The organism is Pseudomonas sp. 43(2021), assembly GCF_017490805.1.
Lineage (GTDB): Bacteria > Pseudomonadota > Gammaproteobacteria > Pseudomonadales > Pseudomonadaceae > Aquipseudomonas.
Window position 1 is genome coordinate 1 of sequence record NZ_JAFGYJ010000014.1, and the last position, 55,988, is coordinate 55,988.

Consider the following 55,988-nt stretch of genomic DNA (forward strand, 5'->3'; position numbering starts at 1 on the left):
CAATCTCAAATGACTATGTGATTTCTCGCATGGTCACTTGTGATGCTGATAATCTTTGTGACTATCAGTCCGTACTCACAAGCACCCACACGAATTGCTTGATTCGATTTGTTAAAGAGCGTTTGGTCAAGAGCTTTTCATCTCAACCGAGGCGCGCATTCTACGCTTTCCTCATTTGCTGTCAAGCGTTTATTTTGAAGTTTTTTGCGAGAAACTCGTTTAGCTTCAAACACTTGACTCGCTGCGATCTCTCGTAGCGGGAGGCGAATAATACAGCGTTTAAAACCGCTGTCAACCTTCATCTCAACCGCCATCGATCATTTGATCGAAGCCCTTTCAGCACCTTCCGAATTGCCTAACTCGTTGAATTTCAAGGAGTTTGTCGTTCCGTTGTCGCTGGAAGTGGGGCGCATTATAAGGGGATTCGAAGGGGCGTCAACCTTTAATTTCAAGAAATTGAAATATAAGAGTGAAAGACCGTATCAAGGCCACCAGGTGCTCGCCACAACACCTTCTGCGCCTGTGAGATCGAGCGCCGCCCGCGCGGCGCTTCGCGGGACAAGCCCGCTCCCACATTTGTTGCAACGTGCCGAACCTGTCAGGCCATGGTTGCCTGCCTTGGTGCATGTCTTAAGACTGGTGAGGCGGCGGCAGCGCCAGCCGAGAAATTGAGTCAGACCAACAAGGCTGACATCCATGGCCTAACAGACATGGCCACGTTGCAACAAATGTGGGAGCGGGCTTGTCCCGCGAAGCGCCGCGCGGGCGGCGCTCGATTTCATAGGCGCAGAAAGCGTCAAGGCGAACACTCGCGAAGCACCGCGCAGGCGGCGCTCGATCTCACAGGCACCAGAAGAACAAAGGCAGGCACCTTTCACAACCGCGGACCCTCAGCGCGTCGCTACCACGCGCTCATACGCCTGCCCCCGCTGACGCACGGGCCGCGGCTGCCACCAGTTCTGCCCGGCGTGCGGAGAGACAAGGCTGACCCGTTCCCCCATCTGCGGCGTGCTCAAGCGCACCTGCGCCTGATTGGCCAGTGCCAGGATGCGTTCGAACGGCTCCTGCCAGCCATGGATGGACAAGTCGAAGGTACCGTTGTGAATCGGCAACAGCCAGCGCCCGCGCAAATCCAGATGGGCCTGCAGGCTCTGCTCCGGTTGCATGTGCACATCGGGCCAGGCGACGTTGTAGGCTCCGGTCTCGATCAGGGTCAGGTCGAATGGCCCGAAGCGCTCGCCAATCTGCTTGAACCCATCGAAGTAGCCGGTATCACCACTGAAGAATACCCGCACATCCTCGTCGACGATCACCCATGACGCCCACAAGGTCCGGTTGCTGTCCAGCAGCCCGCGCCCGGAAAAGTGCTGCGCCGGGGTGGCAACGAAGCGTACGCCCTCGACCTCGCTTTCCTGCCACCAGTCCAGCTGCCGCACCTTCGCCGATGCTACGCCCCAGGTCATCAGCCGGTTGCCTACGCCCAACGGCGCCAGGAACACGCCCGTGCGTGGTGCCAGTTGGCGAATGGCCTGTTCGTCCAGATGGTCGAAGTGATCGTGGGACAATACCACCGCAGCCAACGGCGGCAACTGGTCCAGCGCCAGAGGCGGCGCATGGAAACGCAGCGGACCGGCCCACTGCACCGGCGAGGCGCGCTCGGCGAACACCGGGTCGGTAATGAAGAAACGCCCGCGCAACTTGAGCAATACCGTGGAGTGCCCCAGGCGCCACAGGCTACGATCAGGTGCGTCGAGCACCTGTTGGCGGGTCATGGGCTGGAGGCTCACCGGTGTGGCCGGCCGGGTTTCCGGCGGCTTGCGCAGGAACAGGTACTTGAGCCCGATGCGCAGCTTCTTCAATACGCCATCCTGTGGCAACAACGCCTGGTTGTGAAAACGTCCTTCCCGCTGGGGCGCCGGCTCGCCTGCGGGGTTGGCCAAAGGGACCATCAGCAACACTCCGAGCAACAGGAAAGCCTTCATGTTACCCCACAGTGATCGGATCAACCGTGAATTGGCTTGTAAGGTCATTTGTCGTCGATGAAACACTGTTCAACAATATTCATGCGAGTTATGCGATAAACGGCGCTCCGGCAGAAGAACGATGACCAAGATGGATAAACGCAGCGGCAAAGGCCTTTCATTCGTCAAACGCATCTACCTGCCGCGTGTCATCGGCCTGGGGATCGGCCTGTTCAGCGTCATGGCCGCCATGGCCCCGCTGTCACCGCCTACCTGGGCGTGGCTGCTGGTGCTGTTCAACGGCCTGCTGTGGCCGCATGTGGCCTACCTGTGGGCCTCTCGTTCGGCCGCACCCTACCATGCAGAACAGCGCAACCTGGTGCTCGACTCACTGATGGGTGGGTTCTGGACCGCCGCCATGCACTTCAACCCATTGCCCAGCGTGACCGTGCTGTCGATGATGACCATGAACAACGTTGCCGCCGGCGGCAGACGCATGGTCTTTCGCGGGGTGCTGGCCCAGCTGGCCGGCATGCTCGTCGCCATCCTGCTGCTCGGCCCCGGCCTGCAACTGAACGCCACACCTCTGCAGGTCTATGCCTGCCTGCCGATGCTGACGCTCTACCCGCTGGCGCTGGGCTGGGTCTGCTACCAGCTGGCGATCAAGCTCGCCGACCACAAGCGCCGCCTGAGCGCCCTGAGCCTCACCGACAGCCTGACCGGCTTGCTCAACCATGGCGCCTGGAAAGACCTGCTGCTGCTGAAGTTCCAGGCCTGCCAGCAGCAACAAGGGCACGCGGTGATTGCCCTGATCGACATCGACCACTTCAAGACCATCAACGACACCTTCGGCCACGTGGTCGGCGACTGCGTGTTGCGCCAGCTCAGCGCCGAGCTGCGGCGCAACCTGCGCGAAGGCGACCAGGCCGGGCGCTACGGCGGTGACGAATTTTGCGTGATCCTGCCGGACACCAGCGAGGCCCAGGCCTGCCAGGCCATGGAGCGCCTGCGCGAGCGGGTCGCCAGCTACCGCAACCCGCAGTTGCCACACCTGCGCATCAGCCTGAGCATCGGCCTGTCGGCATTCGAGGCCGACCTGGCGTCACCCGAGCACTGGCTCGAACAGGCGGACAAGGCGCTATACACCGCCAAGCATGCTGGCCGCGACCAGGTCAATTTTTGCCCACAGCGACGCCGCGGCGCTCAGGCTGGCCTATCCTGATTGAACCTCCTTCCTGACTACCTGGCGGGAGGCTGCCTGAAGGAGCCGCTCGCGCATGGCCAGGACCGCCAACCCTCCACCCGCTAGCCCTACACCGCGTTTCCAGGTGCGTCGCCTCATTGCCGGCTTCAGCGCAGTTTTCGGCCTGGTCTGTCTGGTCATCCTCGGCGCCCTGTTCAATATCGCGGGCACTCTTGACCACCAGGAGCGCCAGCGCAGTGCCTTGCAGGCGACCAAGGCGCTGGAACAAAGGCTGCTCGCCTCGCGCCAGTTCCTGTCCAGCTACGCCGTTTGGGATGCGGCCTTCGAGCACCTGGCAGGCCAGGCCGACTGGAAATGGGCCTACGAAGAAAAGAACGTGGGCGAGTCGCTGTACAGCGCCAGCGGCTATGAAGGGGTGTTCGTAGTGGAGGACGCACGCACCACCTATGCCTTGTTCAAAGGCCAGCCTACCCAGGCAGCGGCCAATACCTATATCAATGCGGCGCTTCAGCCAATCATCGACCAGGCCCGGGCGGCGGCCGTCCCACGTGAACAGATTACCCGTTTCGTCCTGTTCAACGGTTGGCCGGCCGTGCTCAGTGCCGCGGCGGTGCGCCCTGACCGGGATGTCACCGATAGCGAGGTGAGCCAGGCGCCGGTGATGCTGTTCGTCGACCAGCTCACCGAGGAAAAGCTGGCACAGCTGAGCAGCGCTGCCGGCCTGACCGGCATGCACGTGGAAAACAATGATGTGGGTGAGCACGACCACTTGCGCATCGACCTCGGCGATACCGGCTACCACCTGTCCTGGAGCAGCCCGCTGCCTGGGCACCAGTTGTTGCGGGCAGTGTTGCCGCCACTGGCTGGTGCCTTGCTGATACTCGGCCTGATCATGCTGTACCTGTTTCGTCATGCCTTGCGCAGTTCGCGGGCGATCGACCTCACGCTCGCCCATCTGCAGCAGAGCAACCAGGCCCTGGAGGCCAGCGAGCAGCGTTTTCGCGCAGTGGCCGAGTCGGCCTCCGACTGGATCTGGGAAACCGACCGGCACCAACGCCTGACCTACCTGTCGCAACGCTTTGTCAACGTCACCGGCTACCCGGTGGACGACTGGCTCGGTCAACCGCTCAATCAGTTACTGGCCTGCGATACCACGCCGCTCTCGCCGTGGCTGGATGCCCTGGCCGCGGCCGACCCGCAACAACTGGCCAACCTGCGCTGCACCTACCGCGACCAGAATGGCCAGAACCGCTACTGCCGGATTTCGGCCCGCGCCATCTGGTACGACGGCAAGCCCGTCGGTTATCGCGGCACCGCCAGCGACATCACCGACGAGGTCGACGCCCATGCCCGCATCCAGCACCTTTCGCTGCACGACCCGCTGACCGGGCTGGCCAACCGCAACAAACTCGCCCGGCATCTCGAGCAGGCACTATTGCGCGGCAGCGATTCGCCGCCACTGACCTTGCTGCTGCTGGACCTGGACAACTTCAAGCCGATCAACGACTCCCTCGGCCATGCCGCCGGTGACGCCGTGCTGCAGGAGGTAGCAACGCGCCTGCGCGACAGTACCCGCGATGGCGACATGGTCGCGCGCCTGGGCGGCGACGAGTTCCTCCTGGTGCTCAGCGGCATGGACAACCGCAGTGAGATCGACCGCTTCTGTGCGCGCCTGATCAGCCTGCTGCAGCAACCGATCGTCTTCGATAGCCAGCCCCTGCACGTTGGCGCCAGCATCGGGGTCGCCCAGACCCGCACCCAGGGCTTCGATGCCGGCGAGCTGATCCGCTGCGCCGACATCGCCCTGTACCAGGCCAAGGCCGACGGCAAGAACACCTGGCGCTATTTCGCTGCCGAAATGAACCAGCAGATCCAGTACCGCCGCCAGCTGGAGAACGACATGCGGCGGGCCCTGCGCAATCAGGAGTTCGAGCTGTATTACCAGCCGCGCTACCGCCTCAGCGACCTGCGCATCGTCGCGGTCGAGGCCTTGCTGCGCTGGCAGCATCCGCAGGAGGGGTTGCTTGGGCCGGACACCTTCATCCCGTTGGCCGAGCAGAGCGACATCATTGTCGCACTGGGCCGCTGGGTGTTGCGTGAAGCCTGCCGCACCGCCCACGACTGGCCTGCCGACATGCTGGTTTCGGTGAACCTGTCACCTGCGCAATTCCTGCGCAGCGATGTAGTGGCTGATGTACGCGAGATCCTGCTGGAAACCGCCTTCCCAGCCCAGCGTCTGGAGCTGGAAATTACCGAAAACGTGATGCTCAACGATATTGAAGGTGCGCTGGGTACCATGCTGTCGCTCAAGGAGCTGGGCGTACGCCTGAACATGGACGACTTCGGCACCGGCTACTCGTCACTGGGCTACCTGCGCACCTACCCGTTCGACAGCATCAAGATCGACAAACGCTTCATCGGCGGACTGAACAACACCGGTGGCAGCGACCGCGCCGTGGTCCAGGCCATCATCAACCTGGGCGAAGCAATGGGGCTTACGGTGACGGCCGAAGGGGTGGAGAGCGAGCAGCAGCTCAGGGCGCTGGCGAAGGACCGTTGCCACGAAGTGCAGGGCTATTACATGAGCCGACCGCTGGACAGTGCCGGGCTCGAGGCGTTGTTGCAGCAGGCAGCCCAGCGCTCGGCACCCTACCCGTAGCGTAGTTTGAAGGCTTGCGCAGGCCCTGTGGGAGCGGGCGCGTCGAGGCGTCGAACCGCCGCGAACACCGGCGAAGCCGGTGCCATCCACCGAGTTGCATTCTTCGCGGGCACGCCCGCTCCCACAGGGATTTTCAGCACAGCTGCCGCAAGCTGCGCTCAGCCACGATTTCCGGCAGGTCGCGCCGGCGCAGGTAGGTGCGTAGCGGTTCACCGATGTTCAAACGGTCATCCACATGCTGCTCCAGCAACAGCGCCAGCCGTTCACGGCACAGGGCCATGCGCTGCCCTTGCTCGGGCCGCCAGACAAACTCGCTGCAGGGCGAAATGCTGGCGTCGGCCACGTCCATGCCGAACGAATCTTCGGAAAAACGCACGATATGCACACCGCGCTTGCCATGAAAACCGACAAAGCCCTTGAGCTGGTCGGCAGCGTTGCAGATGTCCTGGGAAGTGATGGCCATGACGTAACCTCGCAATGAAATCGGAAGATACGCACGCCAGGCGGGGGGGGTTGCCTCTACCGGGCAACTCGTGACTGGCAGCCTAACGCAAGCCGTCGCACAGGTGCCACGCTTTTCATCGATCAGCGGCCACCGTCAACCTGCGAATGCAGCACCTCGCCCAGCCACTGCATGAAGGCCTGCACCCGGCGTGGCACGTGCCGTTGCCGGGCATACAGCAGTGACACGGGCATGGCCGGGGCCTGCCAGCCTTCCAGTACCGAAACCAGCTCGCCGCGCTGCAGGTGCTCGGCCACGCCCACCGCCGGCACCTGGATCAGCCCCAGCCCGGCCAGGCAGGCCGCCGAGTAGGCCTCGGCATTGTTGACCGTGACCACACCGGCCATGGCCTGGAAGCGCAGTTCACCGCCCTGCAGGTATTCGAAACCGGCACTGCGCCCCCCCAGGGTGCGCACGTAATGCACCAGGTGGTGCTCGGCCAGGTCCTGCAGCGTGCGCGGCACGCCATGGCGGGCCAGGTAGCCAGGGCTGGCACAGTTGCGCATGCTCAGTTGCCCGACCGGGCGCGCCACCACGTCCAGGTCATGCAGGGCACCAATGCGCATCACACAATCGAAGCCTTCACGCAGCAGGTCGACCTGGCGGTCGGTGCAACTGAGCTCCACCTCCAGGCGCGGGAAGCGCTGCAGAAACTGCGGCAGCGCCGGGATGATGACCCGGCGGGCCATCATGGTCGGCAAGTCGACCCGCAGGCGCCCGGCCAGCTCGGCATCGTCGGCGCAGAACAGGCTCTCGATCTCGTCCATGCCCGACAGCAGGTCCTTGCTGCGCTCGTACAGCAAGGCGCCATCCTGGGTTGCCTGCACCCGGCGGGTGGTGCGGTTGAACAGCTGTGTACCCAGCAAACGCTCCAGCGCCCTGACCTGCTCCGACACGGTCGAACGGGGCAGCCCCAGGCTCTCGGCAGCCAGGGTGAAACTGCTGACCTCGCTCACCCGCACAAAGGTGCGCAACAACTCCAGCTTGTTCACTTGAACCTCGTCTATCCGGTTTTACCGAACAGTATTTCCATATTTTCTGGATTTATCAGCACAACACCGACCAATAACCTGTGCTCATCAGCCCACCATGAGGTTTTCACCATGACCCGCAAGATTGCCCTGATCACTGGCGCCAGCCGCGGCCTGGGCCGCAACACTGCCGAACACCTGGCCGCACGCGGCATCGATGTCATCGGCACTTACCACAGCAAGGCCGAGGAAGCCCAGGCCGTGGCCGCGCGGCTGGAGCAGGCGGGGGTCAAGGCCGCCATGCTGCAACTGGACATCAGCGACAGCACCAGCTTTGCCGGCTTCGCCGAACGCCTGGGGGCAACCTTGCAGCAACACTTCGGTCGCGAGCGTTTCGACTTTCTGGTGAACAATGCCGGGATCGGCTTGAACGTGCCATACACCGAAACCAGCGAAGCGCAGTTCGACCAGTTGCTGAACATCCAGCTGAAAGGACCGTTCTTCCTCACCCAGCGCCTGCTGCCGCTGCTGGTCGACAATGGCCGCATCGTCAACATTTCCACTGGCCTGGCGCGCTTTGCGCTGCCGGGGTATGCCGCCTATGCCGCGATGAAGGGGGCGATGGAGGTGCTGACCCGCTACCAGGCCAAGGAACTGGGGGCGCGTGGTATTCGCGTGAACATTCTGGCGCCGGGGGCGATCGAGACGGACTTTGGCGGCGGCGTGGTGCGGGACAACCGCCAGGTGAATGAATACATTGCCGGCAACACGGCGCTGGGGCGCGTGGGCTTGCCGGATGATATCGGGGCAGCGATTGCGCTGTTGCTGGAAGATGGCAATGGCTGGATCAACGGGCAACGGCTGGAGGTTTCGGGCGGGATGTTCCTCTGAAATCGAGAATCTGGGGCCGCTTTGCGGCCCATCGCATGAGCCTGGCTTGCCGGCGATCGGGCCACGGAGTGGCCCCCTGCCTCATTGCTCAAGCACCTGCACACTGGCGGTCATCCCCGCACTCAGGGTCACTCCCTCCGGCACCTGGTCCAGGCGAATCCTCACCGGTATGCGCTGCGCCAGACGCACCCAGTTGAAGGTTGGCTCAACCTCCGGCAGCAACTGGCTGTCCGGGTTGCTGTTGCGGTCGGTGATACCGCGGCTGATGCTCTCAACATGCCCTTGCATCGGCTCGCCCGCGCCCATCAGCCAGACTTTCACCGCATCCCCCACGCGAATGCGCGGCAGCTTGGTTTCCTCGAAATAGGCCTGGATATAGAAGGTTGAATCGTCCACCAAGGCCATCACCGACTCCCCGGTGTTCACATAGTTGCCCTCGGCCAGGCGCAGGTTGGTGATATGCCCGCTGCGCGGTGCCCGCACTTCACTGCGCGCCAGGTTGATCCTGGCAACCTGCAACTGCGCCTGGGCCTCGTGCAGCTCACCGCGGGCTATGGCCGCATTGATCTGTGCATTTTCCCGCAATTCGGCACTGATCGCCTCCGGCCCCAGGGCGGTACGCCGGGCCGCTTCACGCTCGCGCAGGTGCAGTTGCTGGGTGCGGGTCTCGGTCACGGCGCTGGCCTGTTCGAAGGCCGCCTGGAAGCGCTCGCGATCGATGCTCATCAGCAGGTCGCCGGCCTTGACCTGCTGGTTGTCACGGGCCTTCAGCTCGCGCACCCAGCCAGACACATCGGGGGCGATCACCACCACATCGGCGCGCACACGGGCATCGCGGGTCCAGGGGGTGAGCATGTAGTACTGCCACAGCTGATAGCCGGCGAACACGGCAAGGGCCACCACACACAAGGTGATCAGGGTACGTACGGCCGCACGCATCGAAACACTCCTTCATAAGGTTCCCAACAGTCGCACCACCAGGAACAACACACAAACGAACAGCGCCGCGTCGAACAGCGCCTCATGCCAGATCCAGCGCCCCAACGGCGTGGCCTGCACCAGCAGACGCAGCAACCCGGTGAGCACCAGCGCCAGCAACACATAAACCAGAAAGGGACTGAACAGCACGCCGCCCACTTCCCACTCACGCAACCCCATGGGCTTCCTCCTGCCAGCGGCACCACTTGCCCCAGCTTTTCTGCAATTGCAGCACCGCCCCTTCGGCCAACCGCAGCGGATCGCTTGAGGGTAGCCGGCGCAAGGCGCCAATGAACTGTTCGCTGGCAGCATCCAGGCGCTGACCACGCCCGGGCGCCGGCCCCTTGGCCAGCACTGCCTCTACCTGCTGCAGGTACTCGCGCTCGGCCCGCCCCAACGGGGCCTGGGCAACCGCCAGGCACATGCGCAGGTGCACCAGTTCATCGCCGATATCCAGGCCGTGCAGGCCATCGTCCCAGCGCTGGCGCTCGCTCTCGGGTAGCTCGCCGGCATGCCGCGCCAGTTGCATCAGGCGGTCGGCCATGCGCCCGCCAAACCAGCTGTCGGCCCCGCGCAGGTCGCGCCGGGTCAGGCGCACCAGGTCGCTCTGGGTCGCCGCGCGCAGGCGCCGGCCCAGCCAGGCCGGGTGGCGAAACACCAACAAACGGAAGGCCATCACCGCCGCCGACACTCCCACCAGCATGGCCAAGGCACTGTTGAGCATGCTGGCCACGCCGAACTGCATGGCGTTGAGCGGCGACACCAGCACGATGAAGTGCAGGCAATAGGAGGTGGCCGTGGCCCCGGTCCGTGGGTGAGCCATGCCCAGTGCCCCAAAAAACAGCGGCACGCCCATGCCCAGGCAGAGCATGGCAAAGCTGCTCCATTGCGGCAGCAGTATCTGCCCGACCAGAAACGCCGCGGGTATCGCCAGGCAGATCCCGCGCAAAAAGCTCAGGCCGATCTGCGCACCGTTCTCGCGGCTGGCGAACAGGCTGCAGACCACGCAGGTCAGCACCAGGCCCCCCGGTGCCGAAGGCCAGGCGGTGGCCAGCCAGAAGCCGCTCATTACCAGAAAGGCCAGCGCACTGCGTGAGCCGAACAGCAAGGCCAGCGACCAGTCGCGGTGCGCGGCCAGGCCCTGGGACACATCCTTGGGCGCCCTGCCCGCTTCCACATCCTCCAGCGCCTGGCTGGCGGCCATGGCGTAATCCAGCAGCAGTGCCATGCGCGCCAGGCAGAAGTGCTCCGCCGGGCTGATCTGTTCATCGTGGGCGGCATCCCAGATGCGCTGGCGCAACAGCAACAGGCTGGGCTGGTCGGGCTTGCCCAGCAGGGCCCGCACCTCCTCCAGCCAGGGCGCCAGGCGTTCGGCTTCGCGCTCATCAAGTTGCCGCCATTGCCGGCGCACCGAGCGGGAGATGCGCAGCAGCACCATCAGTTTCTGGCTCAGGCCACGAATGGCGCGGGCACGCTGGCGCCCGCGGGTGCCTTCGAACCAGGCGTGTTCGCGCTGGCTGTCGATGGCAACGATACGCCCCAGGCTCTCCAGCAAGCCTTTGCGCGCCTCGTCTTCGCCGCCCAACATGGCACTGGCGGCCTGCAGGCCGTTCTGCCAGGCCTGGCGGGCCTGCCCACCCAGTTGCTGCTCTACCCGCATGGGCCAGAGCAAGGCACTGCTGGCGGTGGCACAGAAGATACCCAGGCAGATCTCGGTACAGCGCGCCACAGCCTGGTCGAACACCTGCAAAGGGTGGTTGATAGCCGGCAGGGCGATGATCGCCGCGGTGTAGCCAGCCAGCACGAAGGCATAGGCCCAGGCGCTGCGCAGCTGGGTGGAGGCGGCGGTACACAGGGCCAGCCACAGGGCCAAGGTAAGCAGGAACAGCCATGGGGTCTGGGCGAACAGGCCGATGAACAGCACCGACGCAAACGTACCGACCAGGGTGCCGGCCAGCCGCGCCAAGCCCTTCTGCACCACCATGCCCGACAGTGGCTGGGCGACGATGAAAGCGGTCATCAGTGCCCAGGACGGTTGCTCCAGGCCCCAGCGCATCGCCAGCCACAACGCCAGGCCACCACCGAGCAGGGTCTTGATGGCGAACTTGAGGGCGAGGCTGCTGGGGGCGAACAGGGCCTGGAGGGTGATGGGCACGAGGCGGACCTTGCGGGGATGTTCTTGTAGAAAAGATAGACAATGATGGGAAGGATAAAGCAGAGACGATTAATTAGCTAGCTAATCATCTTTATGATCGACAGGTCCTCCTGTGCGGACCTCTTCGCGGCCCCCCCCCCCCTGCTCCCGCAAGCGATCGCGCGAAATCCGAACCCTGTGGGGGTCGCTACAGGCAACACAAGAATTGCAGGCAAAAAAATGGGCGACCGAAGTCGCCCTAAATGCCTTGCGTGCTCGTGTACCCGGAAGGTCAGCGCGGCTTGCGCTTGTTCGAGTCCTTCCAGATGAAAATGCCCAGACCGGCAAAGAAGGCGACCATCAACCCGACCGTTACCACTCCGGCGATAACCACGTTGTCGAAGAACATGCTGGCCTCCCCATTCGTTTGCCGTTGTCCGATGGGTGCAAGTTAACCAATGTGGGGGCGGGAAAAATTGATCGGTGTCAATGGTGCCCGGGGCCGGGCACGCGAGGCGGGTGCAGGGTTGACCTGCGTCAAATTTCAGCGCTTCTTCGGCTTGCCCTTGGGCTTCTTTTTCTTGGCGGTGTTCAACGGCAGGGCCTGCTCGAACGCATTGCGCATTTCGTTCAGGCGCTTTTCCTTGAGGTCATGGACGCGCTTGGCGCGTTCAGCATCGAAATCGATGAGGTTGTCTTGGCTCATGGGTGGGCTCGACGATCAACTGAGACTTGCATGATGAAGCCAGGCGCAGGCGCTGACCAGCCCCGCGTCAGACTTCGATGTCTACCAGCAGCCCCTGGCGGACATGCTCGCCCATCAACGGTGCCACCGGCACGGTGTTGTCGGCGTTGACCTCGTCACCCGGCATCGCCGTGTAACGTTCGTCGTCGCCCTTCTGCCGGCGTTGCTGCTGGCGGCGCTGCTCATCGCGCAGCAGCAACGTCTGCTCCTGCGGGTCACGCTGGTGCTTGAGGTCGATGGCACTTTCACCGGATGCAGGCTGCGTCGGCACCACCGGCTTGATGTCGGGGGTCGGTTTGACCGGGTCCTGTTGCGAAGTCACCGGGGCGGCACTGAGCGGAATGATCGGCGGCAGCATGGACGTTCTCCTATGCCCCCTGTATCGGCAGGCGCGGGTTTACCTTGATGGTACGCACGACACTTATTCGGCTTCTTCGTCAGGGTCGTCGTCGCTTGGCGGGCTGGCTTCGCTCCAGGGCCGCTTGTACACCTGCTGCCAGACCGCGTCCATGTGCTCGCGCAGCACCTGCGGCGCGCCTTTGAGCGAGGCACTGTCCTCGCGCTCACCACCGATCGGCTCTTCACCTGCCGGGGTAATCAGCGACTGGCCGGTGATGCTGTAGCTGGCCTGCCCTTCGCGCATCTCGATGACGATGTCGTGCGGGTCGATACCGCCGCCGCAGAAGGCGTGGCTGGCAACCGTCACCTCGGCGACCCCATCCTTGTTCAGGTCGCCGACATCGCTGACGTCGTTATAGAAGTCCACATCCAGGTCCAGGCCCGGGCAGGTGGTTTCCTGCTCGATCTGCCAGCGCGCCTTGAACGCGTCGCTTTCGGCGGTGCGCCCGTACAGCGTGGCCTTGAGTACCACCTTGTCCACTTCCTGCTCGCTTTCCGGGTCGCTGGCCTGGCCATCGCTGCGGCTCAATACCAGCAAGCCTTCACCATCGCGGTCACGAAAGTGCACGCTCTTGATCGGCGTCTGCACGCCCAGTACCTCAAGCTGCTCCATCGGGATGGCGGGCAAGGTCTCGAAGTTTTTCTGCTCGCAGGCGGCCAGCAGCAACAGGCTGCCCACGGCCATCGAAGTGCTGATCCAGCGGTGCTTGGCAGACATGTTGATCCGGGGCCCTCGTCGGCAGCACGGTGGGGGGCGATGAAGCGGCTAGACTGTTGCACTAGCTTTCGCACTTCGGCACCTTTCGATGCGCTCGGCACTTTGGTCTGACCGGCCGATCCGTTAACATAATCGGCTTTTTCATCGCGGGAGTTGAGGCAGTATGGCGCAGCAGTATCAACCGGGGCAACGCTGGATCAGCGACAGCGAAGCCGAGCTCGGCCTGGGTACCATCCTGGCGCAGGATGGCCGCCTGTTGACCGTGCTCTACCCGGCCACTGGCGACACCCGCCAGTATTCCCTGCGCAATGCGCCGCTGACCCGCGTGCGCTTCTCGCCAGGTGACCAGATCACCCACTTCGAAGGCTGGAAGCTGACCGTGCGCGAGGTCGAGGACATCGACGGGCTGATGGTCTACCACGGCCTGGACGGGCAAAACCAGCCGCGCACCCTGCCAGAAACCCAGCTGTCGAACTTCATCCAGTTCCGCCTGGCCAGCGACCGCCTGTTCGCCGGGCAGATCGACCCGCTGTCGTGGTTCAGCCTGCGCTACAACACCCTGCAGCACAACAGCAAGCAGATGCAGTCGGCGCTGTGGGGCCTGGGCGGCTGCCGTGCCCAACCCATCGCCCACCAACTGCACATCGCCCGCGAAGTCGCCGACCGCAGCGCGCCGCGCGTTTTGCTGGCCGACGAAGTGGGCCTGGGTAAAACCATCGAGGCCGGCCTGGTGATCCACCGCCAACTGCTGTCTGGCCGCGCCAGCCGCGTACTGATCCTGGTGCCGGAAAACCTCCAGCACCAGTGGCTGGTGGAAATGCGCCGCCGCTTCAACCTGCAGGTGGCCCTGTTCGACGCCGAACGCTTCATCGAAAGCGACGCCAGCAACCCGTTCGAGGATGCCCAGCTGGCGCTGGTGGCCCTGGAGTGGCTGGTCGACGACGAAAAGGCCCAGGACGCGCTGTTCGCCGCCGGCTGGGACCTGATGGTGGTGGACGAAGCCCACCACCTGGTCTGGCACGAAGACCAGGTCAGCGCCGAATACGGCCTGGTCGAACAGCTGGCCCAGGTGATCCCGGGCGTGCTGCTGCTCACGGCCACCCCCGAACAGCTCGGCCAGGACAGCCACTTCGCCCGCCTGCGCCTGCTCGATCCCAACCGTTTCCACGACCTTGCCGCCTTCCGCGCCGAAAGCGAACACTATCGCCCGGTGGCCGAAGCCGTACAGGAACTGCTCGACGAAGGCCGCCTGTCGCCCAAGGCCCACGCCACCATCCAGGGCTTCCTGGGTGCCGAAGGCGAAGCCCTGCTGGCCGCGGTCAACGACGGCGATACCCAGGCCAGCGCGCGCCTGATCCGTGAACTGCTCGACCGCCACGGCACCGGCCGCGTGCTGTTCCGTAACACCCGCGCGGCGATCCAGGGCTTCCCTGAGCGCCAGCTGCACCCTTACCCACTGGCCATGCCCGAGCAGTACCGCGACCTGCCAGCAGGCGAACATGCCGAGTTGTACCCGGAAGTTGCCTTCCAGGCCCAGGGCGAGGTGGCCGAGGACGAGCGCTGGTGGCGTTTCGACCCGCGCGTCGACTGGCTGATCGACACCCTGAAGATGCTCAAGCGCACCAAGGTGCTGGTGATCTGCGCCCATGCCGAAACCGCGATGGACCTGGAAGATGCCCTGCGCGTGCGCTCCGGCATCCCGGCCTCGGTATTCCATGAAGGCATGAGCATCCTTGAGCGCGACCGCGCCGCCGCCTACTTCGCCGACGAAGAGTTCGGTGCGCAGGTGCTGATCTGTTCCGAGATCGGCAGCGAAGGCCGCAACTTCCAGTTTGCCCACCATCTGGTGATGTTCGACCTGCCGGCGCACCCGGACCTGCTCGAACAGCGCATCGGCCGCCTCGACCGTATCGGCCAGAAGCACACCATCCAGCTGCATATCCCGTACCTGCAGGACAGCCCGCAAGAACGCCTGTTCCAGTGGTACCACGAAGGCCTCAACGCCTTCCTCAATACCTGCCCTACCGGCAACGCCCTGCAGCACCAGTTCGGCCCGCGCCTGCTGCCGCTGCTCGAAGGTGGCGAAAGCAAGACCTGGGAAGCCCTGGTGGCCGACGCCCGCAGCGAGCGCGAACGCCTGGAAGCCGAACTGCATACTGGCCGTGACCGCCTGCTGGAGCTCAACTCCGGCGGTGCCGGCGAAGGCCAGGCGTTGGTCGAGGACATTCTCGAACAGGACGACCAGTTCGCCCTGCCGATCTACATGGAAACCCTGTTCGACGCCTTCGGCATCGACAGCGAAGACCATTCCGAGAACGCCCTGATCCTCAAACCAAGCGAGAAGATGCTCGACGCCAGCTTCCCGCTGGGCGACGACGAAGGCGTGACCATCACCTACGACCGTGGCCAGGCGCTGTCGCGCGAGGACATGCAGTTCCTCACCTGGGAACACCCGATGGTGCAAGGCGGCATGGACCTGGTGCTGTCCGGCTCGATGGGCAACACCGCCGTGGCGCTGATCAAGAACAAGGCGCTCAAACCCGGCACCGTGCTGCTTGAACTGCTGTTCGTCAGCGAGGTGGTGGCACCGCGTAGCCTGCAGCTGGGCCGTTACCTGCCACCGGCGGCACTGCGCTGCCTGCTCGATGCCAACGGCAACGACCTGGCGTCCCGCGTGGCCTTCGAAACCCTCAACGACCAGCTGGAAAGCGTGCCGCGCGCCAGCGCCAACAAGTTCGTCCAGGCCCAGCGTGACGTGCTGGCCCAGCGCATTGGCAGTGGCGAGGCCAAGGTCATGCCGGCCCACGTCGAGCGCGTGGCCGAAGCCCAGCGCCGCCTGACAGCGGAAGCCGACGAAGAACTGGCCCGTCTGGTCGCGCTGCAAGCGGTCAACCCGAGCGTGCGCGACAGCGAGATCGAAGCGTTGCGCAAGCAGCGCGAAGAGGGCCTGGCGATGCTGGACAAGGCCGCACTGCGCCTGGAAGCCATTCGCGTGCTGGTGGCTGGCTAATACAGTTCAGAAACCGCCGCCTTTGTGGAAGCGGCCTTGTGTCGCGAAAGGGCCGCAACGCGGCCCCAGAATTGAAGCGCAATAGTTGAAATTGTCGGGGCTGCTTTGCAGCCCTTTCGCGACACAAGGCCGCTCCCACAGGGGGCCAATTTTCAGAACCCACGTACATATTCCAGGCTGCGATCAGGTTCATAACCAAATCGTAGAAATCAATGTGCTATTAGTCAGGAAGGCTTAAACACCTCTTCCTATACTGCCTCTGGACAGTCTGCACAGGGTTGTAGCGCAGACGAGTGAAAACTCGATCATGAGGCATTCCATGGAATGGCTGGGGCTGCAACTGTTCGCCGACCTGCCGGCAACCGGGCGCATCGTCATCGATTGCCGACATGACCCGTTCCTGGTTCTGCTCGCCTACTTCGTCGCCTGTGCGGCCTGCTTCGCCACACTGGACATGGCCGAGCGCCAATCCCACAGCGAAGACCCCACCGCCCACCGACAATGGAACATGCTCGGTGCCTGCTGCCTGGCCGGTGGTATCTGGGCCATGCACTTCATCAGCATGCTGGCCTTCCAGGCACCAGTGGAAGTGCACTACGACGCGTCCCTGACCATCCTTTCGCTGCTCATCGCCCTGGCCGTCGCCTGGCTGGCCATGCACAGCCTCGACCGCAGGCATATGCGCGCACACCATTACCTGCCAAGTGCAGTGCTGATCGGCCTGGGGATCATTCTGATGCACTACGTCGGCATGGCCGCCCTGGAAACCGGCGCCCGCCAGTACTACCAGACCGGCCTGCTGCTGGCCTCTGCCGCCATTGCCATGCTCACCAGCCTGGCGGCGCTTTGCCTGGCCCGCTACTTCCGTCATGGCAGCGGTACCCTTCACCAGGCCATGAAATACGGCGCCAGCCTGCTGATGGCCGGCGGCATCGTCGCCACCCACTTCACCGCGATGTCCGCCATGACCCTGGTCATCCCGGCCGACACCGCCCTGCGCCTGCCCTCTGGCGACAACAGCCTGCAACTGGGGCTGGGCATCGGCTTCATCACCCTGCTGATCAGTGGTGCCAGCATCAGTAGCGCGCTGGCCGACAAGAAGCTGCAAAGCAAGGAGCACGACCTGCGCCGGGTCAGCGTGCTGCTCAGCCAGCTGGACCAGGCCCGAGCGTCGCTGCAGCAGGCCGCGCACTACGATGCCCTGACCAACCTGGTCAACCGCCGCGGTTTCAACCAGGTGTTCGCCGAACGCCTGGCCGAACACCAGGCCACAGAGAGCCGCCTGGCGGTAATGTTTCTCGACATCGACCATTTCAAACGCATCAACGACAGCCTCGGCCACGACGCCGGTGACGAACTGCTCAAAGTGATCGCCAGCCACATCAAGGCCGCCACCCGCAACCACGACCTGGTCGCGCGCTTTGGTGGCGACGAGTTCTGCGTGGTCACCAGCCTCAACAGCCGCGACGAAGCCCGCCACCTGGCCCAGCGCATCATGCAAAGGATGAAAGAGCCCATCGACCTGGGTGGCCGACGCATGGTCATGACCACCAGCATCGGCATCAGCGTCTTCCCCGACGACGGCACCACCGCCGAAGAGCTGCTAAAGCATGCCGACCTCGCCCTGTACCAGTCCAAGGGCGGCGGACGCAACAGCCTGAACTTCTTCAACGACAGCCTGAAGACCCGGGCCTCGATTGCCTTGCAACTGGAAGAAGAACTGCGCCTGGCCCTGCTCGAGGAGCATGGGCTGTGTGTGCACTACCAGCCAATCTTCGACCTGCGCAGCAGGCAAGTGGCCAAACTGGAAGCCCTGGTGCGCTGGCAACACCCGCAACACGGCCTGCTCGGGCCCGAGCGTTTTGTCGCGATCGCCGAAGCCAATGGCCTGATCATCGACCTCGACCTGTGGGTGCTGCGCCACGCCTGCGCCGACCTGGCCTACCTGCAGCGGCACGGCTATGGCAGCCTCAAGGTCACGGTCAATTGTTCGGCCGTCACCCTCAGCCACGACGAACTGCCCAATGAAGTGGAGAAGGCACTGTTCCACGCCGGGCTCGCGCCCTGGCAGCTCGAACTGGAAGTGACCGAGAACGCCCTGATGGGTGACATCCAGCGCACGGTCAACCTGCTCAAGCGCGTGCGCGCTCTGGGCGTGGCACTGTCAATCGATGACTTCGGCACCGGCTACTCGTCACTGGCCTACCTCAAGCGCCTGCCGCTCGACGTGCTGAAGATCGACCGCAGCTTCCTGCAGGATGTACCGGGTAGCCAGAAGGACCGCGAGATCGTCCAGGCGATCATCGTCATGGCGCATACCCTGCATTTACAGGTGATCAGCGAGGGCGTGGAGACTACCAAACAGCTGGCGTTCCTCGAAGCTCACGGCTGCGACTACCTGCAAGGCTACCTGCTGGGCCGCCCGGAGCCGCTGGCCGAACTGCGGCCGCTGCTGGAGCGGCTGCAGCACCAGAGCGGTGTGTTCAACCCTTGCTGCGGTACAGTTCAACCAGGGTCGCCGGATCTTTTTGCAGGTACCCCTGGCTTGCGTGCAGGCGCATCAATTGCGCAGCGAGGCCACTGAGCGGCGTCGCCGAGCCTTGCTCGCGGGACAACTTGACCGCGCCATCGAGATCCTTGAGCAGCGTGCGCACGTGCCACTTGATCGGTTCGAAGCGGCTCTCGGCCATTTGCGGCGCGAGGATCTGCAACGGCCTGGAGTCGGCAAAGCCGCCAGCCAGCGCTTCGGCGATCAGCGTCGCATCGACACCGGACTGTTCAGCCAAGGCCACCACTTCGGCGATCACCAAGGCATTGCAGGCCACGATCATCTGGTTGCAGGCCTTGGTCACCTGGCCCGCGCCTACCGCCCCCATGTGCGTCACACGCTGGCCAAGTACCTGCAGCACCGGGCGGGCGCGCTGCAGGTCGGCCGCCTCGCCACCGACCATGATCGCCAGGGTGCCGGCTTCGGCCCCGGGTGTACCACCGGACACTGGCGCATCCAGCCAGGCCATGCCGCACAGTGCCGCCAGCTCGGCAGCCATTTCACGGGTGGCGGTGGGTTCGAGACTGGAAAAATCGATCAGCAACTGGCCGCTGCGGCCGCCCTGGGCAATGCCTTGCTCGCCGAACACCACCTCGCGCACCACGGCCGTGTCGGCCAGGCACAGCAGCAGCATGTCGCTGTCGCGGCACAGTTCGGCAGGGCTGCTGGCCAGTCGCGCGCCGGCGGCGACCAGCGCAGCGCACTTGTCCGGGCTGCGGTTCCACACGGTCAGCGGGTAGCCCGCTGCCAGCAGGCGCCGGCACATGGGCAGGCCCATCAGGCCGATGCCGGCAAATCCAAGCGAAGGTAGTGCAGTGCTCATCGATTACTCCTGACTGGTTCGAACATTTTCCAGGCAGACCACAAGGCCGCTCCCACAGGGTTTCGCGTCGCCTGGAAGACGGTGGGGCATTACGCATCCCGTAAACTGTTACCGCCACGCCGAATTGTTACTTCCCTCTACCCACCTTGAGCGCCATCAAGCACCAAAATGGGCCTGTTGCGCATTTTCGCGCACCAAAAACGATCATGCCTCTGCGGTGCGCTTCACCTGGATCACGATAAACGGCGAAACCACCACCGCCCAGATCTCTGGATCGCGGCTTTGCAGATCCTGGGCCTGCTCGGCAGTCACCGGCCCAACGGTGCCATCACTACGCCACTTGGCGAAGATCTCGCTGCGATTCTCGGCCATCGCCTCGGCAACGGCGATCAGGTCGAGGGTTGGGTCGACCCAAATCAGGTCACCCTTGGCCCAGAAACGCTCCAGCGCTTTCCACTCGATGATTGCCGTCTCGCCAAGCAATTTGGCATAGAGGGTGCTTGTTTGATCACTCATGGGTGGTATCCACAAAAATCGGCCAATGAAAAGGCCGGCATTTTTGCAGAAAAACCCGGTTTCAAATATGTAATTTGGTCGAATCATCCCGAAGTTGCGGGATGGAGTCGCAGATGCAGGCAGTTTGATGGCGCCTTTCTGTACTTTTGTGTCGACCAAGCGACAACCCAGGAAGCAGGCACTTTTCGACCGCTTTTCAAGCGCTCGAACAGCGCTCTACACTGCACCGGTACAGTTCCGGGACATGTTCCGGGGGACGGTGGGCTTGCGCGTTGGCATGGCCACGCCGCAAATCCCGCCCGGTCTGTAGCCCTGGCCGCCAGGACTATAAGAATTACAACAGAATGAGTGGAGCACTATGATCAAGATTTCCAAGCTGTTCGCCGCAATGGTTCTGGCCGGGGTAGCCAGCCATTCGTTTGCCGCCGATACCATCAAGATCGGGATCGCGGGCCCCAAGACCGGCCCTGTGACCCAATACGGCGACATGCAGTTCATCGGCGCCAAGCAAGCCATCAAGGATATCAACGCCGCGGGCGGCGTAGATGGCAAGATGCTCGAAGCCAAGGAATACGACGACGCCTGCGACCCTAAACAGGCCGTAGCAGTCGCCAACAAAGTGGTCAACGACGGCGTCAAGTTCGTCATCGGCCACCTGTGCTCCAGCTCCACCCAGCCTGCGTCCGACATCTACGAAGACGAAGGCGTGATCATGATCACCCCGGCTGCCACCTCCCCGGAAATCACCGCCCGTGGCTACAAGCTGATCTTCCGTACCATCGGCCTGGACAGCGCCCAGGGCCCGGCCGCCGGCAACTACATCGCCGACCACGTCAAGCCGAAGGTGGTCGCCGTCCTGCACGACAAGCAGCAGTACGGTGAAGGCATCGCCACCGCGGTCAAGCAGACCCTGGAAGGCAAAGGCACCAAGGTTGCCGTGTTCGAAGGCCTGAACGCCGGTGACAAGGACTTCTCCTCGATCATCCAGAAGCTCAAGCAGAACAACGTCGACTTCGTCTACTACGGCGGCTACCACCCAGAACTGGGTCTGATCCTGCGCCAGGCTCAGGAAAAAGGCCTGAAAGCCAAGTTCATGGGCCCGGAAGGCGTGGGCAACGACTCCATCTCGCAGATCGCCCAGAACGCCTCCGAAGGCCTGCTGGTAACCCTGCCAAAGTCGTTCGACGCCGACCCTGCGAACAAGAAGATCGTCGACGCCATCAAGGCTGACGGCAAGGACCCAAGCGGCCCGTTCGTGTTCCCGGCCTACTCGGCTGTCGAGCTGATCGCCCAGGGCATCAAGGCAGCCAAGTCCGAAGACGCCGAGAAGGTGGCCGAGGCCATCCACGCCGGCACCTTCAAGACTCCGACGGGCGAACTGTCCTACGACGCCAAAGGCGACCTGAAAGACTTCAAGTTCGTGGTCTACGAATGGCACTTCGGCAAGCCGAAGACCGAAGTCTCCCCTCAGTAACTGCGTGACTAATAGCTGACCTAGGAGCCCACTGTGCGAGCAGTGGGCTTTGTTTTACGAGGTTCATGGGCCTGATCCCCGCGATCCGGGGGCCGGCTCACCTGAAAATCTTAAAACCGTCACCCGCGGTTTCCTGGCCTACCCCCGCCAGCGAAATGCAAATCAGGTTTTTAGGAGCGCTGTAATGCCTGAGATCTACCATTTCTTCCAACAACTGGTTAATGGATTGACCATCGGCAGTACCTATGCCTTGATCGCCATCGGCTACACGATGGTGTACGGCATCATTGGCATGATCAACTTCGCCCACGGCGAGGTGTACATGATCGGTTCCTACGTGGCCTTCATCGCCCTGGCGGGCCTGGCCATGATGGGCATCCATTCGCTGCCGATCCTGATGACAGTCGCCTTCGTCGCGACGATCTTCGTCACCAGTGCCTATGGCTACAGCATCGAACGGGTTGCCTACCGCCCCCTGCGCAACAGCAACCGCCTGATCCCGCTGATTTCCGCCATCGGCATGTCGATCTTCCTGCAGAACACCGTCTTGCTGTCGCAAGACTCCAAGGACAAGTCCATCCCCAACCTGATCCCCGGCAGCTTCTCGTTCGGGCCGGGCGGTGCTGAAGAAGTACTGATCAGCTACATGCAGATCCTGGTGTTCGTGGTCACCCTGATAGCCATGACCTGCCTCACCCTGTTCATCTCCCGTTCCCGCCTGGGCCGCGCCTGCCGCGCCTGCGCCGAGGACATCAAGATGGCCAACCTGCTGGGCATCAACACCAACAACATCATCGCCCTCACCTTCGTCATCGGTGCCGCTTTGGCGGCAGTGGCGGCCGTGCTGCTGAGCATGCAGTACGGGGTGATCAACCCCAACGCCGGTTTCCTGGTGGGCCTGAAGGCCTTCACCGCGGCGGTGCTGGGTGGCATCGGCAGCATCCCGGGCGCCATGCTCGGCGGGCTGGTGCTCGGCGTGGCCGAAGCGTTCGGTGCCGACATCTTCGGCGACCAGTACAAGGACGTAGTGGCATTCGGCTTGTTGGTTCTTGTCCTGCTATTCCGGCCGACCGGCATCCTGGGCCGCCCGGAGGTTGAAAAAGTATGAACAGAAATCTCAAACAGGCGTTCTTCAGCGCCTTGCTGGTATGGGCCGTGGCCTTCCCGGTACTGGGCCTGAAACTGAGCATCGACGGCATCAGCCTGTCCGTGCACAGCCAGGGTTCGTTCAACCTCAGCATCATTGCCCTGTGCTCGGTGCTGATGTTCCTGCGCGTGCTGTTCGACAAGCAGTGGAGTTCGGTAATGGGCCGCCGTTCGGATCGCAAGCTGATCCCGCCGGCCGTCAGCAACTACCTGACCCTGCCGAAGACCCAACGCTACGTGATCATGGGCCTGATCGTCGCGGCACTGGTGTGGCCGTTCTTCGGCTCGCGCGGTGCGGTCGACATTGCCACGCTGATCCTGATCTACGTGTTGCTGGGCCTGGGCCTGAACATCGTGGTCGGCCTGGCGGGCCTGCTCGACCTGGGTTACGTCGGCTTCTATGCCGTCGGCGCCTACAGCTATGCCATGCTCTCGCACTACCTGGGCTGGAGCTTCTGGGTTTGCCTGCCGATCGCCGGCCTGATGGCCGCTACCTTCGGCTTCCTGCTCGGCTTCCCGGTGTTGCGCCTGCGCGGTGACTACCTGGCGATCGTGACCCTTGGCTTCGGCGAGATCATCCGCCTGTTCCTGCGCAACCTCACCGACTGGACCGGCGGCCCCAACGGCATCAGCAACATCCCCAAGCCGGAGTTCTTCGGCCTGACCTTCGAACGCCGTGCCGCCGAGGGCATGCAGACCTTCCATGAGTTCTTCGGGCTGGAATACAACTCGATCAACAAGGTCATCTTCCTCTACCTGGTGGCCCTGCTGCTGGCCCTGCTGGCGCTGTTCGTGATCAACCGCCTGCTGCGCATGCCGATTGGTCGCGCCTGGGAAGCCCTGCGCGAAGACGAAATCGCCTGCCGCGCCCTGGGCCTGAACCCGACCGTGATCAAGCTGTCGGCATTCACCCTGGGCGCCTGCTTCGCCGGTTTCGCCGGCAGCTTCTTCGCTGCGCGCCAGGGGCTGGTGACGCCGGAGTCGTTCACCTTCATCGAGTCGGCGATCATCCTCGCCATCGTCGTGCTCGGCGGCATGGGCTCACAACTGGGCGTGATCCTCGCGGCCATCGTGATGATCCTGCTGCCCGAGCTGATGCGTGAGTTCAGCGAATACCGGATGCTGATGTTCGGTGCGCTGATGGTGTTGATGATGATCTGGCGTCCGCAAGGCCTGCTGCCTATGCAACGTCCACACATGGAGCTGCGTCGATGAGCCGCGAAATTTTGCAAGTCAGCGGCCTGAGCATGCGCTTCGGCGGCTTGTTGGCGGTCAACGGCGTGGGCCTGACCGTCAAGGAAAAACAGGTGGTGGCATTGATCGGCCCGAACGGTGCCGGCAAGACCACCGTGTTCAACTGCCTGACCGGCTTCTACAAGCCCAGCGGCGGCACCATCCTGCTCGATGGCCAGCCGATCCAGGGCCTGGCCGGGCACCAGATCGCCCGCAAGGGCGTGGTGCGGACCTTCCAGAACGTGCGCCTGTTCAAGGAAATGACCGCACTGGAAAACCTGCTGATCGCCCAGCACCGCCACCTGAATACCAACTTCTTCGCCGGCCTGTTCAAGACCCCGAACTTCCGCCGCAGCGAGAAGGAGGCCATGGAACGCGCGCAGTACTGGCTGGAGAAGGTCCACCTGACCGAGTTCGCCAACCGTACCGCCGGCACCCTCGCCTACGGCCAGCAGCGCCGCCTGGAAATCGCCCGCTGCATGATGACCCAGCCGCGCATCATCATGCTCGACGAACCGGCAGCGGGCCTGAACCCGAAGGAGACCGAAGACCTCAAGGCGCTGATTGCCTACCTGCGTGAGTCGCACAACGTCACCGTGCTGCTGATCGAGCACGACATGAAGCTGGTGATGAGCATTTCCGACCATATCGTGGTGATCAACCAGGGTACCCCCCTGGCCCACGGTACGCCGGAAGAGATCCGCGACAACCCTGACGTGATCAAAGCCTACCTGGGGGAAGCGTAAATGCTGAAGTTCGAGAACGTTTCCACCTTCTACGGCAAGATCCAGGCGCTGCACAGCGTCAATGTGGAGATCAACCAGGGCGAGATCGTTACCCTGATCGGCGCCAACGGTGCCGGCAAGTCGACCTTGCTGATGACCCTGTGCGGCTCGCCGCAGGCGCACAGCGGCAGCATCAAGTACCTGGGTGAAGAACTGGTCGGCCAGCCGTCTTCGCACATCATGCGCAAGAGCATCGCGGTGGTGCCGGAAGGGCGCCGTGTGTTCTCCCGCCTGACCGTCGAGGAAAACCTGGCGATGGGTGGCTTCTTTACCGACAAGGGCGATTACCAGGAGCAGCTGGACAAGGTACTGCAACTGTTCCCGCGCCTGAAGGAGCGTTATATCCAGCGTGGCGGCACCATGTCCGGTGGCGAGCAGCAGATGCTCGCGATTGGCCGGGCGTTGATGAGCAAGCCCAAACTGCTGCTGCTCGACGAGCCCTCGCTGGGTCTGGCGCCGATCATCATCCAGCAGATCTTCGACATCATCGAACAGCTGCGTCGTGATGGCGTGACGGTGTTCCTGGTGGAGCAGAACGCCAACCAGGCGCTGAAGATCGCAGACCGGGCCTATGTGCTGGAGAACGGCCGGGTGGTGATGCAGGGTACCGGTGAGGCACTGCTGACTGACCCGAAGGTACGCGACGCGTACCTGGGGGGTTGATCGGGAAAAGGGCCTTCGGGCCCTTTTTTCTGCCTGCCGGATTTTGTATCGCCTGTATCGGCCTCTTCGCGGGCTTGCCCGCTCCCACAGGTATCGCACAGTATTCGAAGCCTGTGCCGAACTTGTGGGAGCGGGCAAGCCCGCGAAGAGGCCGGCACAGGTTTACCAAAGGCTTGTGATCCCCGCCGAGCCTGAGTAACGTGGCCAGCTCTTTGGCAAAGATCCCCCGGAGCCCGCCTCATGCGCCTCACCCCCACCCTGCTGCTCACCGCCCTGCTGCCCCTGTTCGCCGGCTGCCAGCTCATGGCTGACGCCCCCAGCGACCCGAACATCGGCACCACGCGCATGCAGGGCGAGCTGCGTGCTGCCGGTGGCCAGCTGCTGATCAAGCCGTGCAGTGAAAACCGCACTTTCGTGATCAACGACGTCGCCGCTACCGGCATCCTGCAGGAAGCCGCCAACCTCGCCAAGGACGCCAACGACAAGCTGTTCGCCGACGTCCGTGGCCGCCTCACCGGCAGCAAGCAGGCCAACAACGACGGCCAGCTGGAAGTTCGTCGCCTGTACCGCCTGGAACCTTCCACCCGCGCTTGCGAAGACCCCAACTTCAAGCAGCTGACCCTGCGTGCCAACGGCCACGAGCCAGACTGGGACATCAAGGCCAGCGGCAAAGGCATGGTGCTCAACCGCGTCGGCCAGGAACCCCTGCCCCTGCCCTTCCTGGAAGAACAAGTGCCCGGCGGCGGCCTGACCCTGACCAGCGAAGCCAACGGCCAGCACGTGGAGCTGTGGGTTGCGCCACAACGCTGCGTAGACACCGCCACCGGTGCCATCCACCACCTGCGCGCCGAACTGCGCATCGACGGCAAGACCCTGCAGGGCTGCGGTTACTACGGCGGTGCGCGCGACAACTGATCGCCGGGCGCTTTTATCCTGCCAGTCGAGGCGGCTAACAGCTTATACTTGGCGGTTTGTGTAAAGCCGCCGGCCGCCCATGGCCGGGATACTGGACCCTGCCATGCTACGAATCACCGAACTGAAGCTGCCCCTGGACCATCCCGACGAAGCCCTGCGTGAAGCCATCGTCCAGCGCCTGGGCATCCGCGACGAGCAACTGCTCAGCTTCAACCTGTTCAAGCGCAGCTACGATGCGCGCAAGAAGAACAGCGAACTGCTGTTCATCTACACCATCGACCTGGAAGCCAGCAACGAAGCCGAGCTGCTCAGCAAGTTCGCCGACGATCGCAACATCGGCCCGGCACCAGACGTAACCTACAAGTTCGTCGGCAAGGCCCCGGCCGATCTGCAGGAGCGCCCGATCGTGGTCGGCTTCGGCCCGTGCGGCATCTTCGCCGGCCTGTTGCTGGCACAGATGGGCTTCAAGCCGATCATTCTCGAGCGCGGCAAGGAAGTACGCCAGCGTACCAAGGACACCTGGGGCCTGTGGCGCAAGAGCGTGCTCAACCCCGAGTCCAACGTGCAGTTCGGCGAAGGCGGCGCCGGCACCTTCTCCGACGGCAAGCTGTACAGCCAGATCAAGGACCCGCAGCACCACGGCCGCAAAGTGCTGGAAGAATTCGTCAAGGCCGGTGCGCCGGACGAGATCCTGTACATCAACAAGCCGCACATCGGTACCTTCCGCCTCACCGGCATGGTCGAGCAGATGCGTCAGGACATGATCGCCCTCGGTGCCGAAGTGCGCTTCCAGCAGAAGGTCACCGACCTGCTGATCGAGGATGGCCAGCTGACCGGCGTGGTGCTGGAGAGCGGCGAACAGCTGCACTCGCGTCATGTGGTTCTGGCCCTGGGCCACAGTGCCCGCGACACCTTCCGCATGCTGCACGCCAAGGGCGTGTACATGGAAGCCAAGCCGTTCTCGGTGGGCTTCCGTATCGAGCACCCGCAAACACTGATCGACAAGGCGCGCCTGGGCAAGTACGCCGGCCACCCGAAACTCGGTGCCGCCGACTACAAGCTGGTGTACCACGCCAAGAACGGCCGTTCGGTGTACAGCTTCTGCATGTGCCCGGGCGGCACCGTGGTCGCCGCCACCAGCGAGCCGGGCCGGGTGGTTACCAATGGCATGAGCCAGTACTCGCGTAACGAGCGCAACGCCAACTCCGGCATCGTCGTGGGTATCGACCCCGAGCGCGATTACCCGGGCGGCCCGCTGGCCGGCATCGAGCTGCAGGAACGCCTGGAAGCCCACGCCTACGTGATGGGCGGCAGCAACTACCAGGCCCCGGCGCAGCTGGTGGGTGACTTCGTCGCCGGCCGGCCGTCGACTGCGCTGGGCAGTGTCGAGCCGTCCTACAAACCGGGCGTGACCCTGGGTGACCTGGCGCCGAGCCTGCCGGACTTCGCCATCGAGGCCATTCGCGAAGCGCTGCCGGCGTTCGACCGGCAGATCAAGGGCTACAACCTGCATGATGCGGTGTTGACCGGGATCGAGACCCGTACGTCGTCGCCGCTGCGCATTACCCGCGGCGAGGACTTCCAGAGCCTGAACCTGAAGGGTCTGTTCCCGGCGGGTGAAGGGGCCGGGTATGCGGGCGGGATCCTGTCCGCCGGTGTCGATGGGATTCGCATTGCCGAGGCGGTGGCGCGGGATATGCTCGGCCTGTAATTTTGCATCGACCCTTTCGCGGGCATGCCCGCTCCCACAGGTACAGCACAGCCTTTGAAAACCGTGCAGTACCTGTGGGAGCGGGCGTGCCCGCGAAAGGGCCCTGACAGGCATCAGAAAAATCCACAACCAACGTCAGACTTCCCCTCCCCCATCCTTCCCCAACTACATCTAGGCTTCCCTCAGCCCAGCCAGCAACACCATATAACAAAAACGAATATAGTTTTTGTTTTAAAGCATATCGTCACAGGCTAGGGTGTAAGCCCGCTCCAATCGTAAACTGCTCATGGAGAGCCTATAGCCCGTGCGTAGCCTGTTAACCCGTTTCATCCAGCTCGAAGCCGCCAGCGGCCTGCTACTGATTGCTGCGGCCATCCTGGCCCTGGTCATCAACAATTCACCGCTGTCGTACCTGTACAGCGGCCTGCTCGACGTTCCCGTCGCCGTCCAGGTCGGCGCGTTGCACATCGCCAAACCGTTGCTGCTGTGGATCAACGACGGCCTGATGGCCCTGTTCTTCCTGCTCATCGGCCTGGAGGTCAAGCGCGAAGTGGTCGACGGCCACCTGTCCAAGCCCTCCCAGGTAATCCTGCCTGCCACCGCCGCAGTGGGCGGCATGGTGATACCGGCACTGATCTACTGGTTCATCAACCGTGACAACCCCGCGGCCGTGGCCGGCTGGGCGATCCCGACCGCCACTGACATCGCCTTCGCCCTCGGTGTGCTGGCCCTGCTGGGCAAGCGCGTGCCGGTGTCACTGAAACTGTTCCTGATGACCCTGGCGATCATCGACGACCTGGGTGCGATCATCGTCATTGCCCTGTTCTACTCGGGTACCCTGTCGAGCGTGTCACTGCTGCTGGCCGCCACCTGCCTGGTCGTGCTGGTGGCCATGAACCGGCTTGGCGTGGTCAAGCTTGGGCCGTACATGGTCGTTGGCCTGATCCTGTGGGTCTGCGTGCTCAAGAGCGGCGTGCATGCCACCCTCGCTGGCGTTGCCCTGGCGCTGTGCATCCCGCTGCGCACACGCCATGCCGAGCGCTCGCCGTCGCTCGCCCTGGAACACGCCCTGCATCCGTGGGTCGCCTACGCCATCCTGCCGCTGTTCGCTTTCGCCAATGCCGGTGTATCGCTCGCAGGCATGACCGTAGAAAGCTTCACCCACCCGGTGCCGCTGGGCATCGCCGTCGGGCTGCTGCTGGGCAAGACCATAGGTGTCTTCGGCCTGACCTGGATCGCGGTCAAACTGCGCCTGGCCGCACTGCCTGTCGGTGCCAGTTGGGGGCAATTGCTGGGTGTGGCGATACTCTGCGGTATCGGCTTCACCATGAGCCTGTTCGTTGGCTCACTCGCCTTTGTGCCGGGCAGCAGTGATTTCGCCGGGATGGACCGCATGGGTATTCTCACCGGTTCGTTCTTCGCCGCCGTGATCGGCTATGCGGTAACCGCCATGGCCAGCCGCAAGCCCAGCATCGACTGACTTGGCCACAGCATGAAAAAACCCCGACTGGCGAGCGCCATGTCGGGGTTTTGTTTTATTGCGCTACGGTCAGTGCGAGACGCGGCTGGTACCGTCGACGGTCATGATGCGCACGCGGTCGCCAACGCGGAAGATCTCGTTCTGCTGCACAGCCTGCACATAGGCACGCATGCTGCCATCGTCCTCACGCACGGTGATTTCGACACCCTGGGTGCGAGTCAGGCCTTCTTCGGCGGCAGAACCCGCCAGGCCACCAGCAACGGCACCGATCACGGCGGCGACGATGCTGCCACGACCACCGCCCACGGCGCTGCCGGCCACGCCACCGACGATGGCGCCAGCACCACCGCCGATCGGGGTCTTGGTACCTTCGATCTTGACCGGGCGCAGGGATTCGATGGTGCCCATACGCACGGTTTGCACGCGGCGGGCCTCATCACGGGAGTAGCTGTCACCGGTCAGGCTCGAGGCACAGCCACCCAGCAACAGCGACAGGGTGGTAAAGGTTGCCACCAGCAAAGCGGATTTACGCATGGGTAAGGTCTCCATAAGTCAGGTGCTCATTAGACGCTGCACGTTGACGGCTGTCACGGTACAAACGCAATAAAATTGTTTTCATTCAGCCGAGGTACAGCCTGCGTGGCTGTGTCGAGGCCTTTTCAAGTGAGACCAAGGATAGCCATGGATTACTTCATCGTCGTGGTCACCACCGTTGCGGGGCTGTATTTCCACTGGTGGCTGTATGTGCGCATGCACCGCTGGATGGACCGTGACCTGGCGTTGTCGCTGGCCGGGTCGGACCCTGGAAAACGCGCGTATATGCTGCAAAGGCTGGAGCAGGCGCGGATGGAGAAGGTGGGGCGCAAGCAGTTGGCGGGGTGGTTGGAGCGGGAGGCTGCGGGGTATCCGGGGTAGCCTTGGTAATTGCTGGGGCCGCTTTGCGGCCCTTTCGCGACACAAGGCCGCTCCCACAGATTGGGTCTGCGCTGTACCTGTGGGAGCGGCCTTGCGTCGCGATGGGCTGCGCAGCAGCCCCGGAACCTCAGGGCGCCAGCCTCTCCCGCAGCCATTGCCCGTCCACCAGCCGGTAGTTCAGCCGGTCGTGCAGGCGGCTAGCCCGCCCCTGCCAGAACTCGATGCGTTCAGGCAGCAAACGATACCCCCCCCAATGCTCCGGGCAATGCGGCTGGGTGTCGGAGAAACGCGCCTCGGTGGCCTTGACCAGCGCCTCCAGCTCCTCGCGGCCGGCAATCACCTGGCTCTGCGGTGAAGCCCAGGCCCCCAGGCGGCTGCCCAGCGGGCGTACCTGGTAGTAGGCGTCCGACTCCTGGGCCGTGACCTTTTCCACCCGCCCTTCGATACGTACCTGGCGCTCCAGCGCTGGCCAGAAGAACGTCATGGCGGCGAAGGGGTTAACCAGCAGTTGCTGGCCCTTGGCACTGTCGTAGTTGGTGAAGAAGGTGAAACCACGCTCATCGAGCCCCTTAAGCAGCAAGATGCGGCAGTGAGGGCGGCCTTCACCATCGACAGTGGCCAGGGTCATGGCGTTGGCTTCCACCGGTACCTGCTCGGTTTTCACCGCATCGGCGAACCACTGGTGAAACAGGGCGAACGGCTCCCCCGGGGCCTGGGCTTCAGCCAGGCCATCACGGGTGTAGTCGCGGCGCATATCGGCCAGGGATTGGGTCATTGCTGCGTTCCTTGACGATCAGTTGGTCTTCGCAGGGCTGTTGGCAGCTACTTTCTTGTCAGCGGTAGCTTTCTTGGCGACGGGCTTGGCCGGCGCGGCTTTTTTCTTGGCCGTGGTCTTGGCTGGCGACTTGGCCTTGGCTTTGGTTACAGGCTTCTTCGCCGCAGCCTTGGCGGCAGGCTTGCTGTCGGCAGCCTTGGCCGCAGGCGCTTTTACATCCTGTACCGCCACCATCGGGGCCCGCGCCGGGGCGGCTTGCTGGTACTTGGCCAACAGGGCGACCATGGTGTTCTGCGGGGTCAGCAGCATTTCCACGCGGCGGTTCAGGGCACGGCCTTCGGCGCTGTCGTTGGCGGCGCGCGGCATTTCCGAGCCCATGCCCTTGAGGGTCAGGCGGTCACGCTGCAGGCCGCTGAGGCGGAAGATGGCCGACACCGAAGCGGCACGTTCCAGGCTGAGCTTCTGGTTGGCGGCAGCGACACCGCTGTTGTCGGCATGGCCAAGCACCAACACGGCGGTCTTGGCATCGCCTTCGACGGTCTTGGCCACACGGGTAATCGGGCCCAGGGTCATCGGCAGCAGCATGTTCGGACGGTCAGGGTTGTACGAGCCGTCCACCGGAATGGTTACGGCCAGCACATTGTCGCGGCGCTCGAGCTCCAGCTTGCTGCCCTTGATCGCCTCACGCAGCTTGGGCTCGTACTCGTCCAGCCAGGCCTGGGTGGCCTTCTGGTCGATCTTCGGTACCACCGGCCCCTTGGCCTGCTTCTCGTCAGCGCCGAACGGCCACCACCAACGGCTGGCATTCTCGGACTTGGCGTCGGCCTTGGCCACGTTTTCAGTGACGGCTTGCTTCACTTCCTGCTCGGCAACCTTGTCCGAACCGAAGGGCCACCAGCTCGAGGCGCTGTCCTTCGAGCCGTCCTGGGGGTGACTGGCACAGCCGGTAACGGCGGTCAGGCACAGGGCGAGTGCTAAGGTTTTGTGTGAAGACATCAGCGATACACCATGAAATAGAAAGAAATTTTGTCTACGCCCTTCAGGCGTTGGCATTGAGGATAGTCAAAGGGGTGGGGCAATACCCGCATTACCCGATCAAAGGCAACTGGCAAGGACACGTACCAGGTTCTGGGCTCGCGGGTCCATGAGCACATAAGGGCCAAGGGTATTGACCACGAAACCGAAGGCCACGTCGTACTCCGGGTCGGCGAAACCGACCGAACCACCGGCACCGGGGTGGCCAAAGGCGCGGGCACCGAGGCCGAAGGTGGCATTGGCCACGTCGGGCTGGTCGAGCATGCAGCCCAGGCCAAAACGGGTCTGGGTGAGCAAGGTACGGTCCTGGCCGAGGCTGTGCTCACGGGTCAGTTCGTCGAGCAGTTCGGATTCGAGCAGGCTGCCGTCCAGCAACCCGGCATAGAAGCCCGCCAGGCTGCGCGCATTGCCATGGCCATTGGCCGCTGGCTGCTGCATGCGCCGCCATTCCGGCTTGTTGGTGCTGGTCAGGATCGCCGGCGGATTGGTGAAGGCCCGGGTCGACAGGGCCTCGGGTTCGCGCATGGTCACCTGCAGCAGGCGCTGCGCCGCAGCATCCCCGGCGTTGCCCTTGCCACGGGCGATATGCGCCACGCGATGGAACTCGTCGTCCGCCAGGCCGACATGAAAATCCAGCCCCAACGGCCTCGCGGTACGGGCGACGATCGAGTCGCCGGGGCCACGGCCATCGGCACGGCGGATCAGCTCGCCGATCAGCCAGCCGTAGGTGATGGCGGCATAGCCGTGCTCGGTGCCGGGTGTCCACCAGGGCGTTTCGGCAGCCAGCGCATCGACCATGGCCTGCCAGTCATACAGCGCTTCGGCCGGCAGCAGCTCACGGATGGCCGGCAAGCCGGCACGGTGGCTGAGCAACTGGCGCAGGGTGATCGCCTGTTTACCGGCCTGGGCGAACTCGGGCCAATAGTTGGCTACCGGGGCATCGAGGGCCAGCTTGCCTTCGCCGACCAGTTGCAGGGCGGTGACGGCGGTGAAGGTCTTGGTGCAGGAGAACAGGTTGGCAATGGTGTCGCTGTGCCAGGCCTGCTGGCCATCCTTGTCGGCACTGCCGGCCCACAGGTCGACCACGGTTTCGCCACCGACCTGGATGCACAGCGCGGCGCCACGCTCCTGGGGATCATCGAACAGCGCGGCAAAGGCTTCGCGCACTGCTTCGAACTTCAGCTCATAGTGACCCTGGATCTGCACCCGCTGTTCTCCGTACGACCAATTCCGAAAATGGTGTGCATTGTTTCAGTAGTTTGGCGTTTTGCAAACTGGCTTGGGCTGGGTGGTTACGATGAACGGTAGCCAGGCTGGACTTAATGTGGGAGCGGGCGTGCCCGCGAACACCGGCATAGCCGGTGCCATCCACCCGGTCGCCTGATTCGCGGGCACGCCCGCTCCCACATCCATTTGCACTAGTCAGGGAATCGGTTTTTCCAACTGAGTACGTAGCTGGCTCATTGCCTGCAAGTTGCTCTTGCGCACGGCATCGACAAACCCGGGGTAAGGCATATCGGTGATCGCCACCAACCCCAGGTGGCCGTTCTCGCCATCGAGCAGGCGCCCGCTGGCCGGCTGGTCGAGGTACTGGAACCAGTGCGCGCCAACGATCATCGGCTGCGCCAGGGCCGCCTTGAGGAAGTTGCCGTAGGCCGGGCCGCGGTCTTCTTCACGCGCCAATTCCAGCGGCCCCGGCCAGAACGGCCCGCGATCGCGCGAGCCGAACTGGAACTCGGACACCAACACCGGCTTGTCCAGCTCGGCCAGGCTGGCGAAGTCGTAGCCATCCTGCGGCTTGAGGGTATAGAAGTTGAAGCTGAGCACATCGCAGAACTCGGCACAGGCCTTGACCGCCTCAGGCGTGCTGACGGCATAGCGCCCCCCCAGCAACAGGTGATTGGGCGCATGCCACTTCAACGAGTCGGCAATGGTCCTGAAGTAGGTTTCTGCAAACACCTGCTGGAAGTGCTGGTAGTCACGCTCGATTTCCGGGTGCTCCGGGTCGGGCAACGGTGCCTCGAAGCCCGGGTCCTCCATCAGCTCCCAGGCGGTCAGCTCGATGCCCCAGGCCTTGGACAGCCCTTCCTGGTTGCGGTACTTGTCGCGCAACTGCTTGAGGAAGGCGCGCTTGGCCGGCACGTCGGTGGTCAGGCGCAAGGTTCCATAGGCCAGGCCGTAACGCGCCTTGGGGTCGCTACCGGGGGCGGCCCAGGCCAGTTCGTTGTCGGCGAAATAACCGATCAGCCAGGGGTCGTCACGGTGATCGCGGGCGGCAATGGCCACGGCGCGCTCGGTGGCCATGGCAAAACGCGGGTCGAACGGGTCGGGCATGCTGCCCCACCAGTCCATACCGGTGCTGATGCTGGCGTAATCCCCCACGATCGACAGCGGCAAGGTGTACGGCATGCGCTTGGCCTGGCCCAGGGCCGGCTCGCTCCAGTTGCCGATCGTGTTGAAACCCCAGGCCTGCAGGCGGTCGAGTGCATGCGCCTGCCAGCGGGCGGCATCCAGCGCCAACGGCGGGCAGTTGGCCGGCTGCCCCTCTGCCGCGGGCGGGCAGGGTTTGCCATAGGTGCGCTGCAGGTTGGCGGCATAGAAATCGAACCAGCGCCCCTGTTTGAAGTTGCGCCCTTGCGACGAAGCGTTGCCGTCGTCGTTGTTGCCCTCGCCATAGAATGCGGCCAGTGCATCGCCCTCGCCCGGCAACGCCTTGAACATCCCCTCACGCCCGGCAACGTAGGTTCGCCCGCCATCCGCGGCCACGGCATTCACCCCCAGGGAATAGAACGGGTGCCCCTCGGGTGTTACCAGGTACCAGCGGCCGTCACGTTTTTCCGTGCGGAAGAAGCCTTTGGCCTCGAACGCTGGTCCCGCCAGCAGGCCACCGTACGCGTCCAGTTGCTGCTTGCCACGCTCTGCCAGCCAGCCTTTGAGCTGTTGCTGCTCGCGCACATCGGCCGCCTTGAGCTGCTCGTCATTGGCAACCTTCTCTGGCCAATGGCCGCGGGTGGACTGGCCATAGGCATCGATCAGCTCGTGGTAGGCCGCCTTGTAGGCCTGGTCGTCATCCTGGATGCCCACCCGTTCGATCAGCAGGTTCTGCGCCACCTTGGGGTTGGGGATGCTCAGGCTGACCGAGGCCACCTGCTTGAGGTCGACCGCGCCGGTGCTGCTGGTCAGCAGCAGGCGCTGGCCGCCATGGCTCCAGGGCATGGGCGGGCCGGCGCGCATGCCCTGGCTCAGCGGCGAGCTGGCCGTCAGCGGAACCATCACGGTTTGTGCAGGACCGGCAGGCAGGTCGATGCGGCTGGTCAACGTGCGGCCATCACTGCCCTGCACCATGACATCCACGGTCAGCGCCCAATCCATCGCGCTTTGCAGGCGCAACGTCAGGAATTGCCCGCTGGACCAGTCCCACACACCGCTTTGCGGGCTCAGGCGCAGGGTCGGCCGCTGGGCCGGGTTGAACACCACGCGCCGCAACACCTCGCCTTCGGCCGTCTGCTCCGCGTTGTACTGCGGCATGCCGGCATCCTCGGTCGCCACATTGACCACCGAGGCCGGGCGCACGAAGCTGAACAGCGTCTGCTGCCCAGCCAGCAAGGGCGAGCTGAACAACAGGGCGAAAACGGCGGGCAGGGTGCGGCGGACCATAAGGCTGGGGCTCTCCTTCAGGGCCCTCATGGCCCAAGACTGAGTAATGGACAACGCGCCGGAGCAAGTGCTCCGGCGGTCAGGAAATTTCCCGCCGGAACGGCGGCAGCGCATTGAGAATAGCCTTGCCGTAGCGCTGGGTGACCAGGCGCCGGTCAAGCAAGGTGATGACACCGCGATCCTGTTCGGTTCGCAGCAGGCGGCCGCAGGCCTGGATCAACCGCAGCGAAGCGTCAGGCACGGCAATTTCCATGAACGGGTTGCCGCCACGGGCCTCGATCCACTCCGCCAGCGCCGCTTCGACCGGGTCGTCGGGCACGGCAAAGGGAATCTTGGCGATCACCACGTGTTCGCAGTAGGCGCCCGGCAGGTCGACACCCTCGGCAAAGCTGGCCAGGCCGAACAGTACGCTGTGCTGGCCATCGTCGACCCGCGCCTTGTGCTTGTTCAGGGTTTCCTGCTTGGACAGGTTGCCCTGGATCAGCACCAGCTTGCGCCAGTCACGGTCCAGGCCATCGAACACGTCCTGCATCTGCTTGCGCGAGGAGAACAGCACCAGCGCGCCGCGGGCGTCCTCGACGATGTTCGGCAGCTCGCGGATGATCGCCGCGGTATGCGCCGCCGCATCGCGCGGGTCGGCCTTGAGGTCGGGGACCCGTAGCAGGCCGGCATCGCCATGCACGAACGGGCTGGGCACCACGCAGGTGACCGCGTCACGCGGTAACCCCGAGCGCATGCGGAAGCGGTCGAACTTGCCTAGCGCGGTCAGCGTCGCCGACGTCACCAGCGCGCCATGGGCCACGCTCCACAGGCTGCGGCGAAGCATTTCGGCGGCCAGGATGGGGCTGGCGTTGACTTCGATGTCGAACAGCGCACCGCTCTCGGCCAGGGTCAGCCAGCGGGCCATGGGCGGGCTGTCTTCCGGGTCTTCGGCGGTAAAGGCCGTCCACAGCTCCCAGTTGCCCTGAGCGCGGGTGACCAGGCTACCGAACAGCGGGTACCACTCCTCGGCCTGGTGGCTGGCGATGCCGATGCTGACCTCGCCGTCCATGCCTTCCTTGAGCAGGTCGGCCAGGCGGGTGAACAGGTCGTTGAGGCGGGCAAAGCCCTTTTTCAGCTCGATGCCCACTTCGCGGATCTGCTCCGGCACCACGCCGCCTTCGAAGCGGTAGCGGGGGCGCTCACGGCCTTCGTTGTCCTCGCTGGGGCGGAAGTCGGCAACCTGCTCGCACAGGGTGAACATGAACTGCTGCTGCGTGCGCACTTCCCGCGCAAGCTCTGGCACCTGCTCGATGTACTTGCCCAGGTCACCGGGCAGCGGGTGCTGGGCCAGCAGCTTGGTAAGATTCTTGGCGGTCTGCTCCAGCCAGTCGGCAGTGGAGCGCAGGCGCGAATAGTGGGCGAAATGGCCGATGGCCTTGTCTGGCAGGTGGTGGCCTTCGTCGAACACGTACATGGTGTCGCGCGGGTCGGGCAATACCGCACCGCCGCCCAGGGCCAGGTCGGCCAGCACCATGTCGTGGTTGGTGACGATCACGTCGACCTTGCCCATGCCTTCGCGGGCCTTGTAGAACACGCACTGCTGGAAGTTCGGGCAATGACGGCCGGTGCACTGGCTGTGGTCGGTGGTCAGGCGCGCCCAGTCCTGGTCTTCCAGGGCTTCGGGCCAGCTGTCGCGGTCACCGTCCCAGCGGTTGCCGGCAAGCTTCTCGATCATGCTGTTGAACAGCTTCTGGCTGCGCTCGTCGACTTCGATGCGGAAGCCTTCTTCCTCGAACAGCTGGGCGGTGGCCGACTGGGCGTGGCCCTCCTGCAGCAGGATGTCGAGCTTGGACAGGCACAGGTAACGGCCACGGCCCTTGGCCAGGGCGAAGCTGAAGTTCAGCCCGCTGCTGCGCATCAGGTCGGGCAGGTCCTTGAAGACGATCTGCTCCTGCAGCGCCACGGTGGCGGTGGCGATCACCAGGCGCTTGCCGGCAGCCTTGGCGGCCGGAATGGCAGCCAGGCTGTAGGCTACCGTCTTGCCGGTACCGGTGCCTGCCTCCACTGCCACCACGGCAGGCTCGCCAGCACGGCGGCCTTCTTCGTCACAGGCGATGTCGCCGAGCACCTTGGCCACTTCGGCGATCATCAGACGCTGGCCATAGCGTGGCTTGAGGCTCTTGGCTTCGAGAAAACGCGTATAGGCGCCCTGGATGGTGGCTTTGAGTTCGTTGCTGATCATGGTCTGCAGGCGCCCGGAGGGCTGGATATATTTTCAGTGTTTCGCATGGGGCGGCTATCATACCCCGCTATTGCCCTTTATGCCGCATGGAGATCCGGATGCTTGCCTTTGCCCTGCCCTACACACTGCATGTACTGGCCGCCCTGGTGTGGGTCGGCGGCATGTTCTTCGCCTGGCTGGTGCTGCGCCCGGCAACGGTTGCAGCCCTTGAAGGGCCTGCCCGGCTGCGCTTGTGGGTGGAAGTTTTCCGACGCTTCTTCGGCTGGGTCTGGCTGGCCGTGGCGATTTTGGCGATAAGTGGTATCGGCATGTTGCACATGCGCTTCAGCGGCTTCGAGACTGCACCGAAGTATGTGCAGGTGATGATCGGTGGGGGCATCGCCATGTTTGCCCTGTTCATGCGCATCCAGGCATTGCTGTTGCCGGAACTGAAGGCGGCGGTGCAGGCCGAGGACTGGCCGGCGGGTGCGGCAGTGCTGGGGCGGATTCGGCGGATGGTCGGGATCAACCTGCTGCTGGGCCTGGCCGTGGTCGCAGTGGCCAGTTCGCGCCTGATGATCTGATGCTGCCTGCACCGGCCCTATCGCCGGCAAGCCAGCTCCCACAGGTACTGCCCATGGCTTGCCGGCGATAGGGCCAGTACAGGTTTCACAGGCGCTGCAGGATCAGTTCGCCCGCTGCCCCCGCCAACCCGGGCTGGCCCGGCTGCCCCGGGCGGCCATTGGCACCGGCGTCGGTGCGGTACACCAGGCAGCCCTTGCTCGCCCCGCCTTTACCGGCCTTGCCAGCAGCCCCGGCCTTGCCCGGTGCACCACCGTCCAGACGCACCACGATGCGCTCCTGCGGGAAGCCCTGCGGCACGCTCAGGCGGATGCGCCCACCCGGCGCGCCATCGTGCCCGTTGCCGCCGTCATCGCCATTGGCACCGCGGCTGGCCTGGCCCCAGGTGCAGCCACCGGCCTGGCCGTTGGCGCCATCGAGCCCCACGTAACCCGGCGCACCGGCACCGCCACGGGCATCGATCGCCAGCCGCTCGGCATCCACTTCAGCCAGTTTCAGGTCCAGGCTGCGACCCGACCGGGCTCCCCGCTGGTAGGTGCCTGCCGCCCCCGGCGCACTGAATTCGCTGCCCTCACCCAGCCGCGCGCTGCGCGCCTCGATCAGCAACGGGCTATCGGACGGTGCAATGGCGATACGCGCATCGCGCCCCAGCTCCAGCTGGTCGACCTTCAGTTCCGCGAGCGAGGCAGGCAGCAGCAGGGTTGCGGCGTCAGCGACACGCAGGTGCGCAAGGTGCACGCTGGCCGACTTGTCGGGCAGGCGCAGCATGGAGTTGGCAGCGACCACCAGGCTTTCGGCCTGGGCCAGGGGAGCGGCCAACATGGCCAGCAACATCAGATTACGCATTTCGCGGCGCCTCCTGCGCACGGGGAATGGACATGACATGGAAGATACCCGTCAACAGGATCTGCAGACGATCGAACCAGCGGTGGCTGCGCCCGCGCAAGCTGCCATTGAAGAACAGCACTTCGAGCAGGTGCAGGCCCAGCAAGGCGATGCCCGCGGCGTTGATCAGCAGGTTGAAGGGCAAAGGTTGTGGCATCAACTGATTGAACAACACCACACCCCAGAAAGCGACTGTCAGGACCTTGCCCAGGCCCAGGATGAACTTCATACCCCGCCCCCATGGATTGTTGTTATGTCGAGACGGCCCGTTCGAGCGGGCCGTGCGACCAACATTAACTGCAATGCCAAGGCAGGCGCCAGCACCGCTCAGTTGAGGTGCAGCTCCACCCGTCGGTTGCGGGCGCGGCCCTCCTCGCTTTCGTTGTCGGTAAGCGGTTCACTCTCGCCGCGCCCCTGACTGGTGACCTTGCCCGGCGCCAGCCCCTGGCCGATCAAGTACTCGGCCACGCTGCCGGCGCGGCGCTCGGAAAGCGCCTGGTTATAGCTGTCGGAGCCTACGTTGTCGGTATGCCCGATCACGCTGACCTTGGTCACCGTCGGTGAATCCAGTTTCGCCACCAGGCCCTGCAGGCGCTGTTGGGCCGCCGGGGTCAGCTCGGCGGAGTCGAAGGCGAACATCACTGCGCCGTTGTCATCCAGGATGATCACCTCTGGCGAGGGTTCAGGTTCAGTGGCAGGCGGCGATGCGGGGTACACTTTCAACGGGCAACCCATGTGGTCGACCGTAGTGTTGGCAGGGGTATCGGGGCAACGATCGCGGCGGTCGAAAATGCCGTCGCCATCTTCGTCACCATCCTGGGCGTAACAGATCAGGCCCCCGGCAATGGCACCAAGGGCACCGCCGCCGGCCGCCCAGCTTGAACTTTCGATGGCCCCCAGGCCACCACCGACCAGGCCGCCGAGCAGGCTGCAGATGGGCCAGGTCCTTTGGTTGAGGGGCGCGCTGCCATCGCTGTGGGTGGCGCAGCCCGTGAGCAGGCTGGCAGCCACCAACAGCGGCAGCGCCGCCTTCGACGTCACACTCATGCTGAATGCTCCTGTGTCATTGGCCACTAACGGCTGACCGCCGTCAAGGCACGCCCGTGCCACTGCTCAAGGCACGGGCGCACGCCGTTCTACCGCTGGATCTTGATCTCGGTACGGCGGTTCATGGCACGCCCGTCGGCCGTGGCGTTGTCGGCCACCGGCTGGGTTTCACCGGCACCGACCACCGACACGAAGCTGCTGCGCGGCACACCGCTCTCGACCAGGTAATCGGTCACCGAGTGGGCACGGCGCTCGGACAGTTTCTGGTTGTAGCTGTCGGAGCCGACGCTGTCGGTATGGCCGCTGACGCTCAGGCGGGCAGACGGCGCTTCCTGCTTCAGGCGCGTGGCAATGGTGTTCAGGCGCTCCTTGTCGCTGGCGGTCAGGCGCGCAGAGTCAAACTCGAAGTGCACATCGCGGATGACGATGACTTCTTCCTTCTGCACCACCACTTCCTCCACCACCGCAGCCGGCTGCGGCGGGCAACCGTTGGCATCCACCTGCACACCACGCGGGGTGCCAGGGCACTTGTCACGGCTGTCCGGCACGCCGTCGCCATCCTCGTCACCATCGCCATGGGCCCAGCAATAGCCCGCCGCCAGGCCACCGCCCAGCAACGCGCCCCAGCCAGCCCAGCTGGAACTCTCGATGGCGCCCAGGGCAGCGCCGCCTACACCCCCGACGGCAGCACATTTCGGCCAGTCGGTCTTTTGCAAACCTGCACAACCAGTCAACACACTGGTGAGCAGGACCAGGGGTATCGCTGTGCGTACTATGCTCATTTCATTGCTTCTCCTAGGGGGAATCGGCATAAGGCCGATCTCTGGGAGTAAAGACCGAGCATTTGATCCCTGCCACCAATAAGCCACGACACGGTCACATGCCTCTTTGCCCGCACGCTGCGGCCCGCTAGTCTTGGACGACTTCAACGAGGATTGCCAATGACCGACGGTTTTTCCCAGCGCACCCCGCAGCAGGCCCTGGCGGCCCTGCTGGAGCGCTTCACCCCGCAACGCCTGCTGCTGGTAGGCACGCGCTTCCCGGCGCTGGACGCTTTCGCCCAGGCGCACCCACAGGTAACCATCGCCACTGCCGCCCCAGGCCCGCTACCGGCCGAACTGGCAGCCCAGCGCTTTGACCTGGCGGTACTGGTGGACTGCCTGGAGCACCTGCCCAAACGCACCGGCCTGGAACTGCTCGGTGGCATTCGCAACCTCAATGCCAGCCGGGTCGCGGTGCTGACCGACCTGGCCGCCTGTGGCTGGCAAGACACCGATTTCTTTGCCCTGGCCCTGTCGGCCAGCGAGAAATTCCGCCGTGACCAGCAGGTGTTGAGCCTGTTCACCTATGATCTACATGACTACAAACAGGTACCGGACTGGCTCAACGCCAAGTTCTGGGCCAACCCTGAAAACTTCGGCAAGTACTGGTGGTGATGATGAGTGTCTCGGTCTGCCCTTGTGGCAGTGGCAACCTGCTCGAAGCCTGCTGCGGGCATTACCATGCCGGCACCCCGGCACCGGATGCCCAGGCCCTGATGCGCTCGCGCTACAGTGCCTACGTGCTGGGCCTGGTCGACTACCTGGTGGCCACCACCCTGCCGGCCCAGCAAGCCGGCCTGGACCGCGCCGCCATGGCCGCCTGGAGTGCCCAGAGCACCTGGCTGGGCCTGGAGGTGGAAAGCGCAGAAGTGCTGGGCGGCCAGCCGGAGCACGGTTTCGTCACCTTTACCGCTCGCTGGCACGACCAGGAGGGCGACCATCAGCACCGCGAGCGCTCGGCATTCGTCCAGCATGCCGGGCGCTGGTACTTCATCGACCCCACGGTCGGGCTCAAGGCCGGGCGCAACGACCCCTGCCCCTGCGCCAGCGGCCAGAAGTTCAAGAAATGCTGCGCCAGTTACGTGGGTAGCTGAACATGATCGCCCGCCCCCGCCCGCTGCTGTTCGCCGCCCTGATGGCATGGCTGGCACTGCTGGCGGGCTGCGCCAGCTGGGGCGGTGATGACTGGCGCGAGCCCGAGGTGCACCTGGTCAAGGTGGAGACAGTCAAGGCCAGGTTGCTGGAGCAGGAGTTCGTGCTGCACCTGCGGGTCGACAACCCCAATGACAGCCGCCTGTTCATCCGCAACCTGTCGTATGCCATACGCCTCAACGACCTGTTGCTGGTGCAGGATGAAACCAGCCTGTGGCGCAGTGTCGGCGGGCATGCCCGGCGCACCTTCAAGATCACCGCGCGGACCAACCTGTGGCAGCACCTGAAACCGCTGGCCAAGCTGCTGAAAAGCGAGCAACCGTTGCATTACAACCTGCAGGGCGAGCTGGCGACCGGGTTGCTCATCCATCGGGACCTGCACTTGTCGCGCAGTGGTGAGATAATCCCCGGCGATTACAACCCGGAGTAACCCTGCAATGTCCCAACAACCCCACGTTCATGGCCCTGACTGCAACCACGATCATGATCACCACCACGATCATGGCCATGTACACGGCCCGCACTGCAACCACGGCCACCAGGAGCCGGTACGCAACGCCCTGAAAGACGTTGGCCGTAACGACCCTTGCCCGTGCGGTAGCCAGAAAAAGTTCAAGAAGTGCCACGGCGCCTGACCTGAACAGCACTTGCGCGTCCCTGCTACGGGCCGCGCTGTGGGTAGTCGGGGCCTTCCTGCCTAGCTGGCCCTTGCAGGCCCGGCTACCTTGCGCTGCAGCACCCCGGCGGTGGCCATGAGCAGCACGATGCACAGGGCCATGCAAATGGCATTGGTGCCGTCCCAGCCGACCGAGCCCAGCAACAGCGACGGGCTGAATGCGCCAATGGTCGCGAACACCGCAATGGCCAGATCGTTTTTCCCCTGCATCTGCATCGCAGCCGGGCTGTTTTGCAGCGTTTGCGCCAACAGCGCCCCTCCACCCACGTAGGTCAGGTTCCAGCCCAGACCGAGGGCTATCAGCGCCAAGGTCATCATCGCGTAGCTGTGCGACCATATGTTCATGGCCGTGCAACCGATCAACAGGCCCAGGCCTAGACAGATGGTGGCCCTGATCCCGAGCTTGTGGATGATGGCGCCAGTGAAGAACGACGGGGCGAACATGGCAATCACATGCCATTGAATCGCCAGGCGAACGTCGGAAAAGTCCTCATGCATGTGTTTCATGTGCATCGACGCCTGGATCATCAGCAAATTCATGATTCCGTAGCCCAGCGCGGCCACTGCCATGGCCAAGGCGACCACCGGGCTCAGCGGCTCAGCGGCTGTACCAGCCGGTTTCGCTGCACGGTCGGTATCGGCGATACCGCTGTCGTCGGGCAGGCAAACCGCTATCAGCAAGGACATCACCGCCAGGCCGACAAAGGCGGCGTAACACAGCGAAAACAACGGATACCCGCCAAGGTCGCGCAGCCATTCGGTGAGCGCCGGCCCGACCACGGCAGCGATCACCCCACCTGCCACGACCAGCGAAAGCGCTCTTGGCTTCAGGTTCTGGGCCAGATTGTCGGTGGCCGCGAAGCGGTTGAAGTTGGCAAACGCAATGTAGATGCCCAATGCCGAATGACTGACCACCAGCGTCGGGAAGTGCTGGTACAGCACGGCCAGATAGCCGGTGATGCCGGACACCGCCAAAGGTATCGAGCCCAGCATGAACGCCCGCTTGCGGCCGATACGGCTCATCAGCCCGGAGACCGGGTAGGTAGCCAGCATCATGCAGAGAAACTGAAAACCGTAAGGCACCGTGGACCACGTGGCGGCAGGTGCCAGTGCCGCCCCGACAATGGCCGCCATGGTCACGGACATGACCGCAGTCGTCAGATTGATCGATTGCGCGGTGAAAAACAGATAAGTGCGCCGCGGTAGTGTGCTCGACATAGCGTGTGCTCACGGTAGGTGGACGGGGTGATTTCGACATCGCGAAAAGTGCCGACAGCTGCATGGTCGCATCTGCCGCGCTCTGAAATGCGAACAGTCGACGCGCTTTCCGGTTAACTGTTAGGCTATTTTTTCTAACAGTTGCAGGACCCGACATGCGCCCGCATAGCCTTCATGACCAGTTGAAACAGCGCCTTGAAGCCGGCGAATGGCTGCCTGGGCAGCGCATGCCGTCCATCCGCAAGCTGAAGGCGGCGGTCAACTGCAGTTACCACGATGTCGTCTCCAGCTATGCCCGGCTGGTCAGCGAAGGTGTGTTGACCGCCATTCCTGGCCGCGGCTACTTCGTCGCCAGCCATACACGGCAAACCGGCACGGTGGATGCGCCCACAGGCATGGCCGGCGACCCATTGTTCAGGCTGCTGCAGGGGGGCCAGCACTACACCAAACTGGGCAGCGGCTGGCTGCCACCCGCCTGGCGTGACACCGAGCTGCTGGCCAAGGCGATTCGGCGCACGGCGCGGCTGGAGCAGAGTTCGCTGGCGGAATATGGCGACATCCAGGGCTACCTGCCCATGCGCAAACAGCTGTGCGTGCACTTGAAACGCCTGACCCGTGTCGATGCCCAGCCAGGCCAGTTGCTGACCACTCTGGGCGCCACGCAAGCGCTGGACCTGGTGGCGCGGTTGCTGATCAAGCCAGGCGATCACGTGTTCGTCGACGAGCCCGGCAATGGCAACCTGATCAAGCTGATCCAGTTGGCCGGTGGCCACGTGGTCGGGGTGCGGCGAACCCAGGACGGACCGAACGTGGAAGACATGAAAGAGCACCTGGCCAGGCACAAGGTCAAGGCGTTCTTCTGCAACAGCACCTTCCACAACCCGACCGGCGGCAATATCAGCCCGCACAATGCCTTCAGCATCTTGCGTCTGGCGGTGGAACACGACTTCTTCGTGGTCGAGGATGATGTCTACGGCGACTTCAGCCCGGGCGTGCGCCAGACCTTTGCCGAACTGGACAACCTTGAGCGGGTCATCTACATCGGCAGCTTCTCCAAATGCCTGTCCGCTTCATTGCGCGTGGGCTACATCGCCTGCTCGACCGACCTGATAGAGCCGCTGACACGCCTGAAACTGCTGACCTGCGTGGCGGTGCCGGCGTTTTGCGAACGCTTCGTCAACACCATCCTGTCCGACGGCACCTATGCCCGGCACATGCAAGACCTGCAGCAGCGCCTGATCCGCCAGCAGGCCCAGACCCAACGGTTGTTAAGGGAACGTGGCTGGCAGTTCGACATAACGCCGCAAGGCGGCATGTTCCTGTGGGTCTACCACCCCGAACTGGCCGACCTGCAGCCCTTCATGCATCGCCTGGAACAGCACAAGGTGCTGTTGATGCCAGGCTCGGCCTTTGCCGTCAGCCGTGACTATCAACGCCATGCGCGCATCAACTGCACGCACTTTTCCGACGCCGTGGCCGAGCATTTCAAGGTTTGAGTGCCTGTCTTGAGTTTTGAGAGGGTGCGTAAATCGAGCGCCGCCCGCGCGGCGCATCGCGAGCGAAGCTCGCTCCTACATCTGTTTCGGGCCAGTATCGCCTGTGCCAGCGCACGCGACCGCCTTGTTTGTACGACGCGATATCGAGCCATGCGCCAAGGCGTTCGCGCGCAAATCCCACAGGAATAATTGGCCCGAAACAAATGTAGGAGCGAGCTTCGCTCGCGATGCGCCGTGCGGGCGGCGCTCGATCCCACAGGCGCCACACACCCCACGCCAAGCACAAAAAATAAAGCGCCCAGGGACCTTGCACGGCGCCTGCGCGCTAACTACCTTAGCGCCTTTCCAAAACCGCCACGCCTTGCAGGAGCCCTTGTCATGGCCGCCCCCGCCTTTCCTCCCTTCCGCCCGCGGTTCGCAACCGCTGCCACGCTGCTCGGCATGCTCGGGCTGGCCGGCTGCCAGACGGGCGGCTACCAGGACAGCGTGCCACAGACCAGCGGCGTGCAGCCGCTCAAGGGCCTGGCGCAGAACGTCTCGGTACGGCGCAACGCCATGGGCGCGCCACTGATCGAAAGCAGCAGCTTCCATGACGCCCTGTTCAGCCTGGGCTATGTGCACGCCGGCGACCGCATCGAGCAGATGGTCGCCATGCGCCTGCTGGCCCAGGGCCGGCTGGCCGAGCTGGCCGGCAGCGACGCGCTGGACATCGACCGCCTGATGCGCGCGGCCAACCTCAAGCAGAGCGCCGCCCAGCAGTACGCCGATGCCTCGCCACGGCTCAAGCGCTTCTTCGAAGTGTATGCACGCGGGGTCAACGCCTACCTGTTCCGCTACCGCGACAAGCTGCCCGCCGGCCTGGCCAGCAGTGGCTACCGCCCCGAGTACTGGAAGCCCGAAGACTCGGCCCTGATCTTCAGCCTGTACGCCTTCAGCCAGTCGGTGAACCTGCAGGAAGAACTGAGCGCCCTGGCCCTGGCGCAGAAAGCCGGCAGCGACAAACTGGCCTGGCTGCTGCCCGGCGCCCCGGACGAGCCGTTGGCCGAAGCCGAAGTGGACAAGCTCAAGGGCCTGAACCTGGCCAGCCAGTTACCGGGCCTGCCGGCCCTGGCGGCTGCCAGCCAGAAGCTCGCCGACCTCGACCTTCTGGGCAGCCCTGGCTCGGCCAACCTGGCCCTGGCGCCGCAGCGCAGCCACAGCGGCAAGAGCCTGCTGGCCAGCGACAGCCGAGCTGCCTGGGCCCTGAGCCCGGTGCAGATCCACACCGGCAAGTACCAGGTCGCCGGCCTGTCGTTGCCCGGCCTGCCGATCGTGCTGGCCGGCTACAACGGCAAGCTGGCCTGGAGCAGCAGCGCGGTCATGGCCGACAACCAGGACCTGTACCTGGAGCAACTGCGCCAGCAGGGCAGCCAGCTGAGCTACCTGGCCGACGGCAAATGGCTGCCGGCCCGCGCCCGTAGCGAAACCTTCTTCGTCCGCGGCCAGCGCCCACTGCGCGAGGTGATGTACGACACCCGCCACGGCACCCTGCTGGCCCAGCCAGGCAATGCCAGCCTCGGCCTGGCGCTGAACCTGCCTCAGTTCAAGGGCGACCGCAGCCTGGATGCACTGTTCGACCTGACCCGGGCCAAGAGCGTGGAGCGAGCCTTCGACAGTACCCGTGAAGTGACCGCCGCCGCCCTCAACTTCATCTTTGCCGAACCCGAGCACATCGGCTGGCAAGTCAGTGGGCGCTACCCCAACCGCCGCGAAGGCCAGGGCCTGCTGCCCTCGCCGGGCTGGGACGGGCGCTACGACTGGGACGGCTATGCCGACCCGATGCTGCACCCTTACGACCAGGACCCGCCCGCCGGCTGGATCGGCCACGCCAACCAGCGCAGCCTGCCGCGTGGCTATGGCATGCAGCTGTCCAGCACCTGGTACTACCCCGAACGCGCCGAACGTCTGGCCCAGCTGGCCGGCAATGGCCGTCACGACAGCCGCAGCCTGATGGCCCTGCAGAACGACCAGACCACCCTGCTGGCCGACAAGCTCAAGCAGATGTTCGACGCCCCCGGCATGGCCCAGCCACTCAAGCAGGCCATCGACGCCCTGCCCGCCGCACAGCGCGACAAGGCGCGGGACGCGCTGGCCCGGCTCAAGGCCTTCGATGGCCGCCTGAGCCCGGTATCGAGCGATGCCGCATTGTACGAACTGTTCCTCCAGGAAGTGGCCCGGCAAACCTTCCTCGACGACCTGGGCCCGGAATCCGGCCCGGCCTGGCAGGCCTTCGTCAGCAATGCGCGGTTGTCGTTCTCGGCACAGGCAGACCACCTGCTGGGCCGCGACGACAGCCCGTTCTGGGATGACCGCAGCACCCCGCAGAAGGAAGACAAGCCGGCCATCCTGGCCCGCAGCCTGGCTGGCGCAGTGGATGCCGGCACTGCGCAACTGGGTGCCGACCGCCGCGCCTGGCAGTGGGGCAAGCTGCACCAGTACCGCTGGCCGGCACCGGCCTACCACGGCCTGGGCGATACCATCAGCCGCTCGCCGCTGGCTGCCGGTGGCGACTTCACCACCCTGGCCCTGACGCCATACGCCTGGGGCAGTGACTTCGACACCCGCCTGCCGGCGTCGGCACGGATGATCGTCGACTTCGGCCAGGCCGAGCCGTTGCAGGTGCTGACCAGCAGCGGACAGTCCGGTAACCCGGCCAGCAAGCATTACAGCGACGGCCTGGACGCCTGGTTCAAGGGGCGCTTCATGAGCCTGCCGCTGCAGCAGCAGAACTTCGGGCGAGCGTATGGCAACCAGCGGCTGACGCTAGTACCGGCTCGCTAAGGGTTAAGGTTCCAACTCCTTATCCTCCATCCAGGTCTTTAACCTCCTCCGGACCGCGTGTGCTGTATCGGAACACGCGGTTTCCATTCATTTAGAGGATGTTCGTCATGACCACTGAAACCCTGAAGATCGAAGTCTCCTGGCCAGAAACGCAAGAAATTCCAGATGGCAGCACCATCGAGTTACAGCTGTGGGCCGGTGATGAAAATGCAAGCTACAGCATGATCGACGTTGAAATTTGCAAACCGGCAGTTACCTCACCGGTCACCTTTGAAGTTCCTGTCAATGTACAGGAACTGCAAATTGAAGACGGTACCTCCAGCTGGGACTACTTCCACACATCTCCCAGGCTGGTGCAGGGAGGGTTGATCAAGAATATCGCCTACGCAGAAAAGACCAGCGTGGCGGAGGCCTTGGCATCCGGCTGGAAAATGTCCTTGCGCTGAGCAGTGACTGACTAGTAATGGCCATCGCCCCTCCCCTGGGTGCGATGGCCGCTGGACAAGCCGGTGCAAGAGGCAGATGACCTGGCGACCTTGGCAGGCATTGCACGCCTGCAGTAGCCAAGTTGCCTGTACCGGCCGAACACATCCGGAATGAGGCAGACGCGGCAAATCTATGCTTCTATCTGTGTGCCGACCCGTGTCGCAGACCGTTTTCGCCACGCAGCCAGGACCACCATGCACCATTCAACCCACGACCTGCTTTCCCCCGTTCCGGGCGTCACGCGCCAACTGCACAGTTTCCACTTCGGCCCCCGCGGTGGCGGCAAGGTCTATATCCAGGCCTCGCTGCATGCCGACGAGCTGCCCGGCATGCTGGTAGCCTGGCACCTCAAGCGCCACCTGGGCGAACTGGAACAGCAAGGCCGCCTGCAGCGCGAGATCATCCTGGTCCCGGTAGCCAACCCGGTTGGCCTGGAACAGGTGCTGCTGGACGCGCCACTGGGGCGTTTCGAGCTGCAAAGCGGAGAAAACTTCAACCGTAATTTCGTCGATCTGTCGGACAACATCGGCGACCAGATCGAACAGCACCTGACCGAGGATCCAGCACACAACCTTGAGCTGATCCGCGAATACCTGCGCCGAGGGCTGGACGCACACCCCGCGCGCACCCCGCTACAGGCTCAGCGCCTGATTCTGCAACGCCTGGCCTGCGATGCCGACATGGTGCTGGACCTGCACTGCGACTTCGAGGCAGTCGAACACCTGTACACCACGCCAGACGCCTGGCCGCAAATCGAACCGCTGGCCCGCTATCTGGGAGCCCAGGCCAGCCTGCTGGCCACCGACTCGGGCGGGCAGTCGTTCGATGAATGCTTCAGCCTGGTCTGGTGGCAGTTGCAGCAACGCTTCGGCAAGCGTTTCCCGATCCCGCTGGGCTGCTGCTCGGTCACCGTGGAGCTGCGTGGCCAGGCAGATGTCAGCCACGACCTGGCCAGCAAGGACTGCCAGGCGATCCTCGACTTCCTGACCCACGCGGGGGTGATTGAAGGTGCCGCAGCCGCCCTGCCCGCCTTGCGCTGCCCGGCCACGCCGCTGGCCGCCGTCGAACCGGTGATAGCGCCACTGGGGGGGCTACTGGTGTACCACGCCAGACCGGGGCAGCATCTTGAGGCCGGCCAGCTGATTGCCGAAGTCATCGACCCACTCAACGACCGGGTGACTGCCGTGCACAACAGCCAGCCCGGCCTGCTGTATGCCCGCAGCGTGCGGCGCATGGCAACTGCCGGCATGGTCATCGCCCATGTCGCCGGCGAGCAGGTATGCCGCAGCGGTTATCTGCTGGGTAACTGACCAGGCAAACCGTTGCCGCGTTGCTCAGGCCACAGGCGCGGGTGGCGGCTCGTCAGGCAGGGTCGGCTCGCCCGGCTCCATAGGTGGCTTTTCACCGGGGTCCGGTGGCTGCGGGTCATCGGGATCTGGCTGGTGAGGTACGCCCCCCGCTTGCATAGGCAACGGGTACGCCAGCAATGACCATGGCAGCAAACCGACGTGGTTGGGCTGCAGGCCAGCCAGCTTGGCACTGATTGCGGGGTGGAGTTTCATTGGCAGCTCCTGGCGAGAGCCGTTGCGCATCATGCGCACCGGCGTTACCCATTGGAGTGCCAAAGGCGCGGGGAAATTCCCCGCGCTCGTCGGCTCAGGTACGCGGCAGGGTGACGCCGCGCTGGCCCTGGTACTTGCCGCCACGGTCCTTGTACGACACTTCGCATTCTTCGTCGGACTGCAGGAACAGCATCTGTGCCACACCTTCGTTGGCGTAGATCTTCGCCGGCAGCGTGGTGGTGTTGGAGAACTCCAGCGTCACGTGGCCTTCCCACTCGGGTTCGAGCGGGGTGACGTTGACGATGATGCCGCAACGGGCGTAGGTGCTCTTGCCCAGGCAGATGGTCAGCACATCGCGCGGAATGCGGAAATACTCGACGGTGCGCGCCAGGGCGAAGGAGTTCGGCGGGATGATGCACACGTCGCTCTTGATGTCGACGAAACTACCGGCATCGAAGTTTTTCGGGTCGACGGTGGCCGAGTTGATGTTGGTAAACACCTTGAATTCATCGGCGCAGCGCACGTCATAGCCGTAGCTGGAGACGCCGAAGGAGATCACCCGGCTGTCCTGTTCGCCGCGCACCTGGCGCTCGACGAACGGTTCGATCATGCCGTGTTCCTGCGCCATGCGGCGAATCCACTTGTCCGATTTGATGCTCATGGCGGGGTGTCCTGAAGAGTTGCGAGGGGAAAAACCAGACGCGCATCTTACCGGTCCCCGCGCCCGGGTTAAAGTTCCTTGCCTCATCCCGCGCCGGGCGGGGGCTGCAGCCGCCGTCGATCCGAATTTGCGTAAAGCGCCTTCTGACCATTGGCAGGTTGCGGAAAGTGGGGTAAGGTGACGCCACTGTGCTGCACGTGACACCGAGAATCTCTAGTTTGATGCACGATCCTGATCGGCCCATCGCTGAATTTTCTGCTCTCTTTGCGCTCAGTCCCGGCCAGGGTTTTTCCTGACCGTTATCAAATTGTCCAAGGAGACAGAAAAATGTCCAACCGTCAATCCGGTGTTGTTAAGTGGTTCAACGATGAGAAAGGCTACGGCTTCATCACCCCTCAGTCGGGCGACGACCTGTTCGTGCACTTCAAAGCCATCCAAGCTGACGGCTTCAAAACCCTGAAAGAAGGCCAGGCTGTTACTTTCGTCGCTACCCGCGGCCAGAAAGGCATGCAGGCTGAAGAAGTTCAGATCGCCTAAGTCGATCGAAGCTTCCTTGCTTTCAAAAAACCCGCCTTCCGGCGGGTTTTTTTATGCCTGGCCGAAAGACCGAGTCGGCCTCTTTGCGGGTAAACCCGCTCCCACAGGAACAGCGCTGTACCTGTGGGAGCGGGTTTACCCGCGAAGCAGGCGACTCGGTCTGCCAGTCAATCTTCGCTGATGGTAATGCTAGGCATTGCCGGCGCCGCCGCTTCCTGCAGCACGATCCGCGCACCCACCTGACGGGCCAGCTCCTGATAGACCATGGCAATCTGGCTTTCCGGCTCGGCAATCGCCGTCGGCTTGCCGCTATCGGCCTGCTCGCGGATCAGCATCGACAGCGGCAACGACGCCAGCAGGTCGACACCATACTGGCTCGCCAGCTTCTCGCCACCGCCTTCGCCGAACAGGTGCTCGGCATGGCCGCAGTTCGAGCAGATGTGCACAGCCATGTTCTCCACCACGCCCAGCACCGGAATGTTGACCTTGCGGAACATCTCCACGCCCTTCTTGGCGTCCAGCAGGGCCAGGTCCTGCGGGGTGGTGACGATTACCGAGCCGGCCACCGGCACCTTCTGCGCCAGCGTCAGCTGGATGTCACCGGTGCCCGGCGGCATGTCGATCACCAGGTAATCCAGGTCGTCCCAGGCAGTCTGGGTCACCAGCTGCAGCAGCGCGCCGGAAACCATCGGGCCACGCCAGACCATCGGCGTGTTGTCGTCGGTGAGGAACGCCATGGACATGACTTCCACGCCATGGGCCTTGATCGGCACGAACCACTTCTGCTCGCGAATCTGCGGGCGGGTACCTTCGGCGATACCGAACATCACGCCCTGGCTGGGGCCATAGATGTCGGCATCGAGAATGCCCACCCGCGCACCTTCGCGGGCCAGCGCCAGGGCCAGGTTGGCTGCGGTGGTCGACTTGCCCACACCGCCCTTGCCCGAGGCCACGGCGATGATGTTCTTGACGTTGGCCATGGCCGGCACCTGGGCCTGGGCCTTGTGCGCGGCCACCACGCAGTCGATCGACACCTGGGCACTGCTGACGCCCTCGAGGTTGCCGATGGCGGTCTGCAGCACCTGGGCCCAGCCGTTCTTGAACAGCCCTGCGGCATAACCCAGCTGCAACTGCACGCTGACCTGCCCGCCCTGGATATCGATGGCGCGCACGCAGCCGGCGCTGACCGGGTCCTGGTTCAGGTAGGGGTCGGTGTACTGGCGAAGCACGCCTTCGACGGCGGCACGGGTGACGGCACTCATGGAGACTCCCATTGGCAAACTGAATGTAAAACAGACGCCTATCCTAACCCGTCAATCGTCAGCAGATGCTTCTGCTGGGTGAAATATATTCGCCAGCCCTTTATAGTTGCCGATCAACCTCATTTTTACCCCGTCGCCAGATAAGTAGCCGAGCCACCATGTCCGAGCCACGCCAGATTCTCGTCACCAGCGCCCTGCCCTATGCCAATGGATCGATCCATCTTGGCCATATGCTGGAGTACATCCAGACGGACATGTGGGTGCGCTTCCAGAAGCTGCGCGGCAACCAGTGCATCTACGTCTGCGCCGACGACGCCCACGGTTCGGCCATCATGCTGCGCGCCGAGAAGGAAGGCATCACTCCGGAACAGCTGATCGCCAATGTCCAGGCCGAGCACAGCAGCGACTTCGCCGACTTCCTGGTGGATTTCGACAACTTCCACTCCACCCACAGCGAAGAGAACCGCGAGCTGTCGGGCCTGATCTACACGCGCCTGCGTGAAGCCGGGCACATCGCCACCCGTTCGGTGACCCAGTATTTCGACCCGGAAAAGGGCATGTTCCTCGCCGACCGCTTCATCAAGGGCACCTGCCCCAAGTGCGCGGCCGAAGACCAGTACGGCGACAACTGCGAAAAATGCGGCGCTACCTACGCGCCCACCGAGCTGAAGAACCCCAAGTCGGCCATTTCCGGTGCTACCCCGGTACTGCGTGATTCCCAGCACTTCTTCTTCAAGCTGCCGGACTTCCAGGCCATGCTGCAGCAGTGGACCCGTAGCGGCACCCTGCAGGACGCAGTAGCCAACAAGCTGGCCGAATGGCTCGATTCGGGCCTGCAGGAATGGGACATCTCCCGCGACGCGCCATACTTCGGCTTCGAAATCCCGGGCGAGCCAGGCAAGTACTTCTACGTGTGGCTGGATGCGCCGATCGGCTACATGGCCAGCTTCAAGAACCTCTGCGCACGCCGCCCGGAGCTGGACTTCGACGCGTTCTGGAACGAAGGCTCCAAGGCCGAGCTGTACCACTTCATCGGCAAGGACATCGTCAACTTCCACGCCCTGTTCTGGCCAGCCATGCTCGAAGGCGCCGGCTTCCGCAAGCCGAGCGCAGTCAACGTGCACGGCTACCTGACCGTGAACGGCGCCAAGATGTCCAAGTCGCGCGGTACCTTCATCAAGGCCCGCACCTACCTCGACCACCTGCAGCCGGAATACCTGCGTTACTACTACGCGGCCAAGCTGGGCCGTGGCGTCGATGACCTGGACCTGAACCTGGAAGACTTCGTGCAGAAGGTCAACTCCGACCTGGTCGGCAAGGTGGTCAACATCGCCAGCCGTTGCGCCGGTTTCATCCACAAGGGCAACGAAGGCGTGATGGTGGCTGGCGATGCCGCACCGGAGCTGACCGAAGCCTTCCTGGCGGCCGCCCCGTCGATCGCCGATGCCTATGAAGGCCGCGACTTCGGCCGTGCCATGCGCGAAATCATGGCGCTGGCCGACCGCGCCAACGCCTGGATCGCCGACAAGGCTCCATGGTCGCTGGCCAAACAGGAAGGCAAGCAGGATGAAGTGCAGGCCATCTGCGCCCAGGGTATCAACCTGTTCCGCCAGCTGGTGATCTTCCTCAAGCCGGTGCTGCCGGTGCTGGCTGCCGACGCCGAGGCCTTCCTCAACGTGGCCCCGCTGACCTGGAACGACCACCTGTCGCGCCTGGAAAACCACCAGCTGAACCCGTTCAAGGCACTGATGAGCCGCATCGAACCGGCCAAGGTAGAAGCCATGGTCGCCGCCAGCAAGGAAGACCTGCTGGCCGCCGAAGCCAAGGCCCCGGCCGGCAACGGCGAGCTGGCCAAGGACCCACTGTCGGCGGAAATCGAGTTCGACACCTTCGCAGCCGTCGACCTGCGCGTGGCGCTGATCGTCAAGGCCGAAGCCGTACCGGGTGCGGACAAGCTGCTGCAACTGACCCTGGACATCGGTGACGAGCGCCGCAACGTGTTCTCCGGCATCAAGTCGGCCTACCCCGACCCGTCCCAGCTGGAAGGCCGCCTGACCATGATGGTGGCCAACCTCAAGCCACGAAAGATGCGCTTTGGTGTCTCCGAAGGCATGGTCATGGCGGCCGGCCCTGGCGGTGAGGAGATTTACCTGCTGAGCCCGGACAGCGGTGCCAAGCCAGGCCAGCGCATCAAGTAACAAAACCTGCTGGACCTTGTGGGAGCGGGCGTGCCCGCGAAACGGACTGCGCGGTGCATGGCACTGGCGTTGCCGGTGTTCGCTGGCACGCCCGCTCCCACAATGACTCCGGAACCCGGACAATCGCCCCGATTCCCGGCTATCGTCATCTCATGAGCGACTACATCCTGGTCCTGATCAGCGCCGCGCTGGTCAATCACCTGTGCCTGCAACAACAGCCACTCCCCAGGCTGCACCTGCACGTACACGGCCTTGCCTGCGCACTGTGCATCGCCTTGGGCATGTTCGGCGCGCAGCTGCTGTTGCAGGTGGTGCTTGCCCCGCTGCAGGCTCAGGACCTTGCCCTGTTCCTGTTGTTGCCCTGGCTGGCCGTGCTCGCCTGGGGCGTGCCATGGCTGCTGACAAGGTGGCGCCCGACCTGGCCGATGACGGAGTTGCCTGCGTTGCTGTTGAGCAATGCGGCAGTACTGGGGTTGACCCTGCAACAGGCAAGCGACGACAGCACATGGCTCGCCACGCTGCTGCAAGGCCTGC

Annotated in this window: 51 protein-coding genes and 1 pseudogene (1 of these 52 running past the window's edge); 26 read left to right on the forward strand and 26 right to left on the reverse strand. The window is 63.9% G+C overall.

Annotated elements, in window-relative coordinates; genetic code table 11:
* Positions 1-890: 890 nt before the first annotated feature.
* Complete coding sequence (locus tag J5M71_RS13795; protein ID WP_207832854.1) at positions 891-1,982, reverse strand: MBL fold metallo-hydrolase; 1,092 nt, start codon at positions 1,980-1,982, stop codon at positions 891-893.
* A gap of 130 nt (positions 1,983-2,112) precedes the next feature.
* On the opposite strand from J5M71_RS13795, the pseudogene J5M71_RS13800 reads away from it, so the two are divergent.
* Both J5M71_RS13800 and J5M71_RS13805 read left to right on the forward strand, forming a co-directional pair.
* Positions 2,113-3,187, forward strand: a pseudogene (locus J5M71_RS13800) (diguanylate cyclase).
* Between the two features lie 51 nt (positions 3,188-3,238).
* Positions 3,239-5,824: an EAL domain-containing protein gene (locus tag J5M71_RS13805; protein ID WP_207832857.1), complete on the forward strand. Its 2,586-nt coding sequence runs from the start codon at positions 3,239-3,241 to the stop codon at positions 5,822-5,824.
* A gap of 133 nt (positions 5,825-5,957) precedes the next feature.
* Here J5M71_RS13805 and J5M71_RS13810 read toward each other — a convergent pair whose 3' ends face one another.
* Together J5M71_RS13810 and J5M71_RS13815 are read right to left on the reverse strand one after the other, a co-directional pair.
* Positions 5,958-6,287, reverse strand: coding sequence for a DUF2025 family protein (locus J5M71_RS13810; RefSeq protein WP_207832858.1), 330 nt, complete (start codon positions 6,285-6,287; stop codon positions 5,958-5,960).
* Positions 6,288-6,409: 122 nt separating this feature from the next.
* Positions 6,410-7,318: a LysR family transcriptional regulator gene (locus J5M71_RS13815; RefSeq protein WP_207832860.1), complete on the reverse strand. Its 909-nt coding sequence runs from the start codon at positions 7,316-7,318 to the stop codon at positions 6,410-6,412.
* Between the two features lie 111 nt (positions 7,319-7,429).
* Between J5M71_RS13815 and J5M71_RS13820 the strand changes: the two genes are divergently transcribed.
* Complete coding sequence (locus J5M71_RS13820) at positions 7,430-8,188, forward strand: SDR family oxidoreductase (protein ID WP_207832862.1); 759 nt, start codon at positions 7,430-7,432, stop codon at positions 8,186-8,188.
* An 81-nt stretch (positions 8,189-8,269) separates the two neighbouring features.
* Here J5M71_RS13820 and J5M71_RS13825 read toward each other — a convergent pair whose 3' ends face one another.
* From J5M71_RS13825 to J5M71_RS13850, 7 genes are all read right to left on the reverse strand, one after another.
* Positions 8,270-9,127, reverse strand: coding sequence for an HlyD family secretion protein (locus J5M71_RS13825; protein WP_207832864.1), 858 nt, complete (start codon positions 9,125-9,127; stop codon positions 8,270-8,272).
* Between the two features lie 12 nt (positions 9,128-9,139).
* The gene (locus J5M71_RS13830) at positions 9,140-9,346 is read right to left on the reverse strand and encodes a DUF1656 domain-containing protein (RefSeq protein ID WP_207832866.1); all 207 of its coding nucleotides are present in this window, start codon (positions 9,344-9,346) and stop codon (positions 9,140-9,142) included.
* On the reverse strand, positions 9,333-11,321 hold the full coding sequence (locus tag J5M71_RS13835) for an FUSC family protein (protein ID WP_207832868.1): 1,989 nt from the start codon (positions 11,319-11,321) through the stop codon (positions 9,333-9,335). Before J5M71_RS13835 ends, J5M71_RS13830 begins: the two co-directional genes overlap by 14 nt.
* 271 nt (positions 11,322-11,592) lie before the next feature.
* Positions 11,593-11,709, reverse strand: a complete 117-nt coding sequence (gene ccoM / locus J5M71_RS29560) for a cytochrome c oxidase subunit CcoM (protein WP_003254862.1) — start codon at positions 11,707-11,709, stop codon at positions 11,593-11,595.
* 135 nt (positions 11,710-11,844) lie between these two features.
* Positions 11,845-12,006, reverse strand: coding sequence for a hypothetical protein (locus J5M71_RS13840; protein ID WP_075046112.1), 162 nt, complete (start codon positions 12,004-12,006; stop codon positions 11,845-11,847).
* Positions 12,007-12,073: 67 nt separating this feature from the next.
* Positions 12,074-12,403, reverse strand: coding sequence for an aspartate-semialdehyde dehydrogenase (locus J5M71_RS13845; protein WP_207832870.1), 330 nt, complete (start codon positions 12,401-12,403; stop codon positions 12,074-12,076).
* A 63-nt stretch (positions 12,404-12,466) separates the two neighbouring features.
* Positions 12,467-13,162 (reverse strand): hypothetical protein, encoded by a 696-nt coding sequence (locus J5M71_RS13850; RefSeq protein WP_207832872.1) that lies wholly within the window; start codon positions 13,160-13,162, stop codon positions 12,467-12,469.
* Between the two features lie 163 nt (positions 13,163-13,325).
* On the opposite strand from J5M71_RS13850, the gene rapA reads away from it, so the two are divergent.
* The gene (rapA, locus tag J5M71_RS13855) at positions 13,326-16,172 is read left to right on the forward strand and encodes an RNA polymerase-associated protein RapA (protein WP_207832874.1); all 2,847 of its coding nucleotides are present in this window, start codon (positions 13,326-13,328) and stop codon (positions 16,170-16,172) included.
* Positions 16,173-16,491: 319 nt separating this feature from the next.
* Entirely contained in the window at positions 16,492-18,756 is a 2,265-nt protein-coding gene (locus tag J5M71_RS13860) for a bifunctional diguanylate cyclase/phosphodiesterase (protein ID WP_207833018.1), read from the forward strand.
* Here the strand turns inward: J5M71_RS13860 and J5M71_RS13865 are convergent.
* Both J5M71_RS13865 and J5M71_RS13870 read right to left on the reverse strand, forming a co-directional pair.
* Positions 18,656-19,543: an NAD(P)-dependent oxidoreductase gene (locus tag J5M71_RS13865; protein ID WP_207832876.1), complete on the reverse strand. Its 888-nt coding sequence runs from the start codon at positions 19,541-19,543 to the stop codon at positions 18,656-18,658. The two genes, J5M71_RS13860 and J5M71_RS13865, sit on opposite strands and share 101 nt — an antisense overlap.
* A gap of 204 nt (positions 19,544-19,747) precedes the next feature.
* A complete protein-coding gene (locus tag J5M71_RS13870; RefSeq protein ID WP_207832877.1) occupies positions 19,748-20,059 on the reverse strand; it encodes a DUF2288 domain-containing protein in 312 nt (103 codons plus the stop codon).
* A 358-nt stretch (positions 20,060-20,417) separates the two neighbouring features.
* Between J5M71_RS13870 and J5M71_RS13875 the strand changes: the two genes are divergently transcribed.
* From J5M71_RS13875 to nhaA, 8 genes are all read left to right on the forward strand, one after another.
* Entirely contained in the window at positions 20,418-21,533 is a 1,116-nt protein-coding gene (locus tag J5M71_RS13875) for a branched-chain amino acid ABC transporter substrate-binding protein (protein WP_075046119.1), read from the forward strand.
* Between the two features lie 184 nt (positions 21,534-21,717).
* On the forward strand, positions 21,718-22,641 hold the full coding sequence (gene livH / locus J5M71_RS13880) for a high-affinity branched-chain amino acid ABC transporter permease LivH (protein WP_207832879.1): 924 nt from the start codon (positions 21,718-21,720) through the stop codon (positions 22,639-22,641).
* Positions 22,638-23,894, forward strand: coding sequence for a high-affinity branched-chain amino acid ABC transporter permease LivM (locus J5M71_RS13885; RefSeq protein WP_063913105.1), 1,257 nt, complete (start codon positions 22,638-22,640; stop codon positions 23,892-23,894). Before livH ends, J5M71_RS13885 begins: the two co-directional genes overlap by 4 nt.
* Positions 23,891-24,658 (forward strand): high-affinity branched-chain amino acid ABC transporter ATP-binding protein LivG, encoded by a 768-nt coding sequence (gene livG, locus J5M71_RS13890; RefSeq protein WP_063913106.1) that lies wholly within the window; start codon positions 23,891-23,893, stop codon positions 24,656-24,658. Before J5M71_RS13885 ends, livG begins: the two co-directional genes overlap by 4 nt.
* On the forward strand, positions 24,659-25,360 hold the full coding sequence (locus J5M71_RS13895; protein WP_013973921.1) for an ATP-binding cassette domain-containing protein: 702 nt from the start codon (positions 24,659-24,661) through the stop codon (positions 25,358-25,360).
* Between the two features lie 240 nt (positions 25,361-25,600).
* Positions 25,601-26,275, forward strand: a complete 675-nt coding sequence (locus J5M71_RS13900) for a hypothetical protein (protein ID WP_207832881.1) — start codon at positions 25,601-25,603, stop codon at positions 26,273-26,275.
* 103 nt (positions 26,276-26,378) lie between these two features.
* Complete coding sequence (locus tag J5M71_RS13905; protein ID WP_015271531.1) at positions 26,379-27,986, forward strand: NAD(P)/FAD-dependent oxidoreductase; 1,608 nt, start codon at positions 26,379-26,381, stop codon at positions 27,984-27,986.
* 304 nt (positions 27,987-28,290) lie between these two features.
* Positions 28,291-29,466 (forward strand): Na+/H+ antiporter NhaA, encoded by a 1,176-nt coding sequence (gene nhaA / locus J5M71_RS13910; RefSeq protein WP_207832883.1) that lies wholly within the window; start codon positions 28,291-28,293, stop codon positions 29,464-29,466.
* A gap of 69 nt (positions 29,467-29,535) precedes the next feature.
* Here the strand turns inward: nhaA and J5M71_RS13915 are convergent, their stop codons facing one another.
* Entirely contained in the window at positions 29,536-30,000 is a 465-nt protein-coding gene (locus tag J5M71_RS13915) for a glycine zipper 2TM domain-containing protein (RefSeq protein WP_207832885.1), read from the reverse strand.
* A gap of 147 nt (positions 30,001-30,147) precedes the next feature.
* Here J5M71_RS13915 and J5M71_RS13920 point away from each other — a divergent pair, with 147 nt between their 5' ends.
* Positions 30,148-30,381 carry a hypothetical protein gene (locus J5M71_RS13920; RefSeq protein WP_207832887.1) on the forward strand — a complete coding sequence of 78 codons (234 nt, stop codon included), beginning with the start codon at positions 30,148-30,150 and terminating at the stop codon, positions 30,379-30,381.
* A gap of 127 nt (positions 30,382-30,508) precedes the next feature.
* On the opposite strand, the gene pdxH is transcribed toward J5M71_RS13920, so the two are convergent.
* The 5 genes from pdxH to dinG form a co-directional block, all read right to left on the reverse strand.
* Complete coding sequence (gene pdxH / locus J5M71_RS13925) at positions 30,509-31,156, reverse strand: pyridoxamine 5'-phosphate oxidase (protein WP_063913111.1); 648 nt, start codon at positions 31,154-31,156, stop codon at positions 30,509-30,511.
* Positions 31,157-31,174: 18 nt separating this feature from the next.
* Positions 31,175-32,152, reverse strand: a complete 978-nt coding sequence (locus J5M71_RS13930; RefSeq protein WP_207832889.1) for an OmpA family protein — start codon at positions 32,150-32,152, stop codon at positions 31,175-31,177.
* Between the two features lie 99 nt (positions 32,153-32,251).
* A complete protein-coding gene (locus J5M71_RS13935; protein WP_207832891.1) occupies positions 32,252-33,397 on the reverse strand; it encodes a serine hydrolase domain-containing protein in 1,146 nt (381 codons plus the stop codon).
* 216 nt (positions 33,398-33,613) lie between these two features.
* The gene (locus J5M71_RS13940; RefSeq protein WP_207832893.1) at positions 33,614-35,848 is read right to left on the reverse strand and encodes a beta-galactosidase; all 2,235 of its coding nucleotides are present in this window, start codon (positions 35,846-35,848) and stop codon (positions 33,614-33,616) included.
* 79 nt (positions 35,849-35,927) lie between these two features.
* Positions 35,928-38,072, reverse strand: a complete 2,145-nt coding sequence (gene dinG / locus J5M71_RS13945; protein WP_207832895.1) for an ATP-dependent DNA helicase DinG — start codon at positions 38,070-38,072, stop codon at positions 35,928-35,930.
* A gap of 98 nt (positions 38,073-38,170) precedes the next feature.
* Here dinG and J5M71_RS13950 point away from each other — a divergent pair, with 98 nt between their 5' ends.
* On the forward strand, positions 38,171-38,635 hold the full coding sequence (locus J5M71_RS13950) for a CopD family protein (protein WP_207832898.1): 465 nt from the start codon (positions 38,171-38,173) through the stop codon (positions 38,633-38,635).
* An 85-nt stretch (positions 38,636-38,720) separates the two neighbouring features.
* Here J5M71_RS13950 and J5M71_RS13955 read toward each other — a convergent pair whose 3' ends face one another.
* The 4 genes from J5M71_RS13955 to J5M71_RS13970 all read right to left on the reverse strand — a co-directional run bounded on the left by J5M71_RS13955 (position 38,721) and on the right by J5M71_RS13970 (position 41,347).
* Complete coding sequence (locus J5M71_RS13955; RefSeq protein ID WP_207832900.1) at positions 38,721-39,479, reverse strand: collagen-like protein; 759 nt, start codon at positions 39,477-39,479, stop codon at positions 38,721-38,723.
* Complete coding sequence (locus J5M71_RS13960) at positions 39,472-39,747, reverse strand: DUF1145 domain-containing protein (protein ID WP_051100302.1); 276 nt, start codon at positions 39,745-39,747, stop codon at positions 39,472-39,474. Before J5M71_RS13960 ends, J5M71_RS13955 begins: the two co-directional genes overlap by 8 nt.
* A 98-nt stretch (positions 39,748-39,845) precedes the next feature.
* Entirely contained in the window at positions 39,846-40,565 is a 720-nt protein-coding gene (locus J5M71_RS13965) for an OmpA family protein (RefSeq protein WP_207832902.1), read from the reverse strand.
* Between the two features lie 89 nt (positions 40,566-40,654).
* Positions 40,655-41,347 (reverse strand): OmpA family protein, encoded by a 693-nt coding sequence (locus tag J5M71_RS13970; protein ID WP_063913119.1) that lies wholly within the window; start codon positions 41,345-41,347, stop codon positions 40,655-40,657.
* 159 nt (positions 41,348-41,506) lie between these two features.
* On the opposite strand from J5M71_RS13970, the gene J5M71_RS13975 reads away from it, so the two are divergent.
* The 4 genes from J5M71_RS13975 to J5M71_RS13990 are packed head-to-tail and all read left to right on the forward strand — an operon-like array spanning position 41,507 to position 43,173.
* The gene (locus J5M71_RS13975; RefSeq protein WP_207832904.1) at positions 41,507-42,001 is read left to right on the forward strand and encodes a DUF6231 family protein; all 495 of its coding nucleotides are present in this window, start codon (positions 41,507-41,509) and stop codon (positions 41,999-42,001) included.
* A gap of 2 nt (positions 42,002-42,003) precedes the next feature.
* Positions 42,004-42,480, forward strand: coding sequence for a YchJ family protein (locus tag J5M71_RS13980; RefSeq protein WP_063913121.1), 477 nt, complete (start codon positions 42,004-42,006; stop codon positions 42,478-42,480).
* 2 nt (positions 42,481-42,482) lie between these two features.
* Complete coding sequence (locus J5M71_RS13985) at positions 42,483-42,968, forward strand: LEA type 2 family protein (protein WP_207832906.1); 486 nt, start codon at positions 42,483-42,485, stop codon at positions 42,966-42,968.
* Between the two features lie 7 nt (positions 42,969-42,975).
* Complete coding sequence (locus J5M71_RS13990) at positions 42,976-43,173, forward strand: SEC-C metal-binding domain-containing protein (RefSeq protein WP_003258907.1); 198 nt, start codon at positions 42,976-42,978, stop codon at positions 43,171-43,173.
* A 62-nt stretch (positions 43,174-43,235) separates the two neighbouring features.
* On the opposite strand, the gene J5M71_RS13995 is transcribed toward J5M71_RS13990, so the two are convergent.
* Positions 43,236-44,432 (reverse strand): MFS transporter, encoded by a 1,197-nt coding sequence (locus J5M71_RS13995; RefSeq protein WP_207832908.1) that lies wholly within the window; start codon positions 44,430-44,432, stop codon positions 43,236-43,238.
* A gap of 155 nt (positions 44,433-44,587) precedes the next feature.
* Here J5M71_RS13995 and J5M71_RS14000 point away from each other — a divergent pair, with 155 nt between their 5' ends.
* From J5M71_RS14000 to J5M71_RS14015, 4 genes are all read left to right on the forward strand, one after another.
* A complete protein-coding gene (locus J5M71_RS14000; protein WP_207832910.1) occupies positions 44,588-45,928 on the forward strand; it encodes a PLP-dependent aminotransferase family protein in 1,341 nt (446 codons plus the stop codon).
* A gap of 378 nt (positions 45,929-46,306) precedes the next feature.
* Positions 46,307-48,748 (forward strand): penicillin acylase family protein, encoded by a 2,442-nt coding sequence (locus J5M71_RS14005; RefSeq protein WP_207832912.1) that lies wholly within the window; start codon positions 46,307-46,309, stop codon positions 48,746-48,748.
* Positions 48,749-48,855: 107 nt separating this feature from the next.
* Complete coding sequence (locus J5M71_RS14010; protein WP_207832914.1) at positions 48,856-49,194, forward strand: hypothetical protein; 339 nt, start codon at positions 48,856-48,858, stop codon at positions 49,192-49,194.
* Positions 49,195-49,428: 234 nt separating this feature from the next.
* The gene (locus J5M71_RS14015) at positions 49,429-50,544 is read left to right on the forward strand and encodes a succinylglutamate desuccinylase/aspartoacylase family protein (RefSeq protein ID WP_207832917.1); all 1,116 of its coding nucleotides are present in this window, start codon (positions 49,429-49,431) and stop codon (positions 50,542-50,544) included.
* A gap of 24 nt (positions 50,545-50,568) precedes the next feature.
* Here J5M71_RS14015 and J5M71_RS14020 read toward each other — a convergent pair whose 3' ends face one another.
* Together J5M71_RS14020 and dcd are read right to left on the reverse strand one after the other, a co-directional pair.
* The gene (locus J5M71_RS14020) at positions 50,569-50,796 is read right to left on the reverse strand and encodes a hypothetical protein (protein ID WP_063913128.1); all 228 of its coding nucleotides are present in this window, start codon (positions 50,794-50,796) and stop codon (positions 50,569-50,571) included.
* A 94-nt stretch (positions 50,797-50,890) separates the two neighbouring features.
* Positions 50,891-51,457, reverse strand: coding sequence for a dCTP deaminase (gene dcd, locus J5M71_RS14025; protein ID WP_003258001.1), 567 nt, complete (start codon positions 51,455-51,457; stop codon positions 50,891-50,893).
* Between the two features lie 327 nt (positions 51,458-51,784).
* Here dcd and J5M71_RS14030 point away from each other — a divergent pair, with 327 nt between their 5' ends.
* Entirely contained in the window at positions 51,785-51,994 is a 210-nt protein-coding gene (locus J5M71_RS14030) for a cold-shock protein (protein WP_003254922.1), read from the forward strand.
* Positions 51,995-52,161: 167 nt separating this feature from the next.
* Here J5M71_RS14030 and apbC read toward each other — a convergent pair whose 3' ends face one another.
* Positions 52,162-53,256, reverse strand: a complete 1,095-nt coding sequence (apbC, locus tag J5M71_RS14035; protein WP_016713757.1) for an iron-sulfur cluster carrier protein ApbC — start codon at positions 53,254-53,256, stop codon at positions 52,162-52,164.
* Between the two features lie 158 nt (positions 53,257-53,414).
* Here apbC and metG point away from each other — a divergent pair, with 158 nt between their 5' ends.
* Positions 53,415-55,454, forward strand: coding sequence for a methionine--tRNA ligase (gene metG, locus J5M71_RS14040; RefSeq protein ID WP_063913130.1), 2,040 nt, complete (start codon positions 53,415-53,417; stop codon positions 55,452-55,454).
* A 152-nt stretch (positions 55,455-55,606) separates the two neighbouring features.
* On the forward strand, positions 55,607-55,988 hold the 5' portion of the coding sequence (locus J5M71_RS14045; RefSeq protein WP_207832919.1) for an Rnf-Nqr domain containing protein. The gene runs 167 nt beyond the window's last position; only the first 382 of its 549 coding nucleotides appear in the window; its start codon is at positions 55,607-55,609; its stop codon lies off the right edge, out of view.

What these genes read in the sequence shown, in the direction of transcription:
- J5M71_RS13795 (WP_207832854.1), bottom strand. Translation starts at nt 1,982, where the DNA reads ATGAAGGCTTTCCTGTTGCTCGGAGTGTTGCTGATGGTCCCTTTGGCC.
- J5M71_RS13805 (WP_207832857.1), top strand. Translation starts at nt 3,239, where the DNA reads ATGGCCAGGACCGCCAACCCTCCACCCGCTAGCCCTACACCGCGTTTC.
- J5M71_RS13810 (WP_207832858.1), bottom strand. Translation starts at nt 6,287, where the DNA reads ATGGCCATCACTTCCCAGGACATCTGCAACGCTGCCGACCAGCTCAAG.
- J5M71_RS13820 (WP_207832862.1), top strand. Translation starts at nt 7,430, where the DNA reads ATGACCCGCAAGATTGCCCTGATCACTGGCGCCAGCCGCGGCCTGGGC.
- J5M71_RS13825 (WP_207832864.1), bottom strand. Translation starts at nt 9,127, where the DNA reads ATGCGTGCGGCCGTACGTACCCTGATCACCTTGTGTGTGGTGGCCCTT.
- J5M71_RS13830 (WP_207832866.1), bottom strand. Translation starts at nt 9,346, where the DNA reads ATGGGGTTGCGTGAGTGGGAAGTGGGCGGCGTGCTGTTCAGTCCCTTT.
- ccoM (WP_003254862.1), bottom strand. Translation starts at nt 11,709, where the DNA reads ATGTTCTTCGACAACGTGGTTATCGCCGGAGTGGTAACGGTCGGGTTG.
- J5M71_RS13840 (WP_075046112.1), bottom strand. Translation starts at nt 12,006, where the DNA reads ATGAGCCAAGACAACCTCATCGATTTCGATGCTGAACGCGCCAAGCGC.
- J5M71_RS13845 (WP_207832870.1), bottom strand. Translation starts at nt 12,403, where the DNA reads ATGCTGCCGCCGATCATTCCGCTCAGTGCCGCCCCGGTGACTTCGCAA.
- J5M71_RS13850 (WP_207832872.1), bottom strand. Translation starts at nt 13,162, where the DNA reads ATGTCTGCCAAGCACCGCTGGATCAGCACTTCGATGGCCGTGGGCAGC.
- rapA (WP_207832874.1), top strand. Translation starts at nt 13,326, where the DNA reads ATGGCGCAGCAGTATCAACCGGGGCAACGCTGGATCAGCGACAGCGAA.
- J5M71_RS13860 (WP_207833018.1), top strand. Translation starts at nt 16,492, where the DNA reads ATGGAATGGCTGGGGCTGCAACTGTTCGCCGACCTGCCGGCAACCGGG.
- J5M71_RS13865 (WP_207832876.1), bottom strand. Translation starts at nt 19,543, where the DNA reads ATGAGCACTGCACTACCTTCGCTTGGATTTGCCGGCATCGGCCTGATG.
- J5M71_RS13870 (WP_207832877.1), bottom strand. Translation starts at nt 20,059, where the DNA reads ATGAGTGATCAAACAAGCACCCTCTATGCCAAATTGCTTGGCGAGACG.
- J5M71_RS13875 (WP_075046119.1), top strand. Translation starts at nt 20,418, where the DNA reads ATGATCAAGATTTCCAAGCTGTTCGCCGCAATGGTTCTGGCCGGGGTA.
- livH (WP_207832879.1), top strand. Translation starts at nt 21,718, where the DNA reads ATGCCTGAGATCTACCATTTCTTCCAACAACTGGTTAATGGATTGACC.
- J5M71_RS13885 (WP_063913105.1), top strand. Translation starts at nt 22,638, where the DNA reads ATGAACAGAAATCTCAAACAGGCGTTCTTCAGCGCCTTGCTGGTATGG.
- livG (WP_063913106.1), top strand. Translation starts at nt 23,891, where the DNA reads ATGAGCCGCGAAATTTTGCAAGTCAGCGGCCTGAGCATGCGCTTCGGC.
- J5M71_RS13895 (WP_013973921.1), top strand. Translation starts at nt 24,659, where the DNA reads ATGCTGAAGTTCGAGAACGTTTCCACCTTCTACGGCAAGATCCAGGCG.
- J5M71_RS13900 (WP_207832881.1), top strand. Translation starts at nt 25,601, where the DNA reads ATGCGCCTCACCCCCACCCTGCTGCTCACCGCCCTGCTGCCCCTGTTC.
- J5M71_RS13905 (WP_015271531.1), top strand. Translation starts at nt 26,379, where the DNA reads ATGCTACGAATCACCGAACTGAAGCTGCCCCTGGACCATCCCGACGAA.
- J5M71_RS13915 (WP_207832885.1), bottom strand. Translation starts at nt 30,000, where the DNA reads ATGCGTAAATCCGCTTTGCTGGTGGCAACCTTTACCACCCTGTCGCTG.
- J5M71_RS13920 (WP_207832887.1), top strand. Translation starts at nt 30,148, where the DNA reads ATGGATTACTTCATCGTCGTGGTCACCACCGTTGCGGGGCTGTATTTC.
- pdxH (WP_063913111.1), bottom strand. Translation starts at nt 31,156, where the DNA reads ATGACCCAATCCCTGGCCGATATGCGCCGCGACTACACCCGTGATGGC.
- J5M71_RS13930 (WP_207832889.1), bottom strand. Translation starts at nt 32,152, where the DNA reads ATGTCTTCACACAAAACCTTAGCACTCGCCCTGTGCCTGACCGCCGTT.
- J5M71_RS13940 (WP_207832893.1), bottom strand. Translation starts at nt 35,848, where the DNA reads ATGGTCCGCCGCACCCTGCCCGCCGTTTTCGCCCTGTTGTTCAGCTCG.
- dinG (WP_207832895.1), bottom strand. Translation starts at nt 38,072, where the DNA reads ATGATCAGCAACGAACTCAAAGCCACCATCCAGGGCGCCTATACGCGT.
- J5M71_RS13950 (WP_207832898.1), top strand. Translation starts at nt 38,171, where the DNA reads ATGCTTGCCTTTGCCCTGCCCTACACACTGCATGTACTGGCCGCCCTG.
- J5M71_RS13955 (WP_207832900.1), bottom strand. Translation starts at nt 39,479, where the DNA reads ATGCGTAATCTGATGTTGCTGGCCATGTTGGCCGCTCCCCTGGCCCAG.
- J5M71_RS13960 (WP_051100302.1), bottom strand. Translation starts at nt 39,747, where the DNA reads ATGAAGTTCATCCTGGGCCTGGGCAAGGTCCTGACAGTCGCTTTCTGG.
- J5M71_RS13965 (WP_207832902.1), bottom strand. Translation starts at nt 40,565, where the DNA reads ATGAGTGTGACGTCGAAGGCGGCGCTGCCGCTGTTGGTGGCTGCCAGC.
- J5M71_RS13970 (WP_063913119.1), bottom strand. Translation starts at nt 41,347, where the DNA reads ATGAGCATAGTACGCACAGCGATACCCCTGGTCCTGCTCACCAGTGTG.
- J5M71_RS13975 (WP_207832904.1), top strand. Translation starts at nt 41,507, where the DNA reads ATGACCGACGGTTTTTCCCAGCGCACCCCGCAGCAGGCCCTGGCGGCC.
- J5M71_RS13980 (WP_063913121.1), top strand. Translation starts at nt 42,004, where the DNA reads ATGAGTGTCTCGGTCTGCCCTTGTGGCAGTGGCAACCTGCTCGAAGCC.
- J5M71_RS13985 (WP_207832906.1), top strand. Translation starts at nt 42,483, where the DNA reads ATGATCGCCCGCCCCCGCCCGCTGCTGTTCGCCGCCCTGATGGCATGG.
- J5M71_RS13990 (WP_003258907.1), top strand. Translation starts at nt 42,976, where the DNA reads ATGTCCCAACAACCCCACGTTCATGGCCCTGACTGCAACCACGATCAT.
- J5M71_RS13995 (WP_207832908.1), bottom strand. Translation starts at nt 44,432, where the DNA reads ATGTCGAGCACACTACCGCGGCGCACTTATCTGTTTTTCACCGCGCAA.
- J5M71_RS14000 (WP_207832910.1), top strand. Translation starts at nt 44,588, where the DNA reads ATGCGCCCGCATAGCCTTCATGACCAGTTGAAACAGCGCCTTGAAGCC.
- J5M71_RS14005 (WP_207832912.1), top strand. Translation starts at nt 46,307, where the DNA reads ATGGCCGCCCCCGCCTTTCCTCCCTTCCGCCCGCGGTTCGCAACCGCT.
- J5M71_RS14010 (WP_207832914.1), top strand. Translation starts at nt 48,856, where the DNA reads ATGACCACTGAAACCCTGAAGATCGAAGTCTCCTGGCCAGAAACGCAA.
- J5M71_RS14015 (WP_207832917.1), top strand. Translation starts at nt 49,429, where the DNA reads ATGCACCATTCAACCCACGACCTGCTTTCCCCCGTTCCGGGCGTCACG.
- J5M71_RS14020 (WP_063913128.1), bottom strand. Translation starts at nt 50,796, where the DNA reads ATGAAACTCCACCCCGCAATCAGTGCCAAGCTGGCTGGCCTGCAGCCC.
- dcd (WP_003258001.1), bottom strand. Translation starts at nt 51,457, where the DNA reads ATGAGCATCAAATCGGACAAGTGGATTCGCCGCATGGCGCAGGAACAC.
- J5M71_RS14030 (WP_003254922.1), top strand. Translation starts at nt 51,785, where the DNA reads ATGTCCAACCGTCAATCCGGTGTTGTTAAGTGGTTCAACGATGAGAAA.
- apbC (WP_016713757.1), bottom strand. Translation starts at nt 53,256, where the DNA reads ATGAGTGCCGTCACCCGTGCCGCCGTCGAAGGCGTGCTTCGCCAGTAC.
- metG (WP_063913130.1), top strand. Translation starts at nt 53,415, where the DNA reads ATGTCCGAGCCACGCCAGATTCTCGTCACCAGCGCCCTGCCCTATGCC.